This is a genomic window from Roseateles sp. DB2 (assembly GCF_051857535.1).
In the GTDB taxonomy this organism is placed as follows: domain Bacteria; phylum Pseudomonadota; class Gammaproteobacteria; order Burkholderiales; family Burkholderiaceae_C; genus Roseateles_B.
In genome coordinates this window covers 459,052-516,722 of sequence record NZ_JBPZGY010000001.1, presented here as the reverse complement: position 1 = coordinate 516,722, position 57,671 = coordinate 459,052, and the positions used below count along the sequence as shown (strand labels likewise).

Below are 57,671 nucleotides of genomic sequence, written 5' to 3'. Positions count from 1 at the left end.
GCGCACGCAAGCTGGCGCCCGAAAGCCCCGAAGCCCTGGACGCCCAGGGCTGGATCCATGTGCTGCGCGGCGAGGTGGAGGCCGGCCTGCGCCTGCTGCGCGACGCCCGCCTGCGAGACCCCAACCAAGGCCAGTTGCGCTTCCACCTGGCCTATGCCCTGGCCAAGTCAGGGCGCAAGCCGGATGCTCGCGAGGAGCTGCGGGCCGCCATGGCCATGCCCGGACGATTCCGGGACAGCGCGGAGTTCAAGGCGCTGAAGGCCGAGCTGGGCCTGTGACAAGCCTGCCGGCCGGGATCGATCACCCTTTTGTCGGCTCGCCTTACATTGGCATCTCGCAAAGGCGCCCCACCTCCAGGGCGTTCTTTTGGAATCAATCACTTAGCGAAGATGGCCCTGAAATTGCTTACACCCCCCGTCAGACGTGACAGTTCCCTTGTTTCAGACATCGGCCCCTCGTTCACGGGATGAACAGATTCAGATTCGCTGGTAGCCTTCCGTCCATCGCCGGGCGGACCATGCCGGCAAGCAAAGAAGCGACAAGACCATGAGCACTGCAGCACTGACCAAGACCTTTGCCACTTTGGGCGCCAGCCTCGGGATTGCGGTGCTGAGCATGGGCTCGGCCCTGGCCTACAACACCAGCCTCTCGAGCGCAGGCACGAACCGCTACGGCCAGGCTGACCTGCAGATCGGCGCCTACACCAAGACCGGCCAGACCATGGGCGCGTCGCTGGTCAACGACTCCACGGCTGGCCAGCAGTTCTGGGTCTACTGCGTCGACCCGCTGACCACCAGCAAGCTCACCAGCACCTACAGCACTGCCTCGCTGGACTCCTTCATGGGCGTCACCCTGGACAGCGGCGGCACGGCAACCAGCGGCAACGGTGCGGCGTCGGCCTACAAGACCCTGTACACCAGCAGCCCCTACTCCACCGTCGATAGCTACGAATACAAGTCCGGTACCGTCAGCCTGTACAACAACCTGGTCGAGCTTTACGGCTACGCCTACAAGGACAGCATGACGAGCAACACCAAGTCGGCTGCCTTCCAGTACGTGCTGTGGGAGTTGCTGGGTGATGCCAACAGCGGTGTGGCAGATCCGACCAAGAGTGGCGGCGCCTACTTCAGCAACACCAACTATGAATCGGTGCGCACCCAGGCTGAGAAGTACCTGGATGCCCTGAACAACGCCAACGAGTCCTTCTGGACCAGCTCTCTGGGCCTGACCAAGTCGGCCTACAACTACAAGGTGTACAAGAGCACGGCCAGCCCCTCCTCGCAGGCCTTCGTGGCCGTGACCGAAAGGACCAGCAGCGTGCCTGAGCCCGGCTCCATCGCCCTGGCCTTCGCTGCCTTCGGTGCCGTGGCCTACACCCGCCGCCGCAAGCAGTAAACGCAGCCCTGAAACGAGAGAAAGCAGCCTTAGGGCTGCTTTCGTCGTTTTGGGGGTCCTGCCGGGCGCCAGGCCAAGTCGGGCGCGGGGCAGCCGCCCCGGCTCTTGAATGAGGCACAGGACCGTCAGCGGAAGATGCGCGCCTCAGGCGCTTCGCCAAGCCGGACCCAGCCGCGGTACATGCCCTCGGTGTTGAAGGGCAGGCACAGCTCGCCCTGGCGCGACACAGCGATCATCCCCCCCTGCCCGCCTACCGCCGGCAGGTGCACACCGACCACATCCTCGCAAGCCTCCCGCAGACCTCTGCCCAGATGGCGCATCTGGGCAGATACCTCATGCGCCGCCAGGCTGCGCATGAAGGCCTCGCCCGTGCCGGTACAGGACACGGCCACGGTCTCGTCGGCATAGCAGCCTGCGCCCAGGAGGGGCGAGTCCCCGACCCGGCCCGGCTTCTTGTTGGTCATGCCACCGGTCGAGGTGGCGGCTGCCAGCCGCCCCTGAGCATCCAGGGCCACGGCGCCCACGGTTCCGAACTTCTGACGCTCATCCAAGGGCCCGTCCTGCCGGATCAGGGCCTGGCGCCGTGCACCGTCATGGTCCAGCACGGCAGCCCCGCCCTCACCTTGCACGCGACGCAACTGCGCCAGGCGCTCCGGCGTACCGAACCAATCGGGCGACACCTGTTCCAGCCCTTGTGCCGCGGCAAAGGCGTCCGCTGCAGCGCCGATCAGCATCACATGGCCGCTGGATTCCATCACGGCCCGGGCCGCTCGCACGGGGTTGCGGGTGGTGCGCAGACCGGCCACCGCGCCGGCGCGCCGGGTGTGGCCCTCCATGATGCTGGCGTCCAGCTCATGGGTGCCGTCCGCGGTGTAGACGGCCCCGCGGCCGGCATTGAAGCGCTCGTCCTCCTCCAGCAGGCGGACGCAGGCCTCGACCACGTCCAGCGCGGAGCTGCCTTGGGCCAGCAGGGCCTCGCCAGCCCGCAGGATGTCCTGCAGGGCCTGCAGATAGGCCTGCTCGGCTCCGGCCGAGGTGCTCTGTCGAAGAATGGTGCCGGCGCCTCCGTGGATGGCCAGCATGGCAGGCAAGGTGTTCATGCCCTGCATTGTGATCGCGCGGCGCTGCAGGCCGCCCACCCCCAAGGCCTGCCGAATGCCGAGGAAGCCGAGGAGCGCCCGGGCATTCCCTAGCCAGTCGGTGTCCCCCATTCGACAGGGAAAAAAAGAACGGCCGTGCTAAAAACCGGAACGACGCGCGTCCCGCCGGACGACGCAAGGAGACATGCATGCAACTGGCCTTCACCGCCGAGCAGGAAACCTTCCGCGCGGAGATCCGCGCCTGGGTGGCCGAGAACTTGCCCCAGGACATCAGCGACAAGGTGCACCGCGCCCAGCGCCTGCACAAGGAGGACTTGCAGCGCTGGGCCCGCATCCTGGGCAAGAAGGGCTGGCATGGCTGGGCCTGGCCCGAGCGCTTCGGCGGCCCGGGCTGGAACGCCATCCAGCGCCATCTCTTCGAGGAGGAATGCGCACTGGCCGGCGCGCCGCGCGTGGTGCCCTTCGGGCCGGTGATGGTCGCGCCCGTGATCATGGCCTTCGGCAACCCGGAGCAGCAGCGGCGTTTCCTGCCCGGCATCATGAGCGGGGACGTCTGGTGGAGCCAAGGCTACAGCGAGCCCGGCTCCGGTTCGGACCTTGCGTCCGTCAAGACCCGGGCCGAGCGCCAGGGCGACCATTACCTGGTCAACGGCCAGAAGACCTGGACCACCCTGGGCCAGTACGGCGACTGGATCTTCTGCCTCGTGCGCACCGACACCCAGGTCAAGCCGCAGGCCGGCATCTCCTTCCTGCTGATCGACATGAAGTCGCCCGGCGTCACCGTACGGCCCATCATCATGCTGGACGGCGAGCACGAGGTGAACGAGGTCTTCTTCGACAACGTCCGCGTGCCCGCTGAGAACCTCATCGGCGAGGAGAACAAGGGCTGGACCTACGCCAAGTACCTGCTGGCCCACGAGCGCACCAACATCGCCGACGTCAACCGGGCCAAGCGCGAGCTGGAACGACTCAAGCGCATCGCCCGGCAGGAGGGCGTCTACGAGGACAGCCGCTTCCGCGACCAGATCGCCCTGCTGGAGGTAGACATCGTCGCACTGGAGATGATGGTGCTGCGCGTGCTCTCCGCCGAGAGCTCAGGCAAGCAGTCGCTGGATGTGGCAGGCCTGCTCAAGATCCGCGGCAGCGAGATCCAGCAGCGCTACACCGAGCTGATGATGCTGGCCGGGGGCCCTTTCGCCACGCCCTATGTCCACGAGGCCATGGAGGCCGGCTGGCAGGGCGACCAGGCCCTGGGCGGCCTCTGGCCCGGCGGCGCCGCACACTGCGCCTCGCTGACCAGCCACTACCTCAACCACCGCAAGACCACCATCTACGGCGGCTCCAACGAAGTGCAACGCAATATCGTCGCCCAGACCCTGCTGGGCTGAGACGCGCAGGAGACATCCATGGATTTCGATTTCAGCGAAGACCAGCAGGCCCTGCGCGACGCCGTGCAGCGTTTTGTCGAGAAAGACTACGGCTTCGAGCAGCGCCGCCGCATCGTCCGCGAGGGCGGCTTCTCCCGCGCCGCCTGGGAGGGCCTGGCCGGCCTGGGTCTCATGGGCCTGCAGGTACCCGAGTCGCAGGGCGGCCTGGGCCTGGGGCCGGTGGACGCCATGGTGGTGATGGAGGAACTGGGGCGCGGCCTTGTGCTGGAGCCCTATGTGCAGGGCGCCCTGCTGGCCCCCCTGCTGCTGTCGCAGGCGCCCCAGGAGCAGCAGGACGCCTGGCTGCCGCGCATCGTCGGCGGCGAAGCGCTGGTGGTGCTGGCGCACCAGGAACGCGGCCTGCGCTACCAGTTGGGCATGGGGCAGACCCAGGCCAGCCGGGGCCGGCTCAGCGGCGTCAAGAGCCTCGTGAGTGCGGGCGCTCATGCCCAGGCCTTCGTCGTGCCGGCCCAGGATGAGCAAGGGCCGGCGCTGTACCTGGTCGAGGCCGGCGCCGAGGGTCTCGTCACGCGCGCCTATTCGCTGCATGACGGTTCAGCCGCCGCTGAGCTGACGCTGCAGGGCACGCCCGGCCAGCGCATCGCACAGGGAGAGGCCGCGCAGGCCCTGCTGGAACTGGCGGCAGATACCGCCATCGCCGCGCAGGCAGCCGAGGCCGTGGGCGCCATGGATGCCCTGGTGCACCTCACCGCCGACTACCTCAACACCCGCAAGCAGTTCGGCGTGGCCATCGCCAGCTTCCAGGCCTTGCGCCACCGCATGGCTGACATCAAGATGCAGCTGGAGCTGGCTCGCTCCATGAGCTACTACGCCACGCTGAAGCTGGGTGAAGTACCCTCCGCACCCGCCCAGCGCCGCCGTGCCCTTTCCCAGGCGAAGCTGCAGCTGAGCCAGTCCATGCGTTTCGTTGGCCAGCAGTGCACGCAGCTGCATGGCGGCATCGGCGTGACGGACGAATACATCTCCAGCCACTTCTTCAAGCGCCTCACCGTGATGGAAATGCAATGGGGCGATGGCCTGCACCACCTGGCCGAGGTCAGCGCCCGCATGACGGAGCAGGCTGGCGTCTTCGCCTGAGGAGCACGGCGGACTACACTGCCCCGCAAGCCCTTCGAGGAGTTGCGATGAAGCCGATCCGCCACCCCCACCTCACCCGGCCCCTGCTGCTGGGTGCCCTGCTCGCCCTGCCCCTGTTCGCTGGTGCGCAGACCATGAAGCCGGGGCTCTGGGAGATGACCCAGAAGCCGCAGTTGGACCCCGAGCAGCAGGCCAAGATGGACCAGGCCCGCCAGGCCATGGCCAATATGCCGCCGGAGAAGCGCCAGATGATGGAGCAGATGATGAGCCAGCACGGCGTCCAGGTGAACATGGGCGCTGGCGGGGCCGTCACCATCAAGACCTGCATCAGCAAGGAACAGGCCGAACGGCATGAGCCCCCCGTGGACGACAAGGGCCGCTGCAAGCAGCAGGTCACGCGCAGCGGCAACACGGTGCGCAGCCATTTCACCTGCACCGATCCGGCCTCCGAAGGTGACGGCGAGTTCACCTTCGACAGCGCCGAGCACTACAGCAGCAAGCTGAGCATCCAGCGCCAGGGCAAGCGCATGACCATCACCGGGGACGGCCGCTGGCTGGGCGCCGACTGCGGCACGATTCAGCCGGTCAAGCCCCGCCCCTGAACGCATGCCCGCCTTGCTGAACGGGCATCTCTGCGACGTCGCCGGCCTGCGCCTGGGCCACTGGACCGACAGCCGCCGCCCCACTGGCTGCAGCGTGGTTCTGTGCCCGCAAGGGGTGACGGCGGGCGTCGATGTGCGCGGCGCAGCCCCCGGCAGCCGCGAGACTGAGCTGCTGCGCCCCGAAAACACCGTGCAGCAGGTTCATGCCTTGCTGCTCAGCGGTGGCAGTGCCTTCGGCCTGGATGCTGCCGGTGGCGTGATGCGCTGGCTGCGCGAACGCGGCCATGGCCTGGCCGTAGGCCCGGCGCGCGTGCCCATCGTGCCGGCGGCTGTGATCTTCGACCTCTGGCTGGGCGATCCAGCCCTGACACCTGACGCCGAGGCAGGCTACGCCGCCTGCGAGGCCGCCAGCCTCACGGCGGCGCGCGGCAGCATAGGCGCGGGCGCCGGTGCGACCGTGGGCAAGCTGCTGGGCCCGCAATGGGCCATGAAGGGCGGCTTGGGGCAGGCCTCGCTGCGGGTGGGCCGGACCACCCTGAGCGCCCTGGCGGTGGTGAATGCCGTGGGCGATGTCATCGATCCTGGCAGCGGGCGCATCCTCGCCGGAGCCCGCGGCGAGGACGGCCGCCCCCGCGGCACCGTCCAGGCCCTGCTCCATGGCGCCGAGCCCATGCGTCCGATCGCCGGGGCTGCCACGACGCTGGCCGTGGTGGCCACCGACGCTGCGCTGGACAAGTCGCAGGCCACCAAGCTGGCGCAGATCGCCCATGACGGCCTGGCGCGCAGCATCAACCCCGTTCACCAGCCCAGCGACGGCGACATCGTCTTCAGCCTCGCCACCGGCACGTCGGGCGCCTGCGGCGCGGTCGACCTGGGCCTGCTTGGCGTGATGGCTGCCGAGGCGCTGGCCGCGGCCGTCGTGGACGCTGTGCGATCCGCCCGCGGCCTGCCCGGCCTCCCCGCTGCCGGCGAGCTTGGATAATGCTGCGATGCGCTTGTCCCAGATTCTCTTTTCCCAAGGCTTCGGCAGCCGCCGCCTCTGCGCCGGCCTGATCCATCACGGCGAGGTCAAGGTCCACGGCGAGGTCGTGGATGACCCGGATGCCGACTTCGCCCCCCAGGGCCTGCAGTTCGAGGTCAGTGGCAAGACCTGGCCCTATCACGAGAAGGCCCTGGTCATGCTTCACAAACCGGCCGGCTACGAGTGTTCGCAAAAGCCCCGCCACCATCCCAGCGTGATGAGCCTGCTGCCCGCCCCGCTGCGCGAACGCGGCGTTCAGCCCGTCGGCCGCCTGGACGAGGACACCACCGGCCTGCTGCTGCTGACCGATGACGGCACCCTGATTCACAAACTCACCAGCCCCAAGCACCATGTGCCCAAGGTCTATGAGGCGCACTGCAAGCATCCCGTCGACGCCGAGCAGCTCGAACGGCTGATGGCCGGCGTGGAGCTGCACGAGCACGAGCTGAAGGTGCACCGGGAACCTGAGCTGGTGAAGGCGCTGGCGGCCGAGGCCATGGGCACGCATGGCGTGCGCCTGACGCTGGCCGAGGGCAAGTACCACCAGGTCAAGCGGATGATGGCGGCGGTCAGCAACCGCGTCGAGCGCCTGCACCGGCCACAGTTCGGTGCCCTGGTGCTGCCTGCCGATCTGGCCGAGGGCCAGTGGTGCTGGGTCGACGGGCCGCAGGCCGTCCTGGGCTTGGCTGGCAGTGCGTGAGATCCGTCACTGATACTTGCCTGAGCCGCACCGGAAAACCCCAAGTTCAGGGTTCCTCCTAGCGACCCCAGGGGCCGCCGAGGCTACAAAACGCTGCCCGCAACGATGCGTGCGCCGGCACAGGTGACCCAGGAGGCCCCGTGCAGACGCCAGGCACGCTGCGCTCGAACCATGAACACATACAAGAGCGCCCCGAGGCACGAGCCGGGGCCCACAGAGGGATTCCGTCCTTGGATCAGGACATTGCAGCGCAAATCGAGCGCGAACGCCTCAGCTCGCTGTACGAGCTGAGCCTGCGGCCCAATCTGATTGGGGCCGCCTTCAGCTTCTGTCCAGTCCTGCTCCTGTGGGGCCATCTGCCTGCAGCCCTGCTGCTGGGCTGGCTCAGTGTGCGGCTGTGCGTGGCGGTGCTGCGCACGCTGGATGTGCGCAGCTTCCGTCAGGCGCGGCAGGACCTGGGCAGCTTGCGCGCCTGGCGCCATCGCTACTTCACCCTGCTGGCCCTGGATGCGCTCAGCTGGAGTGCCATGGGCTGGTGCTTCCATACGCCGGAGGTGCCAGGTCTTGACGGCCTGGTCCTGGCCGCCATGATCGGCGTGGCCGCGGTGTCGCTGTTCTCCATGGGCGCCGAATTTCGCGCGAACGCGCTGTTCTCCGGCATCGTCTTCACCCCTGCCCTGCTGTACAACCTCACGCTGGACACCCGCGAGGGTTGGCTGTCTGCCGTGGGCCTGCTGATCTTCCTGACCGTCGCATGGACGGAATCAAGGCGTGTGCAGACCCGCCGCCTGGAGCTGCTGCGCCTGCGCTTCGAACATGCCAAGCTGGCCGATGAACGCCAGCAAGCCCTGCAGTCCGCCCAGCAGTCCAGCACCAGCAAGAGCCGCTTCGTGGCGGTCATGAGCCATGAGATCCGCACCCCGCTCAACGGCATCCTGGGCATGACGCAGCTGCTGGAGCGCTCGGAGCTGGATGAACGTCAGCGCGAGCAACTGGGCGTCGTTCACAGCTCCGGCCGCCACCTCCTCAACCTGGTCAACGACATCCTGGACCTGGCCCGCATCGAGTCCGGCAAGCTGGTCATCGAGCCGGCGCCCATGGACCTGGCCGAGGCGGTCAACGAGGTCTGCCGGCTGCTGATCACCCCGGCCCGGGACAAGGGCCTGCAGCTCAACGTGCGCCTGGCCGAAGGCCTGCCCAGCCATGTGCTGGCCGATGCCTCGCGCATCAAGCAGGTGCTGCACAACCTGGTGGGCAATGCCATCAAGTTCACCGAGCAGGGGTCGGTGGACGTGGGCGTGGCCATGGTGCAGGACATGCGCAGCGGCCCCCTGCTGCGCTTTGCCGTGCGCGACACCGGCGACGGCATCGAGGCTGACCAGCTGGAGCGCATCTTCGCGCCCTTCGAGCAGGTCGGCGGAAAGCTGCGGCAGCGCCGCGACAGCACAGGCCTGGGGCTCACCATCTCGCGCGAGCTGGCCCATGCGATGGGCGGCGAGCTGCGGGCCAGCTCACGGCGCGGCCTGGGCTCCATGTTCGAGTTGACCCTGCCCCTGCAGGCCTGCAATTCACCCGACTCACCACCCGTGGAGCTTCGCGACTCCCAGTTGCCGGCCTTGCAGGGCCGGGTGCTGCTGGTCGACGACAGCCCTGTCAACCTGCTGGTGGCGGCCTCCATGCTGGATCACTGCGGCGTGGAGGTGGTGCAAGCAGAGAACGGCCGCCAGGCGCTGGAGTTGTTGCAGCGAGACCGCTTCGAGCTGGTGCTGATGGATTGCCTGATGCCCGAGCTCAACGGCTACGAGGCGACGGCCGCCTGGCGTGCGCAAGAGCGGCGCCAGGGACGGCCCCGCACGCCCATCGTCGCCCTGACGGCCAGCACCTCCCCGGGCGACCGCGAACAATGCGAGGCGGCCGGCATGGATGGCTACCTGCTCAAGCCCTTCGACATGCAGCAGCTGCTGGAGCTGGTGGTGCGGCATGTGGGCCAGGCCGGACCAAGATCCTGCCAACAGACCGAGGCCGACGTCCCGGCCTGAGTGCCCGGCTCACCGGAACACGTGCCCTGGCACGGATAATCCCCCTCATGCAGGTATTCCGCGGCTTCCATCACCCGGGCATCGCCCCGGCCTGTGCCCTCACCATCGGCAATTTCGACGGCGTCCATCGCGGCCACCAGGCCATGCTGGCCCTACTGCGTTCGGAGGCCCAGCACCGCGGCCTGCCGTCCTGCGTGCTGAACTTCGAGCCTCACCCGCGCGACTTCTTCGCCCGCAAGCTCGGCAAGCCGGAGATGGCCCCAAGCCGCATCGCCACCCTGCGCGACAAGCTCCAGGAGCTGGAACGCTGCGGCATCGACCAGGTCGTGGTGCTGCGCTTCGACGAGCGCCTGGCCTCGCTGCCCGCGCAGGACTTCATCCAGCAGGTGCTGGTGCAGGGCCTGGGCGCGCGCTACGTGCTGGTGGGCGACGACTTCCGCTTCGGCGCCAAGCGCCAGGGAGACTACGCCACACTCGACGCCGCCGGCCAGCACCTGGGCTTCGACGTGGCTCGCATGATGAGCTACGAGGTGCATGGCCTGCGCGTCAGCAGCTCGGCCGTTCGCGAGGCCCTGGCCGAGGGCCGCATGGAAGACGCCGCGCGCCTGCTGGGCCGGCCCTATGCCATCTCCGGCCATGTGATCCATGGCCAGAAACTGGGGCGGCAACTGGGCGAGACCTCGGCCGGCGCCTCGGATGGCTTCCGCACCCTGAACCTGCGCTTCTCCCACGCCAAGCCCGCCGCCATGGGCATCTACGCCGTGCGCACCCATGGCCTGACGGACCAGCCTCTGGACGGCGTCGCCAGCCTGGGCGTGCGCCCCACGGTGGAGGACGCCGGCCGCGTGCTGCTGGAGGTCCACTGCCTGGACTGGCCAGCCCCGCTGGGCCCCAACGGGGCCTACGGTAAACTCGTGCGCGTGGAACTCCTGCACAAACTGCGTGATGAAGCCCGGTTCGACGGGCTGGACGCCCTGACCCAGGCCATCGCCCGCGATGTCGAGCAGGCTCGCGCCTTCCTGGCCACCCACGCCTCGATGCGCCGCCAGACCACCCGCGATCGAATTTGACGCGGGCCCGCCCTCAGGGCCCCCTCCCCTGACGCCCCTGCGCCGCGCCCCGGCGCTCCTCCTGCCCGCCGACTGGCCCTTTGCCAGCGGCCCCGCCCGATTGCTGCCATGAACGACAACGCCAAGCCCTCCGCGCCAGACTACCGCGCCACCCTGAACCTGCCCGACACCTCCTTCCCCATGCGTGGCGACCTGCCCAAGCGCGAGCCGGGCTGGGTCAAGGGCTGGGAAGAGCAAGGCATCTACAAGAAGCTGCGAGACGCCCGCTGCGGCGCACCCAAGTTCGTGCTGCACGACGGCCCGCCCTATGCCAACGGCCAGATCCATATCGGCCACGCGGCCAACAAGATCCTCAAGGACATGATCGTCAAGGCCCGCCAGCTGGCCGGCTTCGACGCGGCCTACATCCCCGGCTGGGATTGCCACGGCCTGCCCATCGAGAACCAGATCGAGAAGACCTTCGGTCGCGGCCTGCCGCGTGACGAGGTCCAGGCCAAAAGCCGCGCCTACGCCGCCGAGCAGATCGACGGCCAGCGCGCCGACTTCAAGCGCCTGGGCATCCTGGGCGAGTGGGACAAGCCCTACCGCACCATGGACTACGCCAACGAGGCCGGCGAGATCCGCGTGCTCAAGCGCCTGTTCGAGCGCGGCTTCGTCTACCGCGGCCTGAAGCCCGTCTACTGGTGCTTCGACTGCGGCTCCTCGCTGGCCGAGTTCGAGATCGAGTACGCCGACAAGCAGTCCCCGGCCGTGGACGTCGCCTTCCTGTGCGCCGAGCCGGAGAAGCTGGCCGCCGCCTTCGGCCTGCCGGCCCTGGACCAGGACGCCTTCACGGTGATCTGGACCACCACGCCCTGGACCATCCCCGCCAACCAGGCCCTGAACCTCAACCCCGAGCTGCCCTACGCCCTGGTCAAGACCGCACGCGGCTACTTCGTGGTGGCCGAGGCCCTGGTCGAGAAGTGCCTGGCGCGCTGGCAGCTCGAAGGCGAGCAGGTCGCCGTCACCCAGGGCCGCAAGCTGGAGCTGCTCAAGTTCAAGCACCCCCTGGCCCATGTGGACCCGGGCTTCGACCGCGAGAGCCCCGTCTACCTGGCCGACTACGCCACGGCGGAAGACGGCACCGGCGTCGTGCACTCCGCGCCCGCCTACGGCCTGGACGACTTCCAGAGCTGCGTCTCCCACGGCATGGCCTTCACCGACATCAAGAACCCCGTGCAGGGCAATGGCGCCTACGAGGCCGCCCTGCCCCTGTTCGGCGGCCAGCACATCTGGAAGGCCAACCCCGTCATCACCGAGGCCCTGGCCAATGCCGGCCGCCTGATGGCCCAGTCCAAGATCACCCACAGCTACCCGCACTGCTGGCGCCACAAGACGCCGGTGATCTACCGTGCAGCCGCCCAGTGGTTCGTGCGCATGGACGAGGGCACCGGCCTCTTTGCCAGCGAGGCGCCGGCCCAGAGCCTGCGCCAGACCGCGCTCGCCGCCATCGACGCCACCAGCTTCTACCCCGAGAACGGCCGGGCCCGCTTGCGCGACATGATTGCCAACCGGCCCGACTGGTGCATCTCGCGCCAGCGCAGCTGGGGCGTGCCCCTGCCCATCTTCCTGCACAAGGACACAGGCGAGGCGCACCCGCGCACCCTGGAGTTCATCGAACGCGCCGCGCAGCTCGTCGAGCAGGGCGGCATCGAGGCCTGGGCCAAGCTGGACCCGGCCGAGTGGCTGGGTGCCGAGGCGGAGGTCTACACCAAGGGCCAGGACATCCTGGACGTGTGGTTCGACTCCGGCTCCACCTTCCAGCATGTGCTCAAGGGCAGCCATGCCGGTGCCGCGCACGCCGAAGGCCCCGAGGCCGACCTGTATCTTGAAGGCCATGACCAGCACCGCGGCTGGTTCCACAGCTCGCTGCTGATCGCCTCGGCGCTGTACGGCCGCGCGCCGTACAAGGGCCTGCTGACCCACGGCTTCGTGGTGGACGGCCAGGGCCGCAAGATGAGCAAGTCGGTGGGCAATGTGGTCGCGCCGCAGGCCGTGTCCGACAAGATGGGTGCCGAGATCCTGCGCCTGTGGACCGCCGCCACCGACTACTCGGGCGACCTGGGCCTGGACGACAAGATCCTCGCCCGCGTGGTCGACAGCTACCGCCGCATCCGCAACACCCTGCGCTTCCTGCTGGCCAATGTCTCGGACTTCGACGCCAAGGCCGAGGCCCTGCCCCTGGACCAGCTGCTGGAGGTGGACCGCTACGCCCTGGCCCGCGCCGCTGAGTTCCAGGCCGAGGTGCTGGCGCACTTCGAACGCTACGAATTCCACCCGGTCGTGGCCAAGCTGCAGGTCTACTGCTCCGAGGACCTGGGCGGCTTCTACCTGGACGTGCTCAAGGACCGCCTCTACACCACTGCCCCCAAGAGTCTCGCCCGCCGCTCGGCCCAGACCGCGCTGTGGCACATCACGAACGCCATGCTGCGCTGGATGGCGCCCTTCCTGAGCTTCACGGCCGAGGAAGCCTGGCAGGTCTTCAACGGCGGCGAGACCATCTTCACCGAGACCTTCTGGAGCTTCGAGGCTCCGGACGCCGCCCTGCTGGCCAAGTGGAGCCGCGTGCGCGAGATCCGCGAGCTGGCCAACAAGGCCATCGAGGACGTTCGCGGCCAGGGCCTGGTGGGCGCTTCGCTGCAGGCCGAACTGGTGATCGGCGCCGCCGAGCAAGACCTGACCCTGCTGCAGTCCCTGGGCGATGACCTCAAGTTCGTGCTGATCACTTCGGCGGCCCGCGTTGAGGCGGCATCCGAGCTGAGCGTCACCGTGACGCCCACCGCGCATGTCAAGTGCGAACGCTGCTGGCACTACCGCGAGGACGTGGGCTCGATCGCCGAGCACCCGGGCCTGTGCGGGCGCTGCCACAGCAATCTGCATGGCAGCGGCGAGGTTCGCCACATCGCCTGATCGGAAAGCGCCTCGTGCGCTCCGCCAAAGCAAACGCCCCGGCCAAGCCGGGGCGTTTGCTTTGTGCGACTGGCGCGCCATGCGAAGGGTCGATGCACAGCGGGCTGCGCACAATTCGAGGCAGGTCACTGCCGGACTCTGCCGTCAAGAAGCGAGCGCCAATGAGCAAGGAGTCGACACAGCTGCTGCTCATCCCCCTGCTGGTCTTCCTGCTGCCCGTGCTGGGCCTGTGGATGATGCTGGGCGAAGCTGAGCCCCTGAGGCCCGGGGCCGAGCGAGCCCTGGATGAAGCCGTCCAGCATCTGCGTGACGAAGCCCTGCGGACGCCCTCCAGCGACTGGGAGGTCCTGCGCCGGCTTGCGCACGAACGACTGAAGCACGATCCCAGCATGCCGCGGCTCGATGCCGAACTGGCCGCCTTGGTGCAAGCACTCGGCGATCCGCACACCAGTTACCTGCCACCTGAGCAGGCGGCGCAAGTCCTGTCCGGCTCTAGCAGCACAAGCCCCCGATGGGCAGCCCTGCCCGTTCGCGAGGAGCTGTACGGGCGCTGGCCGGTATTGGTTCTTCAGGCCTTCGGCCCCATCGACGCCGACCGAAGCCGGGCAGGCGCCCAAGCCATCCGGCATGCAACTGTTTCGGCCATGGCACGCTCCCCCTGCGGCCTGATGTTGGACCTGCGAGAGAACCAGGGCGGGAATATGTATCCCATGCTGATGGGTGTGGCCCCCTTGCTGGAACCTTCGTCTCAGCAGGTCTTGCTGTCTTTCGAATCACGCGGGGCCGCAGTCCGAGGCGTGACGATGGACGAGGTCAGCACCCTCCTTGGCAAGACCTGGCCCCCGGGCCTGGGGCTGGACTACCAGCCCTACGCCGGCCGTGTGGCGGTGCTGATCGGTGCCCGGACGGCGAGTTCCGGCGAGATGCTGGCCATCGCGGCGCAGGGCAAAACCCGCTGGCGAAGCTTTGGGCAGGCCACGGCAGGCTACACGACCGGCAATGGGGTGCATCCCTTGTCCAACGGTGGCCTGCTGGTCCTGACAAGCAGCCGGGTGCTGACGCGGCACGGCCAGGCCGTCCAGGGCCCTTTGCAGCCGGATGTCCAGGCGGGCGATGACCCTCGCCAGGCCGCCGGCCGCTGGCTGGAGGAAGACTGTCCAACGCCATGAAGCCCCACGCCCCCAGCTGCGGCGCCCCCACTGCCACGGAGCGCTGGCAGCCTCCATCAGTGCTGCAGCCGCAGCACCGTCTCAGGGGAAAACCGGCACATTGGGCTCCTGCCCCTGAAAACTGGCTTCGGGATGAGCGGTCGACAGCAGGGCCTCGATCTCCGCCACGCGCCCCCGCGGCACATCCACCATCAGCAGGTACTGCCCGGCCGCCAGCCCTTTCTCGAAGCGGCGCAGGCGGCGGCTGGGCGTGGAGCTGCCAATCATGCTGCAGAACCAGGTACCCAGCACTGCACCGAGGGCTGCCAGGGCCACCACCAGTCCGGCCGGTGCCGTCGACTCCAGGCTGTAGGCCGCCAGCACGCCTGCGGCCGCGCCCAGGCCGGCGCCCACCAGCAGGCCGGTCTCGGCGGATTCGACGAGGTCCGAGGTCTGCAGCAGGCTGGCCGCCTGCAGACCTCCCATCTCGGCGCCCTCGTGCGCCATGAAGTGGATCTGCGGTGCCGCGATGCGGGCCAGCAGCAGGTCGTTCATGCAGCGGCGGGCGCTGTCCAGGTCCGGCAACATCCAGTAGATCCTCTTGCGCATGGCGTGCTCCTTGTCGGGACGCCCCAGCCCGGTGAGCCAGTGGCTGTCCCCTGATCAATCTAGTCCGCCCCCGAAGGACTGACAAATATCAAGCCAGCAGGCGGCGTGCCCGGGACAGGCGCCCTCCCGGACCGGCTACAGTAGCGCCCTGCTTCAGACCCGCACATGCCCATGGCCACCTCTTCCGCTTCCCCGCGCCTGATCCAATGGCTGGCGATCGCCCTGCTGGTGATCCTGGCCGACCAGTTCACCAAGGTGCTGATCCTGGGGAGCTTCCAGCTCGGCGACAGCCGCCCCGTCACGTCCTTCTTCAACATCGTCCGCTGGCACAACACCGGCGCTGCATTCAGCTTCCTGGCCTGGGCGGGCGGCTGGCAGCGCTGGTTCTTCGTGGGACTGGGCGCCGTGGCCACCGTGTTCATCCTGTGGCTGCTGCGCAAGCACGGGCACCAGACCCTCTTCGCCACAGCGCTGTCGCTGATCCTGGGTGGCGCCATCGGCAACGTCATCGACCGCCTGCTGCATGGCTATGTGGTGGACTTCATCTCCATCCACTATCAGAACCAGTGGACCTTCCCGGCCTTCAATGTGGCCGACAGCGCCATCACGCTGGGCGCGATGCTCTTGATCCTGGACGAACTGCGCCGGGTGCGGCGCGGCTGAGCGCTCCGCAGGGGCGCTTGATCCAGGGCAAGCCCCGGTCCTAGGGAAAGGCCCGCTGACGCGCCCTGCGCCTCCCTCTAGCCTTGGCGGTAGAAGGAGACAAGCCATGAGCCACCCCCTGGCGCAGGAACCGGCACCCGAATCACGCCCGCCGGCCCGCACGCCTGATCCGGATCAAGCCGCCCCCACCCCCGAGGCCACGGCCGTCTCGCCCTTTCACCTGCAGCTCAACACCCTGCGCTGGAGCCAGCCCCTGCAGTGGCTTCGCCTGGGCTGGAGGGACTTCTGCCGCCACCCCGGCATCGGCCTCTTCTACGGCGTGTGCTTCGTGCTGATGGGCTGGGGCCTGCTCAAGGTCTACCAGAACGCTCCCGCCTACACCCTGGCACTCTCGGCCGGCTTCCTGCTGATGGGCCCCTTCCTGTGCATGGGCCTGTACCAGGTCTCCATGCGCCTGGAGCGCGGGGAGAAGCCCGACCTCGGCGACTCCCTCACCGCCTGGGACAGCCACATGGGCCAGATGGCCATCTTCGGCGGCGTACTGCTGATCCTGGAGATGCTCTGGGGCCGGGCCTCGCTGGTGATCTTCGCGGTGAGCTTCGACGGCATGCCCGACTTCGCCGGCTCGCTGACCAAGCTGCTGGAGCCCGACAACCTCGGCTTCATCGCCACCTACCTGACCGTGGGCGCCCTCTTCGCCGGGTTGATCTATGCCGTCAGCGTCATCTCCATCCCCATGATGCTGGACCAGCAGGTGGACGCCGTCACCGCCGGCCTGACCAGCCTTCGCCTGGTGCTGACCCAGACCGGCGTGATGCTGTGGTGGGGCGCGCTGGTGGTGTTGCTGGTGGTGCTGGCCCTGCTGCCGGGCTTCCTGGGCCTGCTGGTGGTGGGGCCGGTCCTGGGCCATGCCAGCTGGCATGCCTACCGGGCGGCAGTAGCAGACTGCTGAACGCCCCGCAAGGCCTTGATTGGCAGGGCATGCGCGGCATGAGTCAGGTCACAATGCGCCGCAATGCCCACGCCTACCCGACATGCTCGACTTTGCCTGCCTGACGCACTTTGACTGGCTCGACGTCCCCATGTGGGTCTTCGACCAACAAGGCCAGCGCAACCTCTGGGCCAACGCGGCGGCTCTGAGCTTCTGGCGGGCCGAGAGTACCGAGGAATTCCTGGCCCGCAACCACGCCGACAGCTCCGAGGCCGTGCGCACCCGCCTGGCCATCACCGCCGCGGACCATGCCCTGGGCAAGATCGTGCGGGAGCAATGGACGCTCTACCCCAAGGGCCAACCCGTGACGGTGATGCTGGTCTCGCGCGGCATCCTGGCACCTGAGGGCCGCCAGGTGATGCTCTTTGCCGTGGACTCGCTCTCCAGCGCCTCGGACAAATCCATGCTGCGCGGCGTGGAAGCCCTGCAGCACACCTCGGTGCGCATCGCCATGGTGTCTCTGCGCGACGGCAACTTCCTGATGCGCAATCCAGCCGCCGCCATGTATTTCGCCGGCCAGTCCAGGGACAAGGGCCAGAGCGACTTCAGCAGCCTCTTCCCCGACCCCGAGGTGGGCCGCCGCATCCTGGCCCAGGTGCAGCGTGGCCAGACCTTCGCCGCGGACCTGGAACTCAACACCGCCGGCGGCCGGCGCTGGCACAGCCTGGATGCCCGCCCCATGCGCGACCCCGTGACTGGCGACCTGGTCATGCAGCTCAACGCGCGCGACATCGCCGACCTCAAGGCCACGCAGGCCGCCCTGGAGGCCGCGCGTCAGGCCGCCGAGGCTGCCAGCCAGGCCAAGAGCGCGTTCCTGGCCAATATGAGCCACGAGATCCGCACCCCCATGAACGGCGTGCTGGGCCTGACCGAGCTGGTGCTGCAGACACCGCTGGACGATCGCCAGCGGCGCTTCATCGAACTGGCCCACAGCTCGGCCAAGGGCCTGCTGGTCATCATCAACGACCTGCTGGATGTGGCCAAGATCGAGGCCGGTCGGGTACAGATCGAGCACCGGCCCTTCGCCCTGCACGACTGCCTCAAGGAGTCCCTGCATCCCCTGCTGCTGCAGGCGCATGAGAAAGGCATACGCCTGCATGCCCTGGTGCAGCCCGGTGTGCCCGCGACACTGGTGGGCGATGCCCTGAGGCTGCGCCAGGTGCTGGTCAACCTCGTGGGCAATGCCCTGAAATTCACCGAGCGCGGCGAGGTGCGGCTGGAGGTGATCCAGCTGCCCGAGGAGGAAGACGGCCAGCCCCTGGACCCGGTGGTGCACGGCGTGCGCCTGCGCTTCTCGGTGCATGACACCGGCATCGGCATGACGGCGGATCAGATCCGCCACATCTTCGCGCCCTTCAGCCAGGCGGACAGCAGCATCACGCGGCGCTACGGCGGCACTGGCCTGGGCCTGACCATCGTGCAGCGCCTGGTGGACCTCATGGGCGGGCAGGTGCAGGTCGAAAGCCAGCCGGGCACGGGCTCCTGTTTCAGCTTCGAGATCCGACTGCCCCTCGCCGCGGGGCCGACAGCCGAGCCCCATGCGGGGGCCGCTGCCGGCCCCGAGGCAGCGTCCGCGGGCGTCTGAGCTCCGGCCTCGTTCAGATCACCAGCAGGCCCGAGCCCGTGGTCGTGCGGGCCTCCAGCTCGCGATGGGCCTGCTGCACCTCCGCCAGGGCATAGCGCTGCCCGATGGGGATTTGCACAATGCCCCGGCCCACGACGTCGAAGAGCTCATCCGCCATGGCCTGCGTGCCCTCGCGCGTGGCCAGATGGGCGAAGAGCACGGGGCGCGTCAGGTACAGGGAGTTGGCCGAGAGGCTGGCCAGGTTCACCGGCGGCACCACGCCCGAGGCATTGCCAAAGCTCACCATCAGGCCGAAGGTGCTGAGGCAGGCCAGGGAGCCGGTCCAGGTGTCGGCGCCCACGGAGTCATAGACGACCTTGACGCCGCGCCCCTCGGTGATCTCCTTGACGCGGGCCGCAAAGTCCTCGCGGCGGTAGTTGATGACGTGGGCTGCGCCATGCTGGCGGGCCAGCTCGCACTTCTCGTCGCTGCCGGCGGTACCGATGAGGTTCAGGCCCAGGTGGCGGGCCCACTGGCAGGCGATCAGGCCCACGCCCCCGGCCGCCGCGTGGAGGAGCACGGTGTCACCAGCCTGGAGGCCGCCCTGGGGCAGGGTCTTGCGCAGCAGGTACTGCACGGTGAGGCCCTTGAGCATCATGGCCGCGCCCGTGTCCAGACCGATGCCATCCGGGAGCCGGACCACGCAGCGCGCGGGCATCACGCGGGCGGTGGCGTATGCGCCCACAGGCTGGCTGGCATAGGCCACGCGGTCGCCCTCAGCCAGGTGGCTGACGCCCTCACCCACCGCCTCCACGACGCCCGAAGCCTCCATGCCCAGGCCGGAGGGCATGGGCAGGGGGTAGACGCCGCTGCGATGGTAGATGTCGATGTAGTTGAGGCCGCAGAAGGCATGGCGGACCCGAACCTCGCCGGGGCCGGGCGCGCCCACTTCCACGGGCGCGAGTTTCATCTCTTCAGCACCGCCCGGCTGGGCAATGCGCACGACCTGTTCCTGGGACATCGACTTCTCCTGGCTTGCAATGACACGGGGGCCGCGCCGGCCTGGTTTCGGCCTCGTCAGCGCGGCGACTGCTTTGTTCCGCTATCGTGCCAGCCTTTGCCCCCTTGTGCCGCCAACCGGCCATCGCCCTGCCATGAAGCTCAGTCCCAAGCTCGCCCTGCTGCTGACCCTGCCCCCTTTGCTATGGGCCGGCAATGCAGTGGTGGGGCGCTGGGCGGCCGGGGCCATCCCGCCGCTGACCCTGAACTTCCTGCGCTGGCTGCTGGCCTTCCTGGTGCTGTTGCCCCTGGCCCGCCCCCTGTGGGCCGAGCGCGCTGCCCTGCGCCAGCGCTGGCGCTACTTTGCCCTGACGGGCTTCCTGGGCATGGGCTGCTACAACGCCCTGCAGTACCAGGCCCTGCACAGCTCCACGCCTCTGAACGTGACCTTGATCGCGGCCAGCCTGCCGCTGTGGATGCTGGGGGTGGGCATGCTGCTGCACGGCGTGCGGCCGGACCGCCGCCAGCTGCTGGGCGCCCTGCTGTCCCTGCTGGGCGTGGCCCTGGTGCTGAGCCGGGGCCGGCTGCAGGCCCTGCGCGAGGTGCATTTCGTCGAGGGGGACCTGCTGATGCTGCTGGCCGTCTTCAGCTGGGCGGTCTACAGCTGGCTGCTGGCGCGACCGCCCGCCCACATGCAGGGCGCGCAGCGGCCCCACTGGGACTGGGCGGCCCTGCTGATGGCGCAGCTGGTCTTCGGCCTGGGATTTGCCGGGGTGTCGGCCGGCGCGGAGCAGCTGCTGTCCACGCAAACCGTGGCATGGGGGTCAGGTCTTGCCATCGCCCTGGTCTACGTGGCCCTGGGACCTTCGCTGCTGGCCTATCGTTGCTGGGGGCTGGGGGTGACGCAGGCCGGGCCGGCCGTGGCCGCCTTCTTCGGCAACCTCACCCCGGTGTTCGCGGCCCTGATGTCTGCAGCGCTGCTGGGAGAATGGCCCCAGTGGTTTCACGGAGCGGCCTTTGCGCTGATCGCCACGGGCATCGTGGTGTCGTCGCGCCGCTGAGCCGGGCGCGAGGCTGATGGGAAGCGCGCCTGCGCCTGCGCCTACTGCCGCTGCCCGCCGAAGCTGCCGGAGGGCGTGGAGCGGTGGGCGTAGTGCCAGGTGCCGCTCACCGCGCCCGTGTTGCCGTCCAGGAAGCCCTGGTAGATGGCAGAACCCGCTGAGCCAGAGGCCGTCATGTTCATGCGGCCATTGGCAGCAACAGTCCCGCTGACGCTGAAGGCGCCCGTCTGGTTGGAAACACCACCACCGCTGACCACGCCCATGCCGCCGGCACCCGGCGTGACCACCACATTGAAGGTGCCCTGCTCAGGCCCTGCGAAGGAGCCGGCAAAGGTCCCGAAGATGCCCGAGCTCATGGGCTGCGTGTTGGTGACGGGCAGCGGTGCCGCGGAGACACTGGCGCCGCAGGCCCCCACCAGGGTGCGCTGCACCCAGCCGCTGAAATTGGCGGCGTCCACGTAGACGAAACCATTCTTGACCTCACCCGAGGCGATCAGCTCTTCGCCCTTGGGGATGGAGGCCACCACCTTGGCGTCCTTGGCGGCACTGGCGTAGGCCTTGACGTTGCCGATCTTGGGGCACAGGGTCTGGCCGGCCTGCTGTGGCGCCTCGGCCTTGGTGGAAGCACCGGCATTGGCGTCGCCGGAGGCACTGCTGGTGCGGATCAGGCTGGGCTGGTCGCGGACGGTCCTGACGATGGCGTTGTAGTTGTCCAGGAAGCTGGCAGCCACCATCTTGCCCTCAGGCGTGCTGGTGTAGCCGCCCAGGCCCACGACGGCGCCGGCATAGCCCCAACCGCCGATGCCGAAGTCGGTCTTGGTGGCCTTGCCTTCGGCTGCAGCCACCTGGATGCTGGAGCGCACGTCGGCAATCAGCAGGCTGGTCGAGGCCTCGCGGAACTTCAGATTGCCTGCGATGGCACCGAACACGCCCCCCACGCGGCCCAGCAGTGCACCACCGATGCCACCGGTGGTGGAGGCCCCCACCTGCACATTGGGCGTCATCACGAAATCGGCCGCCTGCATCTGGCCCTTGCCGACATTGGACTCCTGGCGCAGATCACCGCCCTGCGCCAGGGCTCGCTCCTGCTGCAGGTTCTGCATGGCCACGCCGCGTTCGACGACGTCGAAGCAGCCGGACTGCTGGATCATCATGCGCAACAGCGCCGAGGGCGACCCCAGGCCGTACTGCGACAGGTGGTGCCAGCCGGCCTGCGGCTCCACCACGGCAATGACGCCCAGCTTCTGCGAGCACTTCTCGACCTGCGAGCTGGTTTCTTCGGCAAAGGCAGGCGCCTGCTGCAGGCCTGCCAGGAGGCCCGCCAGGGCCAGGGCGATCTTCGACTTCATGTGACTCGCATACCTCCGCAAATGGGTCCCGCACCACAGACGGGACGGGGCGCCGCATTGTCGCCAAGCCGTCTGAGCTTGGGCATGCGGCCAGACGCCAAGGCGTTACCGACGGTAACGATCTCCCTCATTCGTGGGAGTGGATGTGTGCGCAGAGCTCAGAATGTTCCCGGATACGCACCGCCATCCAGCAGGATGTTCTGCCCCGTCAGGTAGCCGGCCTGCGCACTGCACAGCATGGCGCACACGGCCCCGAACTCCGCCGCCGTGCCGAAGCGCCGAGCCGGGATGCCCTGCGCCCGTTGCTGACGCACCTGCTCCAGCGGCTGCCCACTGCGCTCGGCGCTGGCCACCATCGTCTTGCCCAGGCGTTCGGTGTCAAAGGCTCCCGGCAGGAGGTTGTTGATCGTCACATTGGCGGCGGCCAGGCGGGCTTGGCGTGCCAGGCCTGCCACAAAGCCCGTCAGGCCGGAGCGCGCGCCGTTGGACAGGCCCAGGGTGTCGATGGGCGCCTTGACGGCCCCGGAGGTGATGTTGACGACCCGGCCAAAGCCGCGCGCCGCCATGCCATCCACCACCGCCTTGATCAGCGCGATGGGGGTCAGCATGTTCGCCTCCAGCGCAGCCAGCCAGTGCTCGCGCTCCCAGTCTCGGAAGTCGCCCGGGGGCGGACCACCGGCGTTGTTGACCAGGATGTCGATCTGCGGTGCCGCCGCCAGCGCGGCGGCCTGCACCGCGGGATGGCTGATGTCGCCCGCCACGCAGCGGATCTCCAGCCCCGGATGCGCCTGCCGCAGCGCCGCCGCCGTGGCTTCCAGGGCCTCGGCGCCGCGCGCATTGAGCACCAGGTTCACACCCTCGGCGGCCAGGGCCTCGGCACAGCCGCGCCCCAGGCCCTTGCTCGAAGCACACACCAGGGCCCAGCGGCCCTTCAGTCCCAGATCCATACCTTTATCTCCATCGATTCAGCAGCAGGATGCCACCCAGGACCAGCACGGTCCCACCCAGCACGCCTGTCGTCAAGGGCTCGTCCAGCAGCCAGGCGCCCAGGGCGATCGTCGCCATGGGCCCCAGCATGCCCGTCTGCGCAGCCACCGCAGCGCCCAGGCGCTCGATGGCCATCATCACCAGCAGCACTGGCGCGAAGGTGCTCAGCACCGCATTGAGCAAGGACAGCTGCAGCACCGCCGCCGGCACCTGCGTGACGGCCCCGGGCCCACGCAGCAGAAGGTACTGGCCCACGCACAGCAGGCAGGCCACCGAGGTCGCGAGGCCAGTCAGGCGCATGGCACCCAGGCGGTGCACCTCTTCCCCGCTGTAGAGCAGGTACAGGGCATAGCTGAGGGCCGACCCCAGCACCAGCAGCGCGCCCAGCCAGACATGCTCGTCCTGCCAGTGCAGCTCCTGGGCGAAGACCCACAGCACGCCCGCATAGCTGATGGCCAGCGCCACCACTTGGCGCCAGCCCACGCGGCGCCCCAGCAGCAGCCAGCCCAGCAGCAGGACCAGGGTGGGGTTGAGGTAGAGGATGAGGCGCTCGAAGCTGGCGCTGATGTAGGCCAGGCCGGCAAAGTCCAGGAAGCTGGCCAGGTAGTAGCCGCTGAAACCCAGGCCGATCACGGCCCACCAGTCCCGCCGCGTCAGTGCGGCCCTGCCCCGCCCGGCCCACCAGGCCAGACCGAGGAACAGGGGCAGCGCGAAGAGCATGCGCAGACCCAGGAGGGTGATGGCATCGGCCCCATGGCGGTAGCCTAGCTTGACGATGATGGCCTTGCCCGAGAAGCCCAGGGCCCCGAGGCTGGCCATCAGCAGCCCGACCCAGGCGCGTGATGGAGGCGCCGCAGGCGGCGTTGAAGACTGCATCGGGCCATTCTAGGAAAGGCCTGGCGCAGGCGCGCATGCGGGGACTTCGCGAGTGGCCCGGCAAGGGCCTGACCCAGGCGAAGGCCCCGTGCGAAAGCGTCTCAGGTGGCCGCTTGGGCGGCGGGGCCGGTGGTCAGCAGACGCTCCATGAGTTCGCGCACGCTCTTGATCTGGTCACCGAAGGGCAGCGAGCCGGCGCCGCGGAAGAAGAGACCCTTCTTGATGTCCCCCCGCAGGGCAGCGGCCAGCTGGTTGTCGATGCAGAACTGGCCCCAGTCCTTGAAGCCGTCGCGCAGGCCACACTGGGCCAGGCAGTCGAAGGCCTTGGTGCAGCGGCTCTTCACATGGGCCACGGCCTGCAGCTTGTGCTCGATCTTGAGATAGGCCTTGAGCCAGGGGGTGCCTACCGCACGTGCAGGCAGGCCGGCAACGCTGGTGAACTCCACCATGTCCTCGTCGCGGGCCTCGGCCAGCACGCGCTTGAATTCGTCAGAGGCATCGCCTTCCTGGGTCACCGCGAAGGGGGTACCCAGCTGCACGGCAGCCGCGCCCAGGCCCTGCAGGCGCTGGATGTCGTCATGCGTGCGGATGCCGCCAGCGGCGATCAGCGGGATCTCGCGCTCGATACCAGCCTTGCGGAAAAACTCCAGGCATTCAGGGATCACGCGATCGAAGTTGAAGCGCTGATCGTTGAGATCGCTGATGCGGGCGGCGCCCAGGTGGCCGCCCGCGAGGCGGGGGTGCTCGATCACGATGGCATCGGGCAGGCGCTTCTTGCGCTCCCACTTCTTGACGATCAGCTGCACACCACGCGAGTCGCTGAGGATGGGGATCAGCAGGGCCTTGGGATGATCCTGGGCCAGGTCCGGCAGGTCCAGGGGCAGGCCGGCGCCGACCACCACGGCGTCGATGCCTGCTTCCAGGGCGCGCTTGACCGAGCTGGCGTACTCGCTGACGGCACGCATCACGTTGAGCGCTACCAGACCGCGGCCCTGCGAGCGCTCGCGGGCTCCGGCGATCTCGCGGTCCAGGGCTTCGAGGTTGGCCTGGTTGATCTGGCGCTTGGCTTCCTCGCCGGCATTGAGGCCCTCGGTGCGGGCCATCAGGTCCGGGTGGTGGCGGCGCAGGTCCACCGAGCTGAGCGTCCCCACCCCGCCCAGGGCGGCGACGGTGCCCGCCAGCTTCTGGGCGCTCACGCCCACGCCCATGCCGCCCTGCACGATGGGCAACAGCTCGCGTCCGCCCAGTTGCAGGGGTTTGAGGCCGCTGGACTGCAGGGCCGGGATCAGTTGGGCGTCGATATGGGCTGAACTCATGATGTCTCGCTTTGGACTTGGGCGACCCTGAGCCGTCCGGCAGGACAGACAAGGGCACGGGCTGGCGCAGCGTAGGGCCAGGCAAGCCGCCCCACCTTGATACGTATCATGTTTCCCCGCATTCCTGCTCCTGCCGGGCATGCCCGCGCGAGGCGTCCGGGGACATGAGCCGGCATCGGCGCTGCACGGCAGGCCGGGCCGGCGCCTGGGAAGCGCTCGGCCCCAGGCTTCTCCCCGGTGCCTGCCGCGCAAGACCTGGCCCCCGCGGGGCGCAGGCAGCCTGTCACGCGGGCGCTTCAAAGCTTGAGCCTGCCTGGCAAATCGGCTACATAATCCGCCCAGCATGGCGAAGGCGACAGACCCCGCCATGCGGACTGCCCCCGGTGGGGCGGTGACGATGGACGCAGGGGGAGAGCCTGTCCTTGAGACTGTTTCAGAGCTCGTTGCGCAATGCAGTGATCCTCGCACTGGGGGTTGGTCTGCTCGTGCCCACCAGCCTCGTGCTGATGTATGACTGGCAGGCCTCGCGGCACACCGCGATGGAGGACCTTCGGCGCGACCTGGGCCGCACCGTCGAGGTGCTGGCGCTGTCGCTGTCCGAGCCCATCTGGCAGGTGTCGGCCGAGCTGGCCCAGCCCATGATCGATGCCCAGACCAGCGACCCCCGCTTCGTGCGCGTGCTGGTGATCGAGCCCAACAACGCTCAGCCCTTCATCCAGATGCAGCGCCCGGACCCCGATCCGGACCTGACCCTCACCCTCACCCGCCCCGTCACCCGCGACGGCCGTGAGATCGCCCAGCTGACCGTGGCCATGAGCGCCGCGCCCTTGCTGGAAGCCAAGCAGAACGAGGCCTGGCGCGCCCTCGCCCGTTCGGTCGGTATCCTGACCCTGTCCCTGGTGCTGATCCTGGGCGTGATGCAGCGCCGCGTGCTGCACCCCATGGACAAGCTCAGCCGCGCCGCCGAAGAGCTGGCCGCCGGCCGCCTGGACCAGCCTCTGGAATTGCTGGGAGAGGACGAGATCGCCCGGGTGGGCATCGCGATGGAACGCATGCGCCAGGCCCTGCTGCGCGCCTTCGAGGACCTGCGCGGCCATGCCTCCACCCTGGAAGATCAGGTGGCCCAACGCACCGCGGAGCTGACCTCCGCGAACAACGAACTCACCATGGCCCTGGCCAACCTCAAGACCGCGCAGCGCGAGCTGGTGGAATCAGAGAAGCTGGCCTCGCTGGGCCGCCTCGTGGCCGGCGTGGCGCACGAGCTGAACACGCCGCTGGGCAATGCCATGACCGTGGTCTCTGCCCTCGGTGACCGCTGGGCCAAGCTGGACCAGATGCTGGCCGACAACACGCCCATGCGCCGCAGCCAGCTGGAGGAGCTGGTCAAGGACACCCGGCGCGGCCAGGACATCCTCCAGCGCAATGTGCAAAAGGCGGCCGACCTGGTGCGCGACTTCAAGCAGGTCGCGATCGACCAGACCACCGACTCCCGCCGCGACTTCGAACTCTCACAGGTCGTCGAGGATGTGCTGGTGATGGTCGAGCCCAGCTTCAAGCACACGCCCTTCAAGATCGTGACCGACCTCACCCGGGACCTGGAGATGAGCAGCTACCCAGGCGCGCTAGGCCAGGTGCTCACCAACCTGCTGATGAACGCCCTGGTGCACGGCTTCGAGGGACGGGATGAGGGCCTGGTGCGGGTGTCCTGCCGACCGCATGGCCATGACCAGGTCGAGCTGGTCGTGGAGGACGACGGCCGCGGCATGGACGCTTCCGTGGTACGCAAGATCTTCGATCCCTTCTTCACCACCAAGCTGGGCAAGGGCGGATCGGGCCTGGGCATGCACATCGTGCACAACATCGTCACCAATGTGCTGGGCGGCCAGATCGAGGTGCAGTCCACGCCGGGCCAGGGCTCGCGCATGACCATGCTGATGCCGCGTTCGGCGCCGCTACGCTCAAGTGCCGAGGACCTGATCAACCCTTGAGGCGGACAGCCCGCCAGGCTGGCGGGTAGACGTCCCGCCAAGGCAAGGCAAGGCAAGGCAAGGCAAGGCAAGACAGGCCAAGGCAAGACAGGCGCGGCGTCGGCCTGCTCCGAGGGCCACCCGCCACGCGGCCAGCCCATTCCTGCTGCCCCGCCCGCGGGCACACCGGCCGCATTCTGCGCAAGAAGGCAGATGGCCAGAGCCAGGTCCAAGTACCAGGCCCCGGGCGCTGGCTCAGTTGCCTTCGCCGCCGGCAGCTTCCTGTTTCCCGGACTTCTTGCTCTCGTCCGAGCCGGTAATGCGCTTGAACAAGTCGCCCAGTTTCACTGTCGTGCGCGTCTTGCCGCCCGCCGCGGGCTCCTCGCCCACCGTCGCGGCCGAGCGAGTCGCCATCCGGAAACTGAGGTAGCTCTCCGGCAGGGGCTCGCGCCAGAAGGCATTGCCGGCCCCTTCGGACAACTGGGCGGAGAGCTCCGCCGCATCCGTTGCCGAGGTGTAGATCTGGCCATTGCCCAGCAGCATGCGCGGGTAGGCGCGGCGCTTGAAATCCGGGCCGAGGGTGGCGATGAGGGTTTCGATGTCGCGGGTGGACTGATTGCCGAGATCACAGCTGCCGGCAGGCAGGTTGCCGTAGCTCAGGGTGGCCCGGGTCAGGGTGCTGCGCCACACGGCGGCATTGTCCTTGGCGCACCAGATGTTGGCGACCGTCGACACATTGGCGTTCTTGCTGCTGTCCAGCGTGCTGGGCAGCACGTAGACGTCGGCGTCGATGCGGCTGTTCGGCGCGGCCAGCAGGCGCTCCAGCTTGATGCAATAGGGGCAGTCGAAGGCCGAGAGCAGCAGCACCTTGGTCCCGCCCTTGCCCTGCTGCAGGTGGATCAGGCGCTCGAAGCGGATGTTCTTGATCATGTCACTGACCAGCACACGCCGCTCGGCATCAGACACGGGCTTGCCACCGGCCCCGGTCTCGACGAAGTCGGTGATGTCACGACCATTGGTAGGCATCACCAGCGAAGCGGCCTCGTTGATGTAGGCATGCCCCACACCCGGCGCCCCTTCGCAGCGGTACAGGCCACGCACCAAGGTTTCATTGATAGCCCCGGTACAGACCGGCGGACTGAACTGCCGCACATGAGGTGCGAAGTTCTTGCGCACCTCGGCCACGCCGGCATGCGCCGGCCGCGCCGCCAGGGCCAGCCACAGCAAGCCCAGCAGGAGCAGGGGCCAGGCCAGGGTGGGGCGAAGGTATCGGGGATGTGGGATGTTCATGCCAGCTCCATCAAGCAGGAAAACGCCCGCGCCGGGGAGGGCCCGGGGCGAGGGTGGGGGAATCAGGGGGAGTCAGGGGAATCAGATTGATTCAGCGGAGGTTCAGAGCGAGGGCCTGCCGGCGCGCTTGCCTTCGGCTTCCAGCGCCTTGTCGGAGGCGGTGCTCAGCACCTTGTACCAGTCCAGGAAGGCGCTGATGTCGACGGCGGCGATCACGTAGTCATCCACCAGACCGTCCTGCTTGCGGGAGTTGGCGGTGATGCTGTAGGTGCGCGAGCAGGCGGTTGTCGGGGCCAGAGGGTACTGCAGGCCGATGTAGAAGTCCGACACCCCGTAGCTCTTCAGCTCTTCGAAGCAATTGCCATTGCGGGGCTTGTCATAGACGTTGACCCACTCGATCTCCTTGCCCCCCTTTTCGTACATCCACTGCTGCTTGTACTGTTGCGGCCGGATGGCCTTGGGGTCGATGGGACCGAACTTGCCCGCCGCCTCGCTGACTGCCTTGAGGGTCGGGCGGTTGTCCTTGATCTGCTCCGTCTTGGTAATGGACCACACCTTGTGGGTCAGTGGCGAGACACCGAAGGCAACGATGGTGCCGCCGGTGGTGTACTGGCCACCGTAGACGTGGTTGTCGAAGCTGCCCTTCATGCGATCAATCGTCAGGTTCAGCGTCATCTTGACGTTGCGTACGAAGACCTTGTTCTGCTTGGCCGTCTCCAGGACCTTCAGGGCTTCTTCAGCCGGCATGCCCAGGCGAAGGCCGCCGACGTCAGGGCCTTCGGCGGCCTGGGCCGTGCCTGACAGATACAAGGCCGCGATCACTGCAAAGGTGCCGCGCAGGGCCATCGGGGTTGGCATGAAATCTCCTGGTTAAGGGGGTGCGCATCGATGCGATGCTGGGGAGAGGCCCCGGTACGGCAGCAGAAGGAGCAGCGAACCGGGGTGGGGCCGTCAGGAATTGCTGAACGGATTGAATAAAGGCCCTTGCCTGGGCAAGCGCGGATTTCACGCGCTCAGGCGCCCGCGAGATATCCCCCGAAGAGGGGCCATGTGTATCGAGCTGAAACTGTCTTCAAGACGAGCGCAAGCCGCACCAGGCACTCAGGCTGGCAGGCGCACAGACGGGCGAAAGTCGCCCCTCAAGGCATTCACTTTCGACGTTATTGCATGAATGAAAGGCCACTGGCGCCCCTCGGCGCCAGCGGCTGAGCCGGGCCGTCTCAGCGCCTGGGCGCCCAGGCGTCGTCAATCTCGTTGAACAAGGCCCCTGTATCGCGCTCCGCATCCCGCAGGTCGCGATAGGGGCCGGTGCCACTGTGCTCGGCCATGGAGGCGGGCACGAAGCGGCCCTGCTGCACGTCGAAGACATGCACTTCGCCATCCTCGATCACATAGTGCCAGCCATGCAGGGAGAGCCTGCCCTGCTCAACGCGGCTGCGCACCATGGGGTAGTCCATCAAGCGTTCCAGCTGCAGGACGACTGAGCGCTCCTCGGTGCGGCGCAAGGCCTCGGGCGTAGGCTGCACGGGCAAGGCGGCCTCGCGGCCCATGTCCAGCCAGGCCTTGAGGTTGCGGGCCTCGGCAGGCACGTCGCCATAGAGCGCACGGATGCCGCCGCAATGGCTGTGGCCACAGACGATGATGTGCTTCACCTCCAGCGCCAGCACGGCGTACTCGATCGCCGCGGCCGTCCCGTGGTGGCCCACCCATTGGCGATCCCCCCCACCGGCTTCGAGATGATGGCAGCCCCGGTTGCCGGCCTCCTCGCCGCCGCGGTCCTCCAGGGTGCCGTCATAGGGCGGCACGAAGGCGGCCACATTGCGCACAAGGAAGAGTTCGCCAGGACCGGCGCCCGTGAGCATGTAGGGCACGATGCGGGAGTCGGAGCAGCCGATGAACAGCGTGCTGGGGTGCTGGCCCTGTTCGACGAGGTCACGGAAGCGGGCCTCGTACTGCGGGAAGTAGTCCTTGTTGAAGCGCCGCAGGCGGGCGAGCAGTTCGTCCGGCATGGCTGGGGTCCCCGGCTTACTGCACCAGGGGCGTGTCGGCCTGATTCAGCGAGACGCCCTGCAACTGCGCCTGGCCGGCCAGCAGGTCCAGGTACTGGCGCATGGCGGTCACGCTCAGCTGGTGACGCAGCAGGGCCGCCACGGAACCGCGCACCTGCTCGAAGGACGGCACCTCGCCGGCCTCGCGCTCGTCAACGCGCAGGATGTGGAAGCCATGGCGGCTGCTCAACAGGCGCGGCAGCACGCCCATGTGGCGGTTGGCCTCGTCCTGGGCGAAGAGCACGCTGGCCACCTCGGGCAGGCAGTCCTCGCGCGTCAGCCAGCCCAGGCCCCCGCCCTGCTCACCGCTGGGGCAGTTGGAATTCTCGGCCGCGGCCTTTGCAAAGGCGGCCTCGTCCTCGCAGCGCAGCCGCACCAGCAGGCCTTCGGCATGGGCACGCAGGGCCGCCACGTCCACGCCCGGCGTCACCGCCAGCAGGATGTGAGCGGCGCGCACGCGCTCGCCGCGGGCGAAGCGCTGGGGGTGCGCCTCGTAGTAGCGCCGGCAGGCCGCATCGTCCGGCTCGGGGAGCTGGATCTCGCGGGCCAACAGGGCCTCGATGGCCTCGCTGGCGGCTTCGCTGTGCACGCCGTCGATCGGGCCGGGATCGCTGGCCGACAGCAGGCCGGCGCGCTGCGCCGCCTGGCGCAGCAGCTCGCCATAGGCCCGCTGGCGCAGCTCTTCCTCGCCCAGCACCTCGCCCGCGCCGTGCAGGGCCACGTCGTTCACGCGGGCCACCGCGATGGGCGCCAGCGTCTCGACCGAACCCTCACCCTTGCCACCACCGCAGCCGCAGCTGCCACCACCACATCCACTCATGACGATCTCCTTGGGGTCTCAGCGTTGGCGGTTCAGCGTTGTTGCGGCGTGGTGTGACCGGCCGGCAGGCTGATGCGCCGGCTGCGCACCAGTTGATACGGGCGGAACACATAGGCCAGCGTACCGAAGCCACTCCACACATGAACCAGACGGGTGAAGGGGAAGACCACGAACACCGTCATGCCCAGGAACATGTGCAGCTTGAACACCCAGGAGGCGCCGGCCAGCATCTCGGTAGCACCGCCGCGGAAGGTGACGATGCGCTGGGCCCACTCGGCCAGTTGCATCATCATGCCGCCGTCCAGGTGCTGGGCCGACAGAGGAATGGTGGCCAAGCCCAGGGCCAGCTGGATCCACAGCAGCACGAGCAGCAGGATGTCGCTGGTCTTGCTGTTGATGCGGATGCGCTCGTCCGACAGGCGGCGGTGCAGCAGGATGCTGACGCCAGCGAAGCCCAGCAGGCCGGCAATGCCGCCGCTGACCATGGCCATCAGCTGCTTGTTGCCGGCGCTGATGAAGTGCTCGTACAGGAAGTGGGGCGTCAACATGCCCACGGTGTGACCAAAGAACAGGAAGAGCACGCCTATGTGAAAGAGGTTGCTGCCCCAGCGCAGGCTGCCGGCGCGCAGCAACTGGGAGGAGTCGCTCTTCCAGCTGTACTGATCGCGGTCGAAGCGCAGCAGGCTGCCGACCAGGAACACGGTCAGGGCGATGTAGGGATAGACGCCGAACAGGGCGAAGTCCAGCGGTGAGCTGGCGAGGCTGGATGCGGGGCTCATGCGCGCACTCCTTGCTTTTGGGTTTCTTGACGACGGACGATGTGCACCGGCTGCGGGCTGCCGGGCTTGCTCTGGCCGCGTGAGCTGCAGCCCTCGAAGGCAGCGGGCTCGACCCAGGCCTCGTCCAGGGGTTCATCGACGGTGATCTGCACGGCCTGCGGCGTCTCGCCCGCCAGCTCCAGCACGGCGCCGATGGCGGCGGCCCAGGGCTTGACGCCGCGCTTGATCAGGGCGCTGTGGATGGCGTTGAGGATGTGGGCCATCTCTGCCAGGAAACCGGCCGCCAGCGCCGGGGGTTGCGTGGAGGCGAACTCCAGCACCACGGGCAGGTAGTCGGGCAATTCCTTGGCGTCGAAGAAGACACCGGCGGACTCATAGGTCTTGGCCAGGTCCACCAGGGCCGGGCCGCGCTCGCGCGAGTCGCCATGCACATGCTCGAAGAGATGCAGGCTGGTGGCGCGGCCGCGGTCGAAGGTCTCCACATACTCGGACTGCAGGGCAAAGCGGTCCCGGCTCGCCATCCAGGCGATCAGGGACTCCAGCTCACGCAGGCGCTCGGCGCTCAGGGCGCCCTCCTCTCGCAGCGCGGCCTGCAGCTCAGGCAGGGCCGCCAGCATCTCGTCGCCGGGGTAGTCCAGCAGCCGGGCCAGGACGCGGCAGCTGAGGCTCATGCCGCGCGATGCCGTCTCGGATTTCGTTCGTTTCATCTTCATCTCCTTGCTGCGCTGCCACCGCGCCCGTCGGCGTCCTGCCGAGCGGGGCCTGAGGATCCGGCTTTGCCGGGCCTGCAGGCCCGCCCCCTCGAGGGGGCGCGCGCAGCGCGTAGGGGGTGGACGTTCAGACCGTGGTCTTGATGGGGATGGTGCGCTTCTTGTCACCGCCGAAGAGGCTGGTCTCGGTCTGGCCGTCGGAGCAGCCGTTGCCGAAGCTGAAGCCGCAGCCGCCGCGCAGGTCATACGCGTTCTCGGCGTACTCGCGGTGCGTGGTCGGGATGACGAAGCGGTCCTCGTAGTTGGCGATGGCCATGACCTGGTACATGTCCTCGACCTCGTTCTTGAGCAGGCCGACCTGGTCCAGCACGGCCTTGTCCTCCACGCCGTCCACATGCTTGCCGCGCTGGTAGGCGCGCATGGCCAGCATGCGCTCCAGGGCGCGCTCGACCGGCTGCACGTCGCCGGCGGTGAGCATATTGGCCAGGTACTGCACGGGGATGCGCAGCTGCTTGACGTCGGGGATCAGGCCGTTGACACCCACATGGCCGGCATTGGCCGCGGCGCTGATGGGCGAGAGCGGCGGCACGTACCAGACCATGGGCAGGGTGCGGTACTCGGGGTGCAGCGGCAGGGCCACCTTCCAGTCCACGGCCATCTTGTAGACGGGGCTCTTGCGGGCGGCCACGAGCCAGGCCTCGGGCACGCCGTCCTTGCGGGCCTGCTCGATCACGGCCGGGTCGTTGGGGTCGAGGAAGATGTCCAGCTGGGCCTGGTACAAGGCCTTGTCGTCCTTGATGGAGGCGGCTTGCTCGATGCGGTCGGCGTCGTAGAGCAGCACGCCCAGGTAGCGGATGCGGCCCACGCAGGTCTCGGAGCAGACGGTGGGCTGGCCCGACTCGATGCGGGGGTAGCAGAACACGCACTTCTCGGCCTTGCCGCTCTGCCAGTTGTAGTAGATCTTCTTGTAGGGGCAGCCCGAGACGCACATGCGCCAGCCGCGGCACTTGTCCTGGTCGATCAGGACGATGCCGTCCTCCTCGCGCTTGTAGATGGAGCCCGAGGGGCAGGAGGCCACGCACGCCGGATTGAGGCAGTGCTCGCACAGGCGCGGCAGGTACATCATGAAGGTGTTCTCGAACTGGCCGTAGATCTCCTTCTGCACGTTCTCGAAGTTGGCGTCCTTGCTGCGCTTGGAGAATTCACCGCCGAGGATTTCCTCCCAGTTCGGGCCCCACTGGATCTTCTCCATGCGCTGGCCCGTGATCAGGCTGCGCGGGCGCGCGGTAGGCGCGGCCTTGGACTTCGGTGCCGACTGCAGGTGGTCGTAGTCGAAGGTGAAGGGCTCGTAGTAGTCGTCGATCTCGGGCAGGTTCGGGTTGGCGAAGATGCGCATCAGCAGCTTCCACTTGCCGCCCTGCCGGGGAACGATGCTGCCGTCGGGCTTGCGCATCCAGCCGCCATGCCAGCGGTCCTGGTTCTCCCATTCCTTGGGATAGCCAATGCCGGGCTTGGACTCGACGTTGTTGAACCAGGCGTACTCCATGCCGGAGCGGTTGGTCCAGACGTTCTTGCAGGTGACGGAGCAAGTGTGGCAACCGATGCACTTGTCCAGGTTCAGCACCATGCCGATTTGTGCGCGAACTTTCATCGCGGAACTCCTTGTCTATCAGATCGCTGAGTCAGTTCCGAAGGCCTCGGGAGAGGACGCTTCAGTGAGAAGGAAGGAGCTAGCAAGCAGCGCCCTCCCCCGTGCCGTCGAAAACTGGATGTCCATGGAAGAACAGCCTTGAAGATCAGGCTGCGTGGTGGCCCGACTCCTCGTCGAGCCAGTCCACCTTGGCCATCTTGCGCACCAGCACGAATTCATCGCGGTTGGTGCCGATCGTTCCGTAGTAGTTGAAGCCGTAGCTCAGCTGCGCGTAGCCGCCGATCATGTGCGTGGGCTTGGTGACGATGCGGGTCACCGAGTTGTGGATGCCGCCGCGCGTGCCGGTGATCTCCGCTCCCGGGGTGTTGATGATCTTTTCCTGCGAGTGGTACATGAGCGTCATGCCCTTGTTCACGCGCTGGCTGACCACCGCCCGCGCCGCGATCGCGCCGTTGCTGTTGAAGAGCTCGATCCAGTCGTTGTCCTCGATGCCCGCTTCCTTCGCGTCCTCCTCCGAGAGCCACACCACCGAGCCGCCGCGGTTCAGCGTCAGCATCATGAGGTTGTCGCTGTAGGTCGAGTGGATGCCCCACTTCTGGTGCGGCGTGATGAAGTTGAGCGCGATCTCCTTGTGGCCGTTGGGCTTCTTGCCCTGGACCTCGTGCAGGGTCTTCAGGTCCACCGGCGGGCGATAGCTGCTGAAGCCCTCGCCGAAGGCCCGCATCCAGGGGTGGTCCTGGTAGAACTGCTGGCGGCCGGTCAGGGTGCGCCATGGGATCAGCTCGTGCACATTGGTGTAGCCGGCGTTGTAGGAGACCTTCTCGCTCTCCAGCCCGGACCACGTGGGCGAGGAGATGATCTTGCGCGGCTGCGCCTGGATGTCGCGGAAGCGGATCTTCTCGTCCTCGCGGTGCAGGGCCAGGTGGGCATGCTCGCGGCCCGTCTGCTTGGACAGCGCGTCCCAGGCCTTCACGGCCACGTGGCCGTTGGTCTCGGGGGCCAGCATCAGCACCACCTCGGTGGCGTCGATGTCGCTCTCGATCTTGGGCATCCCCTTGGTGACGCCTTCCTCGCGCACCCGGCCGTTGAGCTCAGCCAACTGCTCGACCTCGGTCTGGGTGTCCCAGCCTATGCCCTTGCCACCGTTGCCGACCTTGTTCATCAAGGGGCCCAGGGCGGTGAAGCGCTTGTAGAGATTGGGGTAGTCGCGCTCGACGACGGCGATCTGCGGCGCGGTCTTGCCGGGGATCAGGTCGACCTCGCCCTTCTTCCATTCCTTCACGTCAAAGGGCTGGGCCAGCTCGGCGGGGCTGTCATGCATCAGCGGCGTCAGCACCACTTCCTTCTCCACGCCCAGGTGGCCGACGCAGAGCTCGGACACGCTCTTGGCGAAGCCCTTGTAGATCTCCCAGTCGCTGCGAGCCTGCCAGGCTGGATCCACCGCCGTGGAGAGCGGGTGGATGAAGGGGTGCATGTCGCTGGTGTTGAGGTCGTTCTTCTCGTACCAGGTGGCGGTGGGCAGCACGATGTCCGAGTAGAGGCAGGTCGTGCTCATGCGGAAGTCCAGCGTGACCAGCAGGTCCAGCTTGCCTTCGGGCGCCTTGTCGTGCCAGACCACTTCCTCGGGCTTGGCGTCGTCGCGGCCGAGGTCCTTGCCCTGCACGCCGTTGGTGGTGCCCAGCAGGTGCTTGAGGAAGTACTCGTGGCCCTTGCCCGACGAGCCCAGGATGTTGGAGCGCCACACGAACATATTGCGCGGCCAGTTGTCCGGATGGTCCGGGTCCTCGCAGCTCATGCGCAGGCTGCCGTCCTTCAGCGCCTTGACGGCATAGTCCTTGGCGTCCAGGCCCTGGGCCTGCGCCGACTTCACCACCTCGATCGGGTTGGTCTGCAGCTGCGGGGCGCTGGGCAGCCAGCCCATGCGCTCGGCGCGCACGTTGTAGTCGATCAGGCTGCCGCCGAACTTGGACTTGTCGGCCAGGGGCGAGAGCACCTCCTGCACGTCGAGCTTTTCATAGCGCCACTGGTCGGTGTGGGCGTAGAAGAAGCTGGTGGAGTTCATCTGGCGCGGCGGGCGGATCCAGTCCAGCGCGAAGGCCAGGGCCGTCCAGCCGGTCTGCGGGCGCAGCTTCTCCTGGCCCACGTAATGCGCCCAACCGCCGCCGGTCTGGCCGATGCAGCCGCACATCATCAGCATGTTGATGATGCCGCGGTAGTTCATGTCGCAGTGGTACCAGTGGTTCATCGCGGCACCGATGATGACCATGGAGCGGCCGCGGGTCTTGTCGGCGTTGTCGGCGAACTCGCGGGCCACGGTGCTGATCTGCTCGCGCTTGACGCCGGTGATGTGCTCGGCCCAGGCGGGGGTATAGGGCTTGTTGTCGTCGTAGCTCGTGGGGCAGTCGTCGCCCAGGCCGCGGTCCACGCCGTACTGCGCGACCTGCAGGTCGAAGACGGTGGCCACCAGCACCTCGGCGGCGTCCTCGTGCTTGCCCAGCTTCAGGCGCTGCACCGGCACCTTGCGGGCCAGCACGTCCTGCTGCTTGTTGGCGGTGAACTGCGGGGACTCGATGCCGCCGAAGTAGGGGAAGCCGACGTCCGCGATCTCATGCTGCGGCGCCTTGGCCTCCAGCAGCGAGAGGCGCAGGGTCACGTCGCTGTTGCCGCGGGCTTCCTTGTTCTCCAGGTTCCACTTGCCGAGGTCCTCGCGCTCGCTGGCACCCCAGCGGAAGCCGATGGAGCCGTTGGGCACCACCACCTTGCCGTCCTGGTCGAAGGCCAGGGTCTTCCAGTCGGGGTTGTTGTCCTGGCCCAGCTTGCCGCCGAAGTCGCTGGCGCGCAGGTAGCGGTCCGGGACCAGCAGGGTGCGACCGTCCGGCGTCGTGGTCTTCTTGAGCTGGACCAGCAGCGGCAGGTCGGTGTAGCGGCGTGCGTAGTCGTCGAAGTAGGCACTGCGCTTCTCGAAGTAGAACTCCTTGAAGATCACATGCCCCATGGCCATGGCGATGGCGGCATCGGTGCCCTGCTTGGGGTGCATCCAGATGTCGGCCAGCTTGGAGATCTCGGCGTAGTCCGGCGTGATGGCCACCGTCTTGGTGCCCTTGTAGCGGACCTCGGTGAAGAAGTGCGCGTCCGGCGTGCGGGTCTGGGGCACGTTGGAGCCCCAGGCGATGATGTAGTTGCTGTTGTACCAGTCGGCGCTCTCGGGCACGTCGGTCTGCTCGCCCCAGATCTGCGGGCTGGAGGGCGGCAGGTCGCAGTACCAGTCGTAGAAGCTCATGCAGACGCCGCCCAGCAGGCTCAGGTAGCGGCTGCCGGCCGCGTAGCTGATCATGGACATGGCCGGGATGGGCGAGAAGCCGATCACGCGGTCCGGGCCGTGCTTCTTGACGGTGTAGATGTTGGCGCTGGCGATGATCTCGTTGACCTCGTCCCAGCTGGAACGCACGAAGCCGCCCAGGCCGCGCTCCTGCTGCCATTCACGGCGGGCGTCCTGGTTCTCGACGATATTGGTCCATGCGTCCACCGGGCTCTTGGCCACGGCGCGCGCGGCACGCCAGTGCTTGAGCAGGGCGCCGCGCACCATGGGGTACTTCACGCGGTTGGCGCTGTAGAGGTACCAGCTGTAGGAGGCGCCGCGGGCGCAGCCGCGGGGCTCGTGGTTGGGCAGGTCCGGGCGGGTGCGGGGGTAGTCGGTCTGCTGGGTCTCCCAGGTGACGATGCCGCCCTTCACGTAGATCTTCCACGAGCAGGAGCCCGTGCAGTTGGTGCCATGGGTGGAGCGCACGATCTTGTCGTGGGCCCAGCGGTTGCGGTAGGCGTCTTCCCAGGTGCGGTCTTCGCCGGTGACGCGGCCATGGCCGTCGGCGAAGTCTTCCTTGGGCTGGGCGAAGTAGCTCAGTCGGTCGAGAAAGTGGCTCATATGCTGATCCTGTGTCTTGGGGTGCGGCCCGCCTCCTGGGGCGAGGCCGGCCGGCGAATGCGTGTCGGGTGCGGGGCCTCAGGGGTTCTTCACATAGGCCTTGGCGCGCAGGTAGAACCACCAGTTCAGCACCAGGCACACGGCGTAGAAGACAGAGAAGCCGTAGAAGGCGTACTGCGGCGTGCCGGCCTTGATCTGCTGGCCGATCAGCACGGGGGCGATGAAGGCGCCGTAGGCGGCAACGGCCGAGGTCCAGCCCAGCACGGGCCCGGCCTGCTGGCGGTCGAAGATGAAGCCCACGCTGCGGAAGGTCGAGCCATTGCCCACGCCGCTGGCGGCGAAGAGCAGCACGAAGAGGCCCATGAACATGGGGAAGTACTGCTCGGGGGCCGAGGAGCCGTAGGCCTGCATCATCACGTAGCCCACCGCGGCCGAGGCCACGACCATGATGGCCGAGATGACCTGGGTGACGATGGAGCCGCCGACCTTGTCCGAAATCCAGCCGCCGATGGGGCGCACAGCGGCACCGACAAAGGGGCCGATCCAGGCGTAGGTCAGTGCGGACGGGGCGTTGGGATTCTTCAGCGTGTGCTGCATGACGCCGGCGGCATCCGGCGCGTGGATGAAGCCGAAGATCACCGTGATGGCCAGCGGCAGGGCCATGGAGAAGCCGATGAAGCTACCGAAGGTCACGACGTACAGCGCCGTCATGCTCCAGGTGTGCTTGTTCCTGAAGATCTCGAACTGCTTGGCCACGTTCTCCTTCATGGTGCCGAAGGCGGCCAGCTTCATCACCAGCAGCGCGGCGATGATGTCCAGCGGGATGGCGACCCACATGTTCAAGAGGCCCAGGCCCGTCGGTGCCGGCAGGTACAGGTACAGCATGCCGATCGAGGGAATGAAGGCCAGCGAGTACAGGTAGACGATCTTCAGGAAGGCGCTGATGGGCGAGCCGCTGTTGGGCGTCACCGTCTTCAGGTTGTTCATGCCGAACCAGCACAGCACGGCCAGGGGCACCAGGGACAGCACCCAGGCGAAGCCCGCGTTCTGGATGTAGGTGGGCGTGCCCGCCTTGATCTTGCCGAAGATCCAGCCGCTGTCCTTGATCAGGGCCTTGGCCTCGCCGCCGAAGGCACCGAAGAGGCCGACCGTCATCACCAGGGGGATCACGATCTGCATGGTCGTGACACCGAAGTTGCCCAGGCCCGCATTCAGGCCCAGGGCCGTGCCCTGCAGGCGCTTGGGGAAGAAGGTGCTGATGTTGGACATCGAGGAGGCGAAGTTGCCGCCGCCCACGCCGGACCACAGGGCCATCAGCTGGAAGACCCACAGCGGCCACTCGGGGTGCTGCAGCGCGATGCCCGTGCCGATGGCCGGTGCCAGCAGCATGGCCGTGGTCAGGAAGATGGTGTTGCGGCCGCCGGCCATGCGGATCAGGAAGGAGGCCGGGATGCGCATGGTGGCGCCGGAGATGCCGGCGATGGCCGTCAGCGTGAAGAGCTCGGCCTGGCTGAAGGGGAAGCCCAGGTTGAGCATCTGCACGGTGATGATGCCCCACATGCCCCAGACCGCGAAGCCGCACAACAGCGCGGGAATCGAGATCCAGAGATTGCGGTAGGCGATCTTGCTGCCGGTCTGGGCCCAGAACTGCTCGTCCTCGGGGCGCCAGTCCTGGATGTCGCCGCTGCCGCCGCCCGGGGCAGCAGGCACGGCGGGATGGGTGGTGGTGTTCATGAATACTCCTGCGGACTCGGTCTCGCGCCTCAGCGCGCGAAGGACCGGGAGATGGGGGAGACCGGGGCGTTCTTGCCCATCAGCTCGGTCTTGCGGACTTCCGTCCAGTACATCCAGATCAGCGAGACCCAGACCACGCCGTACATCAGCATGAAGCAGCTCGAGCGCACGCCGGTGAAGTCCATCAGGGCGCCGAACATGATGGGCAGGATGAAGCCGCCCAGGCCGCCGGCCAGGCCGACGATGCCGCTGATGGTGCCGATGTTGGCGCCGTAGTCATCGCTGATGTACTTGAAGACGCTGGCCTTGCCGAAGGCCCAGGCCACACCCAGGATGGCCATCAGGCCGGTGAAGCCGTAGACGTTGAGGCCGATGTGGAAGGTGCGCGCACCGTTGACGGTCTGCACGGTGAAGTCGGTCTGCGGGTAGGAGAGCAGGAACAGGCAGATCCAGCTCACCCACATCACCCACCAGGTGACGCTGTGCGCGCCGTACTTGTCGCTGAGCCAGCCGCCGATGGCGCGCAGCACGCCGCCGGGCAGGGAGAAGCAGGCGGCCAGCAGCGCGGCCACGCGGATGTCCAGGCCATACTCGCCGACGTAGTACTGCACCATCCACAGACTCAGGGCCACATAGCCGCCAAAGACGATGGAGTAGTACTGGCAGTACTTCAGCACCTTGGGATCCTTCAGCGCCTGCAGCTGGGAGACGAAGCTGGCATTGCTGGCCACCGTGTGCGATTCATCGTGATAGCTGAAGAACCAGAACAGGATGGCCGTGCCCAGCAGCACGGCGGCGTACACATGCGGGACCATGGTCCAGCCGAAGGCCACGACCAGGCCCGGCGCCACGAACTTGTTGACCGCAGCACCCGAGTTGCCGGCGCCGAACACGCCCATGGCAAAGCCCTGGCGCTGCTTGGGGAACCAGCGGGCCACATAGGGCGTGCCCACCGAGAAGGAGCCGCCCGCCATGCCCACGAAGAGGCCGATCAGCAGGAAGTGCCAGTAGGCCGTGGCATAGGCCATCAGCCAGATGGGGATCACGCAGGACAGCATCAGACAGAAGAAGACGATGCGGCCGCCGAACTTGTCGGTCCAGATGCCCAGGGGCACGCGGATCAGCGAGCCGGTGAGCACGGGCGTGGCGGTCAGCAGGCCGAACTCGGTGGCGTTCAGGCCCAGCTGCTTCTTGATGGGAATGCCGATGACGCCGAACATCATCCAGACCATGAAGCAGACCGTGAACGCCAGCGTGCTGACGATCAGGACCGAGAGGGCGCGGCCGCTGCCATTGGGCCTGGGCGCGGTGGTTTCAGACATGGACGGACTCCTTTTTCTCCATGTCGCTACTGTGGCCAAAGGCCTGTTCCGCGAACATCCTTCGGTGGAGCCAAGCCCTGGGCTGCACAAGAACTAGCGCCCCTCCCGCCCCCATAGTTCCAAAGGACTAGCCCCTTGGGAGAATGGCCAGACCTTGCGTCTGATCAAGGCGCCATGACGAAAGACAGGCCGCCAGACCTGTCAAAGACCGTCACAAAGCGCATACGCAAGCGCCACTGACGCCAGGCGACGCGCCGAACAGAATTCTTTCCATGCCGCGAATGTTTCGCAGCAAGCAAAGGAGAGAACGCCATGAACACCAAGCACATCGCCCGCATCATCAAGACCGCCGCCGGTGGCAGCCTGATCGCTCTGGCCAGCCTCAGCGCCCATGCAGCCGACAAGGAGCAAGGCTTCTACATGGGCGCCGACATCGGCCGCGCCAAGCAAAACCTCAGCGCCGGCAGCCAGAGCTCCGACCGCAACAGCAGCAGCCTGAACCTGTACGGCGGCTACCAGATCGACAAGCACTTCGCAGTGGAACTGGGCTATGCCGACCTGGGCAAGGCCAAGATCGGTGACAGCAGCGCCAAGACCAAGGCCCTGAACGCCGACCTGCTGGTCGGCACGGCCCTGACCCCGGAACTGTCGGTTTACACCCGCCTGGGTGCCGCCCGCTACGATCGCGACTTCAGCGCTGGCAGCTCCGACCACACCGTGGGCTTCAAGCTGGGCGCCGGCATGGAGTACAAGCTGAGCGAGCAGCTCTCCGTGCGCACCGAACTGACCCGCTACAACAACCTGCCGACCGCGACCGGCCAGGGCTTCGGCCGCACGGCCAACAACATCTCGGCCGGCGTGAAGTACCGCTTCTGAGCCGCTGAGCTCAAGTGACTCGGGGTCCGTCATCGGAATGCGGCGGACCCGAGCCCTGCCACTGGGTTGACAACGGTTGGCCGCGGCCCTCACGGGCGGCGGCTTTTTTCCGTGCGACCGTGCTCCATCATCCCGGTACGCATCGCGATGCCTGCCATGCCAGGACCGGCCGCCCCCCTGCGCCGGGCCAGTGTCCCGCTCGCCCGCCCCCACGCCCAAACCATCTGCAAGTGCGAGCCGCAGCCTGGCTTGCACAAGACGTGCTGATGCCCATGGATCTTGGCCGCTGCCACGACGATGCCTCTGGCAGGCGATGTGCTGTATTCAGGCGCAATCGCTGCCGGCACACGCGTGCCTGGCGCCATCGCTGCCGACAGCGCAACAGGTCCCACGCATGATCAGGATCAGGCAGGCGATCACACCTACGCACAGCGAGCGCCTTGCGCCCAACTTCGGGTGCCCCGCCCCAAGCTCGGCGCGCCGATCCTGAGCCGCGCCAGCCTGCGTCTATTCCTGCCCGGCATCCGCATGCAGGGTGGAGGACGCCTGCCGTCGGGCCGGCGTCGGAGCGCCTCGCATGGTCCTGTGCCGCCGCGACCCGATCCAGCTCAAGGCCAGCATCGCGTCCACAGCCAGCCATGAGGAAGCTGGCGCAGGCACCGGCGTGGGCGCGAGCTCCGCCACGAAGGACAGAGAACGGGCGCTGTCAAGCTCGAACAAGCCGGCCGTCGTCATGAAGGCCGCCAGATAGTCCAGGTCCACGGCCGAGGGTCCGAAGGCGCTGACTCCATCGAAATCTGCAAGCCCGGCGCCCAGCACACCAAAGATGTCGCCCACGAGGTCATCCAGGAAGCCCACGCCCGACACAGTGTTGTTGACGTAGAACTCGATCGCGTTCAGGCCGTGGGCAGCACCGTGCCCGCTGACTGTCACCTCCATGGACAGCAGCGGGTTCACCGACGCCCCGCCACCGATGGAAACGAGGGAGTCGGTGTCTCCCAAGCCTGTGAAGACAAAGGCCGCGTCACTGAAGGATTGGCTTCCGATGTGGCCGGAGCCAAACCCGGAGATCTTGTAAGTGATAGGTGCGGCCGATGCAGGCAGCGAGCACAAGATAGACGCGCCGAGCGCGAGCACACGGAACAAGGGGGGAAGTTTCACGGCATAGCCCTCTCGAAAATGGAGTGAATGGACCGGGAATTGACCGGGAATTGACCGCGAGCGTCAATCGTTGCCGCCGCCGCTTCGCCGACGTGCCACCTTGTCGAGCACGCAAGCCCTGCACCAGACGTCGGCATCGCCGAAGCCAGGTGGCAGCGAATGCCTGAGGGACTCCGAACGGAGGATCGCCGCAGCGCGCTGGGGGTTGGGGGCAGGCACGGTCATGCGCTTCCAGCGCCTCCCGCCTGGAGCCCCGACCAGGACCAGATCCTCCAGGGTCTGCGTGCGCGCCCCCGGAGCGGCACGCCCTCCTTCCGCCGCGGCGCCCTGTTGCCCGGCTGGCAGCAGGCGCTGCACATGAAGGTCCTGGCCCGACCAGAACAGCGCGGGCGGGGCGTCCGCCTCTGACTTCGAGGCGGGCAGGTCGATCCAGTGTGCGGTGTTCGCGGGCGCATTGCCGAGCACCAATCGATGGTGGCCCGACGCATCGCGCGCCGTCAAGGCGAAGCGGGATCCGTCCGCTGACCAGCGCACCGGGCCGATGGCGCCGAGATCAGCAGAAAGGCTGCTGAGCACAGGCCGGCCATCGAGGCGCAAGACGGGAGCGCGCGCGGCGGCTGCCGCGAAGTGCGGCGCCCCGTCGACGAGGAGCACGTGCCTGCCATCCGGCGAGAAGGACGCCCCCTGGGCATCGTCCACATACTCGGCGACGACGGCCCGACGGCTCAGGTCGAACACCAGGCTCTCCGTGCTCGAAGGATTGATCGTCCCACTGACGACCACGCGGTCGGCGTCAAGCCACTCAAGTGACTCGACGAAGCGCAGGCCGCTTTGCACCTCGCCTGCGGCGAGCGGCTTGATCGGCAGACGCGACAGCTGCTGTCCATGTTGATCCAGCACCACCAGCCAGGCCAGGGCCAGCGCCGGATCAGCGTCATCGACAAAGGCGATTCTGGTGCCATCGCGCGACCAGACCGGCAAGCGCGCCTTGGAAGAGGCCTGTCCAAAGCAGCGCATGGCAGCACCGTCAACGCTTGCACAAACCGAACCGTCGTGGACAGCGGCGATGCGCACGCCGGACATCGCCTGGGCCGCCACCGACCCGTTGGAAAGACTGGCGCTGATGACAGCGGCAATGAAGGCAGATGGGCGATTCATCTCAGTGCACTCCCTGGGCATGTCGTACCTTGCGGTGTCTGGCAGGCACCGACGCCGTGCGGGTTGGTATATCCCGCGCAGGCAGCCCGGCCGGCCCCATTGAAAAGATCCAGGCGATAGCCGCGGATGGCGCCCCCGGTGTCGTTGGCCAGCAGGCCATTGCCCACCCCATCGACATCAACGAGCACGCCGCGGCCCGGAATGATGGCACGGTCCCTGGCGACACTGCCACCCGCGATGACCGCGGTGCCGTCTGCGCCCGTCACGGCAGGAACCGGGGTCATCAGGCCTGTGGCCGGGCTGTAGTTGATGAAGCCCCCGGCGTTCAGCTGACCGGTGCCCTGCAGCCTGACGTTGGCGATGAAGGACGCGCAGTAGCTGCCGGTCAAGCCGTTCGGGTCAGTGAGGGCGCCGGTGTAGGACACCCCGCCGATGCGCGTGGCCGAGCAAGCAGCGGGCGGGGCCCCGTAGTCCGCTTCGAGCGCCACCATGTAGCAGGACATGCCGAAGGTCGCGAGGGTGTTCAGGTCATTCGTCGCATCCACGCCGTCGACCGTGTACTTGGCAACCAGGCGCTCCAGCCCGCCAGGCGAAGGCCCGCCACCGCCGCCCGGCGCGGTCAGTGTGAGCTGGTCCGGATTGCTCCGATTGGTGAAGCCGTCAGCCTGGGCAAGCGTGGCAACGTTGGCGCCCGACAGCAGCACGGTCGAGAAGTCGAAGACGCCGCCGGCAGGTGCCCCCGTTGCCGTGATGCTGGTGAGCGAAGCTCGGGTCAGGGCGATGGTCGGGCCCGTCCGGGTCCAGGTGTCGGTCCCGGTGTTTCCATCGTCATTGGTATAGGTACCCGTTGCCGACTTGCAGTCTGCGCTGAAGGTGAGGCGCTCGACAAACCCCTGGCAGTCGCTACCTCCGCTGTAGCGGGCGTCCACATTGAAGCCGCTCGTGCCGACCAGCGTGATCGTCAGGCTGTGGCTTGCGCCGCAGTAGGGCAGGCGCATCGTGCCCGTCAGGGCGGCGGCAACGCTGACATTGCCGCCATAGCTATCCACCCAGGAGCCAGGCACGGTGCAGGCCGCCAAGGTCTGTGCTGACGCCGTGCAGAGCCCCAGGGCCGCCAGGGAGCTGACGATGCGGATGGTGCTTGCGGGCGCCGCTCGCGCCCTCGTTGACGACTGGGTGGCCAGGTGCGCGCACGGGCGCCCCTGACGGTAGGACTTCGGGCAGGACATCGGCTACCTCCTTGTTTGGAAGCTCGGAGATCCAGCGCATCGAAAGACCATTCGGCCAGCAAGACCTGGCACACCTGGGCTTCGCATTGGACGCTCACCTTGCAGGTTAGCCACATTGGCCGTGCCAATCAATCATCCATATTCACGACCTACTCAGCTCAGCAGGGTGCCCCCTATCCGCGGAAGCCATCGGGCTGGCGACCCGGCAGGCATCCAATGTGACAGAGGATTGGCGAAGCACAGCGCTGACGCCCCCTCCCATCCTCAGCAGGGGAGCACACGGACCTGCAGGCTCGGACACAAGGGCGCCATGAGGGGCCACGGGGGCTTGTCAGGCGGCATGTTCAGCCAGGCGAGGCGAGGCTTGGCCACATGGCAGCGGGCCGGCAAGATCCACGCGTCAGGCCCTGACGCGCCCAGCAAAGGCGGACCCTAGGGCTGCTGCCCGATGCCCCGTTCGCTCGCCCACACCGCCACTTGCACGCGCGAGTTCAGGCCCAGCTTGCGCAGGATGTGCTGCACATGGATCTTGACCGTGGTCTCGGCGATGCCCAGGCGGCGGGCGATCTCCTTGTTGCTGGCGCCCTGCACGATCTCGCGCAGGATCTCGCCCTCGCGCGGCGAGAGCCCTGCTTCGACGTCGGGCGCCACCACCACCCCGGCCAATGCGGCCACCTGGGGCACAGGCGCAGGCAGCGCGCTGGCGCGCAGGGCGCTGACCAGCTTGGACATCATCTCCGGGCTCACCACCGACTCACCCTCATGCGCACGGCGCAAGGCATTCGCCAGGTCCTCGCCGTCCATGGTCTTGAGCAGGTAGCCCGCCGCACCACCCCGCAGGGCGGCTGTGAGGTCCTGCTCGTCCTCGCTCACGGTCAGCATCAGCACCTGGGCCTGCGGCGCTGCCTCGCGCAGATCCGGCAGCAGGTCCACGCCGCGCACGCCGGGCATGTGGTTGTCCAGCAGGATCAGGTCGGGCTGCAGCTCCGCGGCGCGGCGCAGGGCCTCGACGCCATCCGCCGCCTCGCCCACGATCTCCAGGCCCTCTTCCTGCGCCAGCAGGGCGATGAGCCCCCGACGAAACAGCTTGTGGTCATCGACCACCATCACACGGATCACGCACGTCCTCCAGCCAGCCGCGCCTCGGCGGCCGCCCAATCATTGTGCATGCGGGCGTCCAGGGTGCCAGCCGTGTCCTCACTGCCCTCCTGGGCCTCGGACTTTTTCAGCTCCAGCACCACCACAGTGCCGCCCCCCTCACGCGGGCGCAAGCTCAGGCTGGCGCCGATGCGCTGCGCACGCTCGCGCATGATGCGCAGGCCCACATGGGTCTCGTCAAAGCGGCCGTGCTCGGTATCGAAGCCGCAGCCGTCATCGCTGACCTCGAAGCGCCAGTCGGGCTCCTGGATCGCGCGCACTTCCACATGCTGGGCGCCCGCGTGCTTGCGCACATTTGACAGAGCTTCCTGCACCACATGAAGCACCTGGATCTGCTCATCCGGCGGCAGCGGCACCCCATTGCCATGCAGGATGAGTTGCGCCTGAATGCCACTCTGCAGCTCAAACTTGGACAGCGTGGTGCGCAAGGCATGCTCGATGTCCTCGTGGCCAGGCCGGGTGCGGAAATGCAGCAGCAGCTCGCGCACATCGGCATAGCTTTCGCGCACGCCGGCATCGATCTCACCCAGCGCAGCCTCCACATCGGCCTGACGCTGCTTGAGCAGGCCGCTGCGCAGCAGCTGGACCTGGATCTTGAGGAAGGCCAGGGACTGGGCGATGGAATCATGCAGCTCCTGCGCCAGCAGGTTGCGCTCCTCGCTGATGGCCATCTCACGGTCCCGCGCCGCCAGGCGCAGGTTGTCCAGCAGAGTCCCAAAATGGCCCACCAGCGCGTCCAGCAGCTGGGACTCGCTTTCGCTGGGTCGCTTTTCCCCATAGAAGAAGAGTTCGACCTCGCCCAGGGTGCGCTGACCGCTGCGCATGGGCAAGGCGATCACCGTCTGATAGCCGGCTTGCTCGCAGAAACCCAGAGCCTGCCTGCCCAACTGGCGGATGGGGATGACGCGCGCGCCGGTCTGCGTCTGCAGGTGCTCGCCGCAAGCGCAATCGCCCAGGTGCACGCAGCGCTCCGCCTCGCTCATGCGCTGCGGCAGGCGGGTCTGGCCCAGCAGCAGCAGGCGATCGCCGTCTTCATTGGCCAGGCGCACGGCGGCGGCATCCGCGCCGGCAACCCGTGCGATCTTGACCGCGAAGTCATTGGCCAACTGGGCACGGTCGTCACTGCCGTGGCTGGCCATCAGGGCCACGTCGTACAGCGCGGCCAGGCGCTCGTTCTGCCGAGCCAGGCTGGCGGTCTTTTCCGCCACCTTGGCCTCCAGGCCCTGGTAGGAGCGCTGCAGGGCATCGGCCATGGTGTTGAAGCCCTGGGCCAGGGAGGCGAACTCCTCCACCGAGTTGCGCTCATCGATGCGCGGCGAGAAGTCCCGGGCAGCCATGGTGGCCAGGCCGTCCCGCAGGCGCTGCAGGGGCCGCACAATCCACACCAGGGTGCCCGAGACGAAGACCACCGAGGCCCCCACCACCAGCACCACCAGGCCGAAGCACATGCCGCCCAGCATGGCCGTGCGCGTGGAGATGGTGCGCTCGATGGCAGAGACAAAGCTGTCCACCGTGCCAACGAACTGCTCAGACTGGAGATGCAACAGCGCGCCACCGCCGGGCTTGAGCAACTGGGCGCGCAGGGGCAGCCAGGCCGCGGCCACCTCGCCGAAGCGGTCGATGCAGGCCTTGTTGTCGGGAATGAAGAGGGGACGGCTGGGATCGCCCTGGCGCAGGTTGGCAATCATGTCGTCGAAGGTCTCGACGCCGCGCTTGACTTCGGTCAGCTCGCCGCGCTCATGCGCCAGCGCGAGCCGGTAGGTCATCATGCGCATGCGCCCGGCCTCGTTGATGGCGCCAGCCCCCCCCTCCAACTGCCAGGACACCCACAGCGTGAAGGCGATGGCCGCCAGGGCCACCATGAGGAAGGTGGTCTGGATAAGGGCGAGCTTGCCCGCCAGGCTACGAAGCAAGGTGCGCATCCCGCGCACGATAGGAGCCCAGTCTTCCGGCCAGCTTGACCAATGTCAAACGAAGGCCAGGAGCGGGCCTGAGAAGGGTCCGCCCTGCCCCTTGTCCGCGCTTACTGGGATGCCGCCGAGGCGGGCGCGCTGGCTGCCACGGGTGCGGAGGCTGCCGCAGGGGCCGATGCGGCCAGGGCGGAGGCCGCCGGCTCGGCGTGGCCAGCGCCGACGTCGTGCTTCTCGCCGCTCATGTCGATGTCACCACCGCTCTTCATCAGGATGAACAGGGCCAGCGCAGCAAAGAGCACGAAGCCGACGACGAGTTTCCACATGGTTGATCCACCCAGTTTGTAAACGATGGGGGGATTCTGGCGACCTTCCCTGACAGCTGGCTGAGCGGCATGCCCGCCACAGACTGCATCGGTTCAGCCCAGCTGCAGGTCCAGTGACGGCACCCCATCCTGCTCGAAGCGCAAGGTGTGCGCCAGGCTGGCGAAGTCCAGCGCCAGCTGGGCCGAAGCACCGGGGGCCTGCCAGCGCAGACGCAGGCCGGTGGCGCCCTGAGCCTGCACCTCGAAGGTCCCGTTGAAGGCAGGATGGCCGTTGCGCAGGCGGATGAGCTGCAGCAACTGCTGCACCACCGGCTGCTGGCACTGGGCCGCGATCTCCTCGGGCGTGTAGCGGTGGCGGTTGATGTCACGGCCAACGCCGCTGCGCTCCAGCAGCGCCATGTCGTTGAGGCCGGCCAGCAAGCCCACGTAGTAGACCTGGGGCACGCCGGGCAGGAAGAACTGCAGGGCGCGGGCCAGCAGATAGCGGCGTTCGTCGCGGCCCATGGCGTCGAAGAAACTGCAGTTGACCTGGTAGAGGTCCAGGTTGGAGGCCGCCGCGCCGGTGGCCTGGCGGCTCTGGCCACCGCTGGCCTCGTGGATGCGCTCCACCAGGGCGTCCAGCTCCTCGGGCGGCACCAGACCCGGCGAGCCCTGGCGGTCCGTAGCATCGGCACCGATGTCGATGATGCCGATGCCATCATGCGTGTCCAGCACCGTCAGCGCATTCGTCGGCCGCATGCCTATCCAGCGCAGCAGCGGCCCGGCCGTGCCGAAGGCGAAGGCATGCAGCACCAGGGGCGGCAGCGCGAAGTCATAGACCCAGTCCACCTGCCGCGCGATCTCGATCTGGCGCTGGTAGTAGGCATGGATCTCCACCAGCACCTCCAGGCCCAGGGCTCGCGCACGGGCGCTGAACTCGGCGATGAAGGCGAAGGTCTCCGGCATCATGAAGCAGGACTCGCCCGCCTTCTTGATCGCATAGCCCGCCGCGTCCAGGCGGGTCATGCGCACGCCGCTGTCGGCCAGGCGCTGCAGGATGCCGTCCAGGTAGGCCTGACCCTGCGGATGCTGTACATCGATGTCCAGCTGCTGGGGCGTGAAGGTGGTCCAGAGAATGCGCTTCTCGCCAGTGCGCAGCGTGGCCGTGGTCAGCGGCAGGCCCGGGCGCGGCCGGTAGACCTTCAGCAGCTGCTGCTCCGTCACCCCATTCGGGAAGACGGCATCCAGCGTGAGGAAAAGTCCCGCATACGGCGAGTTCTCGCCCTGGGCAGAGTAGTCCTGGAACTGCGGCGAATCGGCGGAGATGTGGTTGACGATGACGTCGGCCATCACGTCCAGCTCGCGGGACAGGGCACGCACGTCCTCCCAGTCACCCAGGCGCGGGTCCACGCGGGTGTGGTCGATGGGGTCGAAGCCGGCGTCCGCCCCGTCTATGGGGAAGAAGAAGGGCAGCAGGTGCACGCCGCCGAACAGCCCTGCCAGCGGGCCCTGGCCCTGGCTGGCCAGCATCTGGCGCAGCTGCGGCAGGCCGCCTCCGCCCAGGCGATCGACGTAGGTGATGAGTTGGACTTGGTTCTTCATGGGTACTGCATTCCCTGCGGCAGGGCCGCATGAGACAGGAAAGGATTCATTGCAGGCCGGATGGCCTGCATAGGGTCAGGTCTTGATAGCCGACGGCGCCTGAGGCCGCGAGGTCCGCACGCGCAGCACGGCCAGCGCAGCGCCCAGCAGCAGCACGCCGGCCAGGCGGATCACGTTCTCGGGCCGCCCCTGCAGCCAGGGGCCGTAGATCAGGGGCAGGGTCAGCATCTGGATCAGCATGGGGATCACGATGAACATATTGAAGATGCCCATGTAGACCCCGGCCCGCTCCGGCGGGATGCTGCCCGCCAGCAGCACATAAGGGTTGCCCATGATGCTGGCCCAGGCCAGGCCCAGGCCCAGCATGGGGATGAAGAGCAGGGCCTTGCTGTGCAGCTCAGGCAGGGCCAGCAGCCCCAGCCCGGCCAGGCTCAGGCACACGGCATGCACCCGCTGGGCACCGAAGCGCCGCGTGAAGGGCAGCATGGCGAAGGCCGAGAGGAAGGCAACGAAGTTGTAGAAGCCGCCGATCTGCCCGTTGACCAGGCCCGCGTCGCGGAAGCCCTGGGCGCTGGCGTCACTGGTGCCGAACAGGGTCTGGGCCAGGGCCGGCACGATGTAGATCCAATAGCACATCATGGCGTACCACTGCAGCAGCTTCATCCACCAGAGCTGGCGCATGGTCTCGGGCATGTCCTTCAGCGCGGTCCAGATCTCGGCCAGCGTGGCCACCAGCCCGCGGGGCCGAGCGCGCAGCGCAGCTTGCTCGGCCTCGCTCAGGGGTAGCTCGGGCACGCGGCGCACGGACCACCACACCGTCGTGAAGGACAGGGCCGCGCCGATCAGGAAGGCCAGCACGGTGACCTGAGGGATGCCGCTGGCATTGAGCGCATTGGCGTCCATGCCGCACCAGACCATGATCGAGGGCGAGAGATAGGCGAGGGTCTGCGCCAGCCCCGTGAAGGCGCTCTGGCTGAGGAAGCCCTGCGCGTGCTGGCTTTCGTCCAGCCGGTCGCTGACATAGGCGCGGTAGGGCTCCATGGTGACGTTGTTGGCGGCGTCCAGGATCCACAGCAGGCCCGCGGCGAACCACAGCGTGGGGCTCATGGGCATCAGCAGCAGGCCCAGGCTGCACAGCAGTGCCCCAATCAGGAAATAGGGCGTGCGGCGGCCCCAGCGGCTGACCGTGCGGTCGCTCATCGCGCCGATCAGGGGCTGCACCAGCAGGCCGGTCAGCGGGCCGGCCAGCCACAGCAGCGGCAGGCTGGCCTCGTCGGCCCCCAGGTACTTGTAGATAGGGCTCATATTGCTCTGCTGCAGCCCGAAGCTGAACTGGATGCCGAAGAATCCGATGTTCATGTTCAGGATCTGCCACAGATTCAGGCGCGGCTTGCCGCTGGCCGTGGGTCCGGGGATGTGGGCTGCATTCATGCGACAAGGAGTCCGGCGTGGCCCAGGGCTTGGCGCCAGGGCTGGAAGAATGAATCGGCCTGCGGCAGGGGTCCGCGCTGGCCGCAGATCGCGGCCGCATAGCCATTGGCCAGTTCCATCGCCCGGGCCAGGGGCACCGACCGCAGATGGGCCGCCAGCACCATGGCGCTGAAGGCATCGCCCGCGCCGACGGTGTCGATCAGGGTCAGGTCTTGCCTCCCCGGCCCCTCGGCAAGGACCTCGCCGTCAGCGTCGAAGCAGGCATAGCCGGCAGCGCCGCGGGTCAGGACCAGGCGCTGCACGCCGAAGCGGCGCAGCAGGGTCGCCACCGGCCGCTGCAGCTGCGCAGCGGGCTGCAGTGGATCCAGGGGGCCAGCACCGAACCAGCGCTGCAGTTGCAGCAGCTCGGCATCGTTGAGTTTGAGCCAGTCGGCCTGCGCCAGGCTGTCCGCCACGAGGCTCTCCATGACCTCGGCCTGCATGCAGCCTTCCCGCAGATTGAGATCCAGGTAGCGCAGGCAGCCCCCGGCCTGGGCCGAGCGCAGCAGGCTCTGGATGGCCGTCCGCGAAGGCAGGATGCGCTGCGCCAGGCTGCCAAAGTACAGCACGGCCGGCGCCTCGCTCTCCATCAGCGCCTGCGCGGGCGCTTCGTCCAGGTGGTCCCAGGCCGCATCGGGATGGATGACAAAGGCATGGGCGCCGCCCTCCTCCACCACGGATACCCGCCCCGTGGCGTGACGGGCGTCGAACTGCAGGCCCTGCTCGTCCAGACCAAAGCGGCGCATGCTGGCCAGCACCAGCCGGGCGCCGGCATCGGCCCCGCTGGCACCGGCGCCCTGCCCCTGGCGCTGCTGGAGCCCGAGCCGGGACACCAGCAGGGCCGGCAGCCCCAGCGCGGCCAGCGAGCGTGCCACATTGAGCGGCGCGCCGCCGGCCACCGGCTGCTCGGTGAACTCGTCGACGAGCGCCTCGCCGACCAGCATCACCCCGGGCTGAAGCGATCTGTCCACGCCGGGCCTCAGAAGTCGAACTTCAGCGTGGCACGCACGCTGCGGCCGTTGAGCGCGCGGGCGGCGTGGCCGTCACCCTCGATCTCGGTGTAGGCCAAGGCGTTGAACAGGTTGTTCGCCTGCAGCGACACCGTGGTCTTGCCATTGATCTGGTAGCTCAGGAAGCCGTTGACCACGGTGTAGCCGGGCATGGTGATGGTGTTCTGGTCATCACCGTAGGACTTGCCCGAGCCCACCAGCGAGGCGCCGAACTCCAGCGGCCCCACCGTGTAGCTGGGGCTCAGCTGCCAGACGACGCGAGCCTGGCGGCGCGGCATCTTGCCCACGGTGCTGGCATCGTTGGAGGCAGAGATGCTGGCCGTCGTGAAGGTGGCGCCGCCGCTGAGACGCAGCTCGCCCAGGGTGTAGGCGGCTTCCAGCTCCAGGCCTCTGGCCTTGTACTTGTTGGCGGTGAACTTCTGCGTCGTGACCTCGTAGTTGCTCTCGCTGGTGCGGGCATTGAAGAGCGTCGCGAAGACGCTGAGCCCGGCCCCGCGCCACTTGAGTCCGGCCTCCTGCTGGTCGATCTCGTTCAGCGCCACCGGCACCGAGCCGTCCAGCGGGTTGCCGTAGAGCAGGCGGTCCGCGCTGAAGGACACCCCGTTGCTGGCGCGGGCGAAGATGGAGAGGTCCTTGCTCAGCGCGTAGTTGCCGCCCAGCGAGTAGCTGGTGTGGGCCACCTTGTAGTCGATGGTCTTCTGGCTGGCGGCGTCCCAGCGCTTGTTGGCGTTGTCGCCGGAGAGGCTGTAGCCGCTGGCCTTCTGCTCGTCGCGACGCAGGCTGATGTCCAGGTTCAGCGGGCCCTGCTCCCAGGTGAGGGCCGCGTAGGGCGAGGTCTGCGTGTACTGCACGTCAAAGGTCCGGGTGCAGCAGCCGCCCCAGGTGCTCCAGCCCTCGGCGATGGGGGCGCTGGAGGGATTGCCGTTGGCGTCCAGCACCTGCGCGTTGTTGCCACTCATGCTCAGGCGGTACTGGTTCCAGAACCAGGTCTGGGCCACGTTCTGCGAGCCGTAGAACAGGCCGCCCACCACATTGAACTTGCCCGCGCCGGACTGCAAGACCTGGGTCAGCTTGAGGTCGTTGAAGGTATTGCCAAGGTCATCCAGCGAGGTGTTGAACAGGGTGCCGGTGAAGCTGCTGGCCGTTCCCTTGCTGCCATTGTCGGCAGGGAACAGGGCCATGAAGCGGCCGCTGTTGCTGCTTTTGCGGAACTTCTCGTCCAGGCGCAGGCCGCCGCCCAGGTCCAGGCTGCCTTCCAGGCCGATGGCCGTGCTCTTCACGTGCAGGCCGTCGCGGGTGGCGGTGGTGGTCCAGCCGCCGTCCTTGTTGAAGCTGGTGTCGCGCGCCAGGCTGGGGGTGATGAAGAAGGCCTTGCGCGGATCGATGCCGGGGATCTCGTGGATCTGCCCGCCGCTGACCGTCACCGGCACGGGCATGAAGGACGGCGTCTTGTCGTTCAGGGCCTTGAGGCTCAGGCGGATGAAGCCCTGCTCGAACTTCTGGGTGAAGCTGGCCTTGATCTGGCCCCCGCTTTCGGTGTTCATGCCGGTCGGGCGGCCGCCCTCGCCCACGCGCTGGTAGCCGCCCACATGGAAGCTGGCGCCCTGGCCCAGGCTGGCGCCGTAGTCGGCATCCACGCGCCACAGGCGGTTGCCAAGGCCCGCGGAGAGACCCAGGCTGCCGCCCGTCTCCTTGCCAGTCTTGCTGATGAAGTTGATCAGGCCGCCCGGCGAGTTGCTGGCCAGGGTGGAGGCCGAGCCGCCACGCACCACTTCCAGGCGATCGACGTTGTAGTCGGCACGCAGGAACTGGTCGGCCGTGCCAAAGGCGATGTCACCGAACAGCAGCACCGGCAGGCCGTCTTCCTGCATCTGCACATAGCGCGAACCGCCGGCCGACAGCGGCACGCCCCGCACGGTGATGTTGGCATTGCCCTCGCCGCCGGACGACTCCGAGCGCAGGCCCGGCACCGAGCGCAGCAGCTCGGCGGCATTGGTGGCGCCGATCCTGCCCATCTGCTCGGCATCGATGCTGGACACCGACAGGCTCTGCTTCATCTTCGACACCTGGGTGGAGCTGCCGGTGAGCACCACCTGATCGAGCTTGAGGCCGTCGGTCGCGGGGGAGGCGGCCTCCTGGGCCTGGCTCGCCAGGCTGATGCCGGCCAGAGCCAGGCACAGGGCATGGAGTCGGAAGCCCGCCAGAGGGGCACTACGCCAGCCAGGGGCGCGAGAGAGGGATCGGTGCTGCATCTTGTCTCCTGAATACTCGTCGGGCTGCGGCTGTTGCGCCGCTGGTCATGCGGTGAAGCCCCACCTGCGCCATCCTGGGGCAGCAGGCACTGAAGGTGAACCGCTGGCACGATTGTGGGTTGCAATCATCTATTTTGCAATCGATTGCACACTCGGGAAAACGCGAATCAACAGGCCAAATAGTCAGCATTCATGAGGAGAAGCGGAATAGCAACGCCATTAACTTGCAATCGCTTGCAATGACCAACCTGCATCGCTTGGGGGTCGGGAGGCAGGGGCTTTCAGCAGGTCGGCGCGCTAGCGCGCAGGCTCAAGTGCACCGGCAGCATGATGGGAGCCAGGCGCTCCCCTTCCAGCATCTTCAACAGGGCCTCGACCAACTCAGCGCCCGCCTTGGAGACCGGCTGGTGGACACTGGACAGCGGCGGGTCGCTGTAGGCCGCAAGCGCCATGTCGTCGTAACCCATGACAGCCACGTCGTCCGGCACGCGGCGGCCCAGCGAGCGCAGCACCTGCAGGGACTGCAGGGCGAGCAGGTCGCTGCAGGCGACGACGGCATCGATGTCACGGTGCGCATCGAAGAAGTCCAGCATCTGCTGGCGCGCCATGCTGACCTCGAAAGGCGCCGGCAGTTCCAGCGCCGGGTCGGGCTGCAGCCCGGCCGCGCGCAAGGCCTGCCAGAAGCCTTCCCGGCGGTGCATGACCTCGGGCAGCTCGGCATCACCCAGGAAGGCAATGCGGCGCCTGCCCAGGGCCAGCATGTGCTCGGTGGCCAGACGCCCGCCCAGGACGTTGTCCCCGCCGACACTGCAGTAGAGCTGCTGCGGCAGCTGCGCGCCCCAGACCACGATCGGCAGCTTGCGGGCCGCCAGCTCATTGAGCTGGTCGTGGTGGCGCCACTGGCCGATGATCAGCAGGCCGGCAGCCTTGCCGGAGTCCACGGCATGCGAGGCCTGGTCCAGGTGCTCGGCATCGACGCGCTGCAGCAGCATGTCATAGCCCCGGTCCGTCAGCGCGTCGGCAATGGCGCCGACGATGGACAGGAAGAAGGGGTCGGAGATGTGCTGGCGGGAGTCGGCGTCATAGGGCACGACCACCGCGACGGTGCGGTTCTTCTGCAGGCGCAGGTTCTGCGCGCTGAGGTTGATCGAGTAGTTGAGCGAGCGCGCCAGGTCTGCGACCCGTTGGCGGGTCTCGGCATTCACCAGGGTGCTGCCGTTGAGGGCACGGGAAACGGTGGACACCGACACACCAGCCAGACGCGCAATGTCGGCCATCTGCAGGCGGCGCTGCTCGGCGCGCGGAACTTGCTTCTCTTCACTCATGGGCGCAAGCATACTGCGCCGGCACGCGCCACCTCGCCCCACCCCCCGCTTGCGGCCCCCAAGCCCGGCCCGGGCGTGAAAAAGGGCGGCCATTCCGTGAAGTCTTGATCAATATCAAGTTAGCGCATCAGCAGCGACCAGCCGACGTCAGCCACCCAGACATCAAAAGGACGGCCCGCAGGCCGCCCGGGCCATTTCTCAGCTGCCCTGCACATCCCTCAGCAGTGCGGCTCGCCCCAGGGCATTCATGGCGCGCTTGAGCTTGTAGGCCCGTGTGGCCAGCGAGACCTCCGTGGCGGCGCCCGCCAGCCTTCGCAGCAGGCATCGAGGCCTCTCGAAGATCTGGTACTTCAACGCGGCATAGCAGTGCGCCACCGTGCTGCGACGCAGCCTCATCGCCTCGGGGGTGGCCTGTGCACGGATACGCTGCAGGGCCTCCCCGAACAGATGGCGGGACACCGCACGGCGCCGGCTCGTTTGAGCGCAGTCCCACTGCAGCGACGGAGCTCCGCAATCGTTTTGTGGTCCGGCGCCAGCCGGTTGAGCAGCCACATCACCTCGACATTGCGCTGGCCCTCGCGCTCCAGCCGTCGAGAGGAGCGCACCCGGTTCAGGTAGCCATGCGCAGGTGCAGCGCCAGCAGATCCGCAGGATCGTAGGGCGGGCGCCCCGCTCCCTTGATCCGCGCCTTGATCCGCGCCTTGATGCCCCCCAAGCCAGCCAGGTCCAGCGTCGCGACAAAGGCCGCAATGACGCGGCACACATGATCCGGACCAATCAACTCGTCCAGCGACACCGGGAACAAGCTCCCTGGTCTCGGCTCTCGCCTTGCACGTAGCCCATCAATGGCAATGCCCCGCAACCATCGTTGCGGGGCATTGTGCTCAGGGGCTCAGCGGTACGTCAGAGTATTGACACGGACTGCTAGGGCCGCCTTCTGGCAAGTGGGAGAGTCGGACCTCTCCGGATTCATGTGACTCAATCGCGGGCGTAGATGTCCACGTCCTT

General features: G+C 67.7%; 47 protein-coding genes and 1 pseudogene (2 of these 48 only partly in view). 17 read left to right on the top strand and 31 right to left on the bottom strand.

Annotated elements, in window-relative coordinates:
• Together prsT and ACS5PK_RS02195 are read left to right on the top strand one after the other, a co-directional pair.
• A protein-coding gene (gene prsT, locus ACS5PK_RS02200; protein WP_439438636.1) for an XrtA/PEP-CTERM system TPR-repeat protein PrsT crosses the window boundary here: on the top strand, positions 1–278 show its 3' end. The gene continues 2,515 nt to the left of window position 1, outside the view; 278 of the gene's 2,793 nt are visible here — the last part of the coding sequence; its start codon lies off the left edge, out of view; its stop codon occupies positions 276–278.
• 268 nt (positions 279–546) lie between these two features.
• Entirely contained in the window at positions 547–1,395 is an 849-nt protein-coding gene (locus ACS5PK_RS02195; RefSeq protein WP_439438635.1) for a PEP-CTERM sorting domain-containing protein, read from the top strand.
• A gap of 125 nt (positions 1,396–1,520) precedes the next feature.
• On the opposite strand, the gene ACS5PK_RS02190 is transcribed toward ACS5PK_RS02195, so the two are convergent.
• Positions 1,521–2,495 (bottom strand): isoaspartyl peptidase/L-asparaginase family protein, encoded by a 975-nt coding sequence (locus tag ACS5PK_RS02190; protein WP_439438634.1) that lies wholly within the window; start codon positions 2,493–2,495, stop codon positions 1,521–1,523.
• A 188-nt stretch (positions 2,496–2,683) separates the two neighbouring features.
• Between ACS5PK_RS02190 and ACS5PK_RS02185 the strand changes: the two genes are divergently transcribed.
• The 9 genes from ACS5PK_RS02185 to ACS5PK_RS02145 all read left to right on the top strand — a co-directional run bounded on the left by ACS5PK_RS02185 (position 2,684) and on the right by ACS5PK_RS02145 (position 14,570).
• Positions 2,684–3,883 (top strand): acyl-CoA dehydrogenase family protein, encoded by a 1,200-nt coding sequence (locus tag ACS5PK_RS02185; protein WP_439438633.1) that lies wholly within the window; start codon positions 2,684–2,686, stop codon positions 3,881–3,883.
• 18 nt (positions 3,884–3,901) lie between these two features.
• Positions 3,902–5,020 carry an acyl-CoA dehydrogenase family protein gene (locus ACS5PK_RS02180; RefSeq protein WP_439438632.1) on the top strand — a complete coding sequence of 373 codons (1,119 nt, stop codon included), beginning with the start codon at positions 3,902–3,904 and terminating at the stop codon, positions 5,018–5,020.
• Positions 5,021–5,067: 47 nt separating this feature from the next.
• Complete coding sequence (locus ACS5PK_RS02175) at positions 5,068–5,622, top strand: DUF3617 domain-containing protein (RefSeq protein WP_439438631.1); 555 nt, start codon at positions 5,068–5,070, stop codon at positions 5,620–5,622.
• A 4-nt stretch (positions 5,623–5,626) separates the two neighbouring features.
• Positions 5,627–6,604 (top strand): P1 family peptidase, encoded by a 978-nt coding sequence (locus tag ACS5PK_RS02170; RefSeq protein ID WP_439438630.1) that lies wholly within the window; start codon positions 5,627–5,629, stop codon positions 6,602–6,604.
• A gap of 7 nt (positions 6,605–6,611) precedes the next feature.
• Complete coding sequence (locus ACS5PK_RS02165; protein WP_439438629.1) at positions 6,612–7,343, top strand: pseudouridine synthase; 732 nt, start codon at positions 6,612–6,614, stop codon at positions 7,341–7,343.
• A gap of 230 nt (positions 7,344–7,573) precedes the next feature.
• Positions 7,574–9,382: a response regulator gene (locus ACS5PK_RS02160; protein ID WP_439438628.1), complete on the top strand. Its 1,809-nt coding sequence runs from the start codon at positions 7,574–7,576 to the stop codon at positions 9,380–9,382.
• Between the two features lie 47 nt (positions 9,383–9,429).
• Positions 9,430–10,452, top strand: coding sequence for a bifunctional riboflavin kinase/FAD synthetase (locus ACS5PK_RS02155; protein ID WP_439438627.1), 1,023 nt, complete (start codon positions 9,430–9,432; stop codon positions 10,450–10,452).
• Between the two features lie 108 nt (positions 10,453–10,560).
• Positions 10,561–13,401, top strand: coding sequence for an isoleucine--tRNA ligase (gene ileS, locus ACS5PK_RS02150; protein ID WP_439438626.1), 2,841 nt, complete (start codon positions 10,561–10,563; stop codon positions 13,399–13,401).
• 161 nt (positions 13,402–13,562) lie between these two features.
• Positions 13,563–14,570 (top strand): S41 family peptidase, encoded by a 1,008-nt coding sequence (locus ACS5PK_RS02145; RefSeq protein WP_439438625.1) that lies wholly within the window; start codon positions 13,563–13,565, stop codon positions 14,568–14,570.
• Positions 14,571–14,651: 81 nt separating this feature from the next.
• Here ACS5PK_RS02145 and ACS5PK_RS02140 read toward each other — a convergent pair whose 3' ends face one another.
• Positions 14,652–15,158, bottom strand: coding sequence for a DUF1269 domain-containing protein (locus ACS5PK_RS02140; protein ID WP_439438624.1), 507 nt, complete (start codon positions 15,156–15,158; stop codon positions 14,652–14,654).
• A 171-nt stretch (positions 15,159–15,329) separates the two neighbouring features.
• Between ACS5PK_RS02140 and lspA the strand changes: the two genes are divergently transcribed.
• From lspA to ACS5PK_RS02125, 3 genes are all read left to right on the top strand, one after another.
• On the top strand, positions 15,330–15,821 hold the full coding sequence (gene lspA / locus ACS5PK_RS02135; RefSeq protein ID WP_439438623.1) for a signal peptidase II: 492 nt from the start codon (positions 15,330–15,332) through the stop codon (positions 15,819–15,821).
• 106 nt (positions 15,822–15,927) lie between these two features.
• A complete protein-coding gene (locus tag ACS5PK_RS02130) occupies positions 15,928–16,773 on the top strand; it encodes a DUF2189 domain-containing protein (protein ID WP_439438622.1) in 846 nt (281 codons plus the stop codon).
• 82 nt (positions 16,774–16,855) lie between these two features.
• Positions 16,856–18,397, top strand: coding sequence for an ATP-binding protein (locus tag ACS5PK_RS02125; protein WP_439438621.1), 1,542 nt, complete (start codon positions 16,856–16,858; stop codon positions 18,395–18,397).
• A gap of 13 nt (positions 18,398–18,410) precedes the next feature.
• Here ACS5PK_RS02125 and ACS5PK_RS02120 read toward each other — a convergent pair whose 3' ends face one another.
• Positions 18,411–19,397: a quinone oxidoreductase family protein gene (locus ACS5PK_RS02120; RefSeq protein ID WP_439438620.1), complete on the bottom strand. Its 987-nt coding sequence runs from the start codon at positions 19,395–19,397 to the stop codon at positions 18,411–18,413.
• A 133-nt stretch (positions 19,398–19,530) separates the two neighbouring features.
• On the opposite strand from ACS5PK_RS02120, the gene ACS5PK_RS02115 reads away from it, so the two are divergent.
• On the top strand, positions 19,531–20,436 hold the full coding sequence (locus ACS5PK_RS02115; protein WP_439438619.1) for a DMT family transporter: 906 nt from the start codon (positions 19,531–19,533) through the stop codon (positions 20,434–20,436).
• Between the two features lie 41 nt (positions 20,437–20,477).
• Here ACS5PK_RS02115 and ACS5PK_RS02110 read toward each other — a convergent pair whose 3' ends face one another.
• From ACS5PK_RS02110 to ACS5PK_RS02095, 4 genes are all read right to left on the bottom strand, one after another.
• A complete protein-coding gene (locus tag ACS5PK_RS02110; protein WP_439438618.1) occupies positions 20,478–21,785 on the bottom strand; it encodes a CsgG/HfaB family protein in 1,308 nt (435 codons plus the stop codon).
• Between the two features lie 158 nt (positions 21,786–21,943).
• Positions 21,944–22,732 (bottom strand): SDR family oxidoreductase, encoded by a 789-nt coding sequence (locus tag ACS5PK_RS02105; protein ID WP_439438617.1) that lies wholly within the window; start codon positions 22,730–22,732, stop codon positions 21,944–21,946.
• A gap of 4 nt (positions 22,733–22,736) precedes the next feature.
• Positions 22,737–23,648 (bottom strand): DMT family transporter, encoded by a 912-nt coding sequence (locus tag ACS5PK_RS02100; RefSeq protein ID WP_439438616.1) that lies wholly within the window; start codon positions 23,646–23,648, stop codon positions 22,737–22,739.
• 101 nt (positions 23,649–23,749) lie between these two features.
• On the bottom strand, positions 23,750–24,964 hold the full coding sequence (locus ACS5PK_RS02095) for an NAD(P)H-dependent flavin oxidoreductase (protein ID WP_439438615.1): 1,215 nt from the start codon (positions 24,962–24,964) through the stop codon (positions 23,750–23,752).
• A gap of 422 nt (positions 24,965–25,386) precedes the next feature.
• Here ACS5PK_RS02095 and ACS5PK_RS02090 point away from each other — a divergent pair, with 422 nt between their 5' ends.
• Entirely contained in the window at positions 25,387–26,952 is a 1,566-nt protein-coding gene (locus tag ACS5PK_RS02090; protein WP_439438614.1) for a sensor histidine kinase, read from the top strand.
• A gap of 234 nt (positions 26,953–27,186) precedes the next feature.
• Here ACS5PK_RS02090 and ACS5PK_RS02085 read toward each other — a convergent pair whose 3' ends face one another.
• The 10 genes from ACS5PK_RS02085 to ACS5PK_RS02040 form a co-directional block, all read right to left on the bottom strand.
• A complete protein-coding gene (locus ACS5PK_RS02085) occupies positions 27,187–28,221 on the bottom strand; it encodes a hypothetical protein (RefSeq protein ID WP_439438613.1) in 1,035 nt (344 codons plus the stop codon).
• A gap of 102 nt (positions 28,222–28,323) precedes the next feature.
• On the bottom strand, positions 28,324–29,079 hold the full coding sequence (locus tag ACS5PK_RS02080) for a hypothetical protein (protein WP_439438612.1): 756 nt from the start codon (positions 29,077–29,079) through the stop codon (positions 28,324–28,326).
• Positions 29,080–29,441: 362 nt separating this feature from the next.
• Positions 29,442–30,230 carry a carbonic anhydrase gene (locus ACS5PK_RS02075; protein ID WP_439438611.1) on the bottom strand — a complete coding sequence of 263 codons (789 nt, stop codon included), beginning with the start codon at positions 30,228–30,230 and terminating at the stop codon, positions 29,442–29,444.
• 16 nt (positions 30,231–30,246) lie between these two features.
• Positions 30,247–31,089 (bottom strand): peptidylprolyl isomerase, encoded by an 843-nt coding sequence (locus ACS5PK_RS02070; protein ID WP_439438610.1) that lies wholly within the window; start codon positions 31,087–31,089, stop codon positions 30,247–30,249.
• 32 nt (positions 31,090–31,121) lie between these two features.
• Positions 31,122–31,868, bottom strand: coding sequence for a respiratory nitrate reductase subunit gamma (narI, locus tag ACS5PK_RS02065; protein WP_439438609.1), 747 nt, complete (start codon positions 31,866–31,868; stop codon positions 31,122–31,124).
• Positions 31,865–32,575 carry a nitrate reductase molybdenum cofactor assembly chaperone gene (narJ, locus tag ACS5PK_RS02060; protein WP_439438608.1) on the bottom strand — a complete coding sequence of 237 codons (711 nt, stop codon included), beginning with the start codon at positions 32,573–32,575 and terminating at the stop codon, positions 31,865–31,867. The genes narI and narJ overlap by 4 nt, the downstream gene beginning before the upstream one ends.
• A gap of 130 nt (positions 32,576–32,705) precedes the next feature.
• The gene (gene narH, locus ACS5PK_RS02055; RefSeq protein ID WP_439438607.1) at positions 32,706–34,229 is read right to left on the bottom strand and encodes a nitrate reductase subunit beta; all 1,524 of its coding nucleotides are present in this window, start codon (positions 34,227–34,229) and stop codon (positions 32,706–32,708) included.
• Between the two features lie 145 nt (positions 34,230–34,374).
• A complete protein-coding gene (locus tag ACS5PK_RS02050) occupies positions 34,375–38,151 on the bottom strand; it encodes a nitrate reductase subunit alpha (RefSeq protein WP_439438606.1) in 3,777 nt (1,258 codons plus the stop codon).
• Positions 38,152–38,229: 78 nt separating this feature from the next.
• A complete protein-coding gene (locus tag ACS5PK_RS02045) occupies positions 38,230–39,885 on the bottom strand; it encodes an MFS transporter (protein WP_439438605.1) in 1,656 nt (551 codons plus the stop codon).
• A gap of 29 nt (positions 39,886–39,914) precedes the next feature.
• Positions 39,915–41,207 (bottom strand): MFS transporter, encoded by a 1,293-nt coding sequence (locus ACS5PK_RS02040; protein WP_439438604.1) that lies wholly within the window; start codon positions 41,205–41,207, stop codon positions 39,915–39,917.
• A gap of 312 nt (positions 41,208–41,519) precedes the next feature.
• Between ACS5PK_RS02040 and ACS5PK_RS02035 the strand changes: the two genes are divergently transcribed.
• Positions 41,520–42,083: an outer membrane beta-barrel protein gene (locus ACS5PK_RS02035; protein ID WP_439438603.1), complete on the top strand. Its 564-nt coding sequence runs from the start codon at positions 41,520–41,522 to the stop codon at positions 42,081–42,083.
• A 507-nt stretch (positions 42,084–42,590) separates the two neighbouring features.
• Here ACS5PK_RS02035 and ACS5PK_RS02030 read toward each other — a convergent pair.
• The 14 genes and pseudogenes from ACS5PK_RS02030 to ACS5PK_RS01965 form a co-directional block, all read right to left on the bottom strand.
• Positions 42,591–43,085 (bottom strand): hypothetical protein, encoded by a 495-nt coding sequence (locus ACS5PK_RS02030; protein ID WP_439438602.1) that lies wholly within the window; start codon positions 43,083–43,085, stop codon positions 42,591–42,593.
• A 222-nt stretch (positions 43,086–43,307) separates the two neighbouring features.
• Positions 43,308–44,402 carry a hypothetical protein gene (locus ACS5PK_RS02025; protein ID WP_439438601.1) on the bottom strand — a complete coding sequence of 365 codons (1,095 nt, stop codon included), beginning with the start codon at positions 44,400–44,402 and terminating at the stop codon, positions 43,308–43,310.
• On the bottom strand, positions 44,399–45,631 hold the full coding sequence (locus ACS5PK_RS02020; RefSeq protein WP_439438600.1) for a 3D domain-containing protein: 1,233 nt from the start codon (positions 45,629–45,631) through the stop codon (positions 44,399–44,401). The genes ACS5PK_RS02025 and ACS5PK_RS02020 overlap by 4 nt, the downstream gene beginning before the upstream one ends.
• A 432-nt stretch (positions 45,632–46,063) precedes the next feature.
• Complete coding sequence (locus ACS5PK_RS02015) at positions 46,064–46,738, bottom strand: response regulator (protein ID WP_439438695.1); 675 nt, start codon at positions 46,736–46,738, stop codon at positions 46,064–46,066.
• 8 nt (positions 46,739–46,746) lie between these two features.
• The gene (locus ACS5PK_RS02010) at positions 46,747–48,702 is read right to left on the bottom strand and encodes a type IV pili methyl-accepting chemotaxis transducer N-terminal domain-containing protein (protein WP_439438599.1); all 1,956 of its coding nucleotides are present in this window, start codon (positions 48,700–48,702) and stop codon (positions 46,747–46,749) included.
• A gap of 110 nt (positions 48,703–48,812) precedes the next feature.
• Positions 48,813–49,025, bottom strand: coding sequence for a hypothetical protein (locus ACS5PK_RS02005; RefSeq protein ID WP_439438598.1), 213 nt, complete (start codon positions 49,023–49,025; stop codon positions 48,813–48,815).
• 93 nt (positions 49,026–49,118) lie between these two features.
• Entirely contained in the window at positions 49,119–50,606 is a 1,488-nt protein-coding gene (gene gtfA / locus ACS5PK_RS02000; protein WP_439438597.1) for a sucrose phosphorylase, read from the bottom strand.
• Between the two features lie 75 nt (positions 50,607–50,681).
• Positions 50,682–52,037 carry an MFS transporter gene (locus ACS5PK_RS01995; protein WP_439438596.1) on the bottom strand — a complete coding sequence of 452 codons (1,356 nt, stop codon included), beginning with the start codon at positions 52,035–52,037 and terminating at the stop codon, positions 50,682–50,684.
• Positions 52,034–53,047: a PfkB family carbohydrate kinase gene (locus tag ACS5PK_RS01990; protein ID WP_439438595.1), complete on the bottom strand. Its 1,014-nt coding sequence runs from the start codon at positions 53,045–53,047 to the stop codon at positions 52,034–52,036. The genes ACS5PK_RS01995 and ACS5PK_RS01990 overlap by 4 nt, the downstream gene beginning before the upstream one ends.
• Positions 53,048–53,055: 8 nt before the next feature.
• Complete coding sequence (locus ACS5PK_RS01985) at positions 53,056–55,338, bottom strand: TonB-dependent receptor (RefSeq protein ID WP_439438594.1); 2,283 nt, start codon at positions 55,336–55,338, stop codon at positions 53,056–53,058.
• A gap of 281 nt (positions 55,339–55,619) precedes the next feature.
• Positions 55,620–56,663 carry a LacI family DNA-binding transcriptional regulator gene (locus ACS5PK_RS01980; RefSeq protein ID WP_439438593.1) on the bottom strand — a complete coding sequence of 348 codons (1,044 nt, stop codon included), beginning with the start codon at positions 56,661–56,663 and terminating at the stop codon, positions 55,620–55,622.
• A gap of 198 nt (positions 56,664–56,861) precedes the next feature.
• Positions 56,862–57,122 carry a hypothetical protein gene (locus ACS5PK_RS01975; RefSeq protein ID WP_439438700.1) on the bottom strand — a complete coding sequence of 87 codons (261 nt, stop codon included), beginning with the start codon at positions 57,120–57,122 and terminating at the stop codon, positions 56,862–56,864.
• Positions 57,123–57,160: 38 nt separating this feature from the next.
• Positions 57,161–57,506 (bottom strand): annotated as a pseudogene (locus ACS5PK_RS01970) (transposase); the annotation flags it as partial.
• A 135-nt stretch (positions 57,507–57,641) separates the two neighbouring features.
• On the bottom strand, positions 57,642–57,671 hold the end of the coding sequence (locus tag ACS5PK_RS01965) for an MFS transporter (protein ID WP_439438592.1). Its footprint extends 1,653 nt past the window's final position; the window shows 30 of its 1,683 coding nt (coding positions 1,654–1,683); its start codon lies beyond the right edge, outside the window — the gene reads right to left on this strand; its stop codon occupies positions 57,642–57,644.

Bases quoted from the DNA above. Each gene is read 5' to 3' on its own strand.
- ACS5PK_RS02195 (WP_439438635.1), top strand. From the start codon at position 547: ATGAGCACTGCAGCACTGACCAAGACCTTTGCCACTTTGGGCGCCAGC.
- ACS5PK_RS02190 (WP_439438634.1), bottom strand. From the start codon at position 2,495: ATGAACACCTTGCCTGCCATGCTGGCCATCCACGGAGGCGCCGGCACC.
- ACS5PK_RS02185 (WP_439438633.1), top strand. From the start codon at position 2,684: ATGCAACTGGCCTTCACCGCCGAGCAGGAAACCTTCCGCGCGGAGATC.
- ACS5PK_RS02180 (WP_439438632.1), top strand. From the start codon at position 3,902: ATGGATTTCGATTTCAGCGAAGACCAGCAGGCCCTGCGCGACGCCGTG.
- ACS5PK_RS02175 (WP_439438631.1), top strand. From the start codon at position 5,068: ATGAAGCCGATCCGCCACCCCCACCTCACCCGGCCCCTGCTGCTGGGT.
- ACS5PK_RS02170 (WP_439438630.1), top strand. From the start codon at position 5,627: ATGCCCGCCTTGCTGAACGGGCATCTCTGCGACGTCGCCGGCCTGCGC.
- ACS5PK_RS02165 (WP_439438629.1), top strand. From the start codon at position 6,612: ATGCGCTTGTCCCAGATTCTCTTTTCCCAAGGCTTCGGCAGCCGCCGC.
- ACS5PK_RS02155 (WP_439438627.1), top strand. From the start codon at position 9,430: ATGCAGGTATTCCGCGGCTTCCATCACCCGGGCATCGCCCCGGCCTGT.
- ileS (WP_439438626.1), top strand. From the start codon at position 10,561: ATGAACGACAACGCCAAGCCCTCCGCGCCAGACTACCGCGCCACCCTG.
- ACS5PK_RS02145 (WP_439438625.1), top strand. From the start codon at position 13,563: ATGAGCAAGGAGTCGACACAGCTGCTGCTCATCCCCCTGCTGGTCTTC.
- ACS5PK_RS02140 (WP_439438624.1), bottom strand. From the start codon at position 15,158: ATGCGCAAGAGGATCTACTGGATGTTGCCGGACCTGGACAGCGCCCGC.
- lspA (WP_439438623.1), top strand. From the start codon at position 15,330: ATGGCCACCTCTTCCGCTTCCCCGCGCCTGATCCAATGGCTGGCGATC.
- ACS5PK_RS02130 (WP_439438622.1), top strand. From the start codon at position 15,928: ATGAGCCACCCCCTGGCGCAGGAACCGGCACCCGAATCACGCCCGCCG.
- ACS5PK_RS02125 (WP_439438621.1), top strand. From the start codon at position 16,856: ATGCTCGACTTTGCCTGCCTGACGCACTTTGACTGGCTCGACGTCCCC.
- ACS5PK_RS02120 (WP_439438620.1), bottom strand. From the start codon at position 19,397: ATGTCCCAGGAACAGGTCGTGCGCATTGCCCAGCCGGGCGGTGCTGAA.
- ACS5PK_RS02115 (WP_439438619.1), top strand. From the start codon at position 19,531: ATGAAGCTCAGTCCCAAGCTCGCCCTGCTGCTGACCCTGCCCCCTTTG.
- ACS5PK_RS02110 (WP_439438618.1), bottom strand. From the start codon at position 21,785: ATGAAGTCGAAGATCGCCCTGGCCCTGGCGGGCCTCCTGGCAGGCCTG.
- ACS5PK_RS02105 (WP_439438617.1), bottom strand. From the start codon at position 22,732: ATGGATCTGGGACTGAAGGGCCGCTGGGCCCTGGTGTGTGCTTCGAGC.
- ACS5PK_RS02100 (WP_439438616.1), bottom strand. From the start codon at position 23,648: ATGCAGTCTTCAACGCCGCCTGCGGCGCCTCCATCACGCGCCTGGGTC.
- ACS5PK_RS02095 (WP_439438615.1), bottom strand. From the start codon at position 24,964: ATGAGTTCAGCCCATATCGACGCCCAACTGATCCCGGCCCTGCAGTCC.
- ACS5PK_RS02085 (WP_439438613.1), bottom strand. From the start codon at position 28,221: ATGAACATCCCACATCCCCGATACCTTCGCCCCACCCTGGCCTGGCCC.
- ACS5PK_RS02080 (WP_439438612.1), bottom strand. From the start codon at position 29,079: ATGCCAACCCCGATGGCCCTGCGCGGCACCTTTGCAGTGATCGCGGCC.
- ACS5PK_RS02075 (WP_439438611.1), bottom strand. From the start codon at position 30,230: ATGCCGGACGAACTGCTCGCCCGCCTGCGGCGCTTCAACAAGGACTAC.
- ACS5PK_RS02070 (WP_439438610.1), bottom strand. From the start codon at position 31,089: ATGAGTGGATGTGGTGGTGGCAGCTGCGGCTGCGGTGGTGGCAAGGGT.
- narI (WP_439438609.1), bottom strand. From the start codon at position 31,868: ATGAGCCCCGCATCCAGCCTCGCCAGCTCACCGCTGGACTTCGCCCTG.
- narJ (WP_439438608.1), bottom strand. From the start codon at position 32,575: ATGAAACGAACGAAATCCGAGACGGCATCGCGCGGCATGAGCCTCAGC.
- narH (WP_439438607.1), bottom strand. From the start codon at position 34,229: ATGAAAGTTCGCGCACAAATCGGCATGGTGCTGAACCTGGACAAGTGC.
- ACS5PK_RS02050 (WP_439438606.1), bottom strand. From the start codon at position 38,151: ATGAGCCACTTTCTCGACCGACTGAGCTACTTCGCCCAGCCCAAGGAA.
- ACS5PK_RS02045 (WP_439438605.1), bottom strand. From the start codon at position 39,885: ATGAACACCACCACCCATCCCGCCGTGCCTGCTGCCCCGGGCGGCGGC.
- ACS5PK_RS02040 (WP_439438604.1), bottom strand. From the start codon at position 41,207: ATGTCTGAAACCACCGCGCCCAGGCCCAATGGCAGCGGCCGCGCCCTC.
- ACS5PK_RS02035 (WP_439438603.1), top strand. From the start codon at position 41,520: ATGAACACCAAGCACATCGCCCGCATCATCAAGACCGCCGCCGGTGGC.
- ACS5PK_RS02025 (WP_439438601.1), bottom strand. From the start codon at position 44,402: ATGAATCGCCCATCTGCCTTCATTGCCGCTGTCATCAGCGCCAGTCTT.
- ACS5PK_RS02020 (WP_439438600.1), bottom strand. From the start codon at position 45,631: ATGTCCTGCCCGAAGTCCTACCGTCAGGGGCGCCCGTGCGCGCACCTG.
- ACS5PK_RS02015 (WP_439438695.1), bottom strand. From the start codon at position 46,738: ATGGTGGTCGATGACCACAAGCTGTTTCGTCGGGGGCTCATCGCCCTG.
- ACS5PK_RS02005 (WP_439438598.1), bottom strand. From the start codon at position 49,025: ATGTGGAAACTCGTCGTCGGCTTCGTGCTCTTTGCTGCGCTGGCCCTG.
- gtfA (WP_439438597.1), bottom strand. From the start codon at position 50,606: ATGAAGAACCAAGTCCAACTCATCACCTACGTCGATCGCCTGGGCGGA.
- ACS5PK_RS01995 (WP_439438596.1), bottom strand. From the start codon at position 52,037: ATGAATGCAGCCCACATCCCCGGACCCACGGCCAGCGGCAAGCCGCGC.
- ACS5PK_RS01985 (WP_439438594.1), bottom strand. From the start codon at position 55,338: ATGCAGCACCGATCCCTCTCTCGCGCCCCTGGCTGGCGTAGTGCCCCT.
- ACS5PK_RS01980 (WP_439438593.1), bottom strand. From the start codon at position 56,663: ATGAGTGAAGAGAAGCAAGTTCCGCGCGCCGAGCAGCGCCGCCTGCAG.